Consider the following 57,671-nt stretch of genomic DNA (forward strand, 5'->3'; position numbering starts at 1 on the left):
GATTACGTGATTGTTGCATTTACTAAAAACATCTTTCGTATTTATTAACTTTCATCTATAATATCTTGAGGGGAGGTGAACAAGCATGGCAGAAGTATTAGAACGTGTAACAAAAATCGTTGTTGATCGTCTTGGTGTTGATGAAGCAGAAGTAAAAGAAGAAGCGTCTTTCAAAGATGATCTTGGTGCTGATTCCCTAGATGTAGTTGAACTAGTAATGGAATTAGAAGATGAGTTTGATATGGAAATCTCTGACGATGATGCTGAAAAAATTGTAACAGTGGGTGACGCTGTAAATTACATAAAAGCAAAAAACTAATCGTTAGATAAGTATGAGTGAGGGATATCCCTCACTCAATCTTTCTATATAAATAGCAGTTAATGAGCCAGATGTCACTTTTGTGCTTATTGTCCGCCGTGACTTGAGTTAATCAGGTAGTGACGGACAGTAAGTACATCCAGATTTATCCTCATTAGCGCTTTAAACTTGGTTAAGAATTCTTTCTGCCAAGTTTCTTTGTGTTTTTATGTAAAATTGCTTAAACTAAGAGAGAATGATGTATATAAAAAGATAAGGTTTGTCATCAGTAATAAACCACGTCTAATAATGTAGACAAATATGTGTGGTTATCACCATTTAGGATAAATTTATTTAAGGTACAAGGTGGCTGTTAAAATGCGTAATTACAAAGAAAAAGAGAAAAGAAAACGTGCGGATGAAAAGAAGTTTAAAGAATTACAACAGGTATTATCTATTGAATTTAAAAACGAAAAATTATTAAGACAAGCTTTTACTCATTCTTCATATGTGAATGAGCATCGAAGAAAGCCTCATGAAGATAATGAACGACTCGAATTTTTAGGAGATGCGGTATTGGAATTAACAGTATCCAAATTTCTCTATATTAAATATCCGATGATGAGTGAAGGTGAATTAACAAAATTAAGAGCAGCGGTCGTGTGTGAACCTTCCTTGGTTGAATTTGCTAATGAAAGAGATTTTGGCCAATATGTTTTACTAGGCAAAGGAGAGGAAATGACTGGGGGGAGAATGCGTCCGGCACTATTAGCTGATGTCTTTGAAGCCTTTATTGGAGCACTATATTTAGACCAAGGGATTGATGTTGTTGTTTGCTTCTTAGAAAAATATGTTTTTCCTAAGATAGACTCTGGCGCATTTTCTCATGTAATGGATTTTAAAAGCCAATTACAAGAATTAGTGCAGAGAGATTCAGCGGGAATGATTGAATATAAGATTCTGCAGGAAAAGGGACCGGCTCATAATCGTGAATTTGAGTCAACTGTTTATCTAAACGGTGAAGAGCTTGGAACTGGTACAGGTCGTTCAAAAAAACAAGCGGAACAACATGCAGCGCAAATGGCATTAGAAGTACTTAAAAACCATGTGAACTAAATCTTTATAAAGGTGAAAAGGAGATTTAGTAAGGGAGGAGCAGAATTTTGTTTTTAAAGCAACTCGATATCGTCGGTTTTAAATCTTTTGCTGAACGAGTAACAGTTGATTTCGTTACTGGTGTAACTGCAGTTGTTGGCCCTAATGGAAGTGGTAAAAGTAATATTACGGATGCCATCCGTTGGGTATTAGGTGAACAATCAGCTAAATCGTTACGTGGCGTGAAAATGGGTGATGTTATTTTTGCAGGTAGTGATACACGCAAACCATTAAACTATGCAGAAGTTACTTTAACGCTAGATAATCATGATCAATTTTTACCACTTGACTACAGTGAAGTTAGTGTAACAAGAAGGGTTTTTCGTTCGGGAGATAGTGAATATTTAATTAATAAACAACCTTGTAGATTAAAGGATATTGTTGAGTTATTTATGGATTCGGGGCTAGGGAGAGAAGCATTTTCGATCATAAGCCAAGGAAGAGTAGAGGAAATTCTTAATAGTAAGCCGGAAGAAAGAAGAACGATTTTTGAAGAGGCTGCAGGTGTTTTAAAATATAAAACACGTAAAAAGAAGGCGGAAGTCAAACTAAGTGAAACAAAAGATAATCTAAACAGGGTAAACGATATTCTTCACGAATTAGAAACCCAAGTTGAACCATTGAAGATGCAAGCTTCTATTGCTAAAGATTATTTACAGCAGAAAGAGGAGCTTGAACAGTTTGAAGTCGGTTTAACAGTTTATGAAATAGAGGATTTGCATAAAAAATGGGAACAGCACTCGAATGATTTTGATCAACAGCAACAGCAAGAAATAGCCCTTTCAGCAGAGGTACAAACGAAAGAAGCGAAAATTGCTGAAGTACGAGACCGCACAGTCGCATTGGATGAATCAGTTAATGAATTACAAGAAGTACTCCTCCATGCGAGTGAAGCATTAGAAAAACTTGAAGGTCGTAAAGAAGTGCTTAAGGAAAGAAAGAAAAATGCTTCGCAAAACAAAGAACAGTTACAAAAAAACAAAGAAGTATTAACCATACGTGTAGAGGAACTTAAAAAGTTAAGACAAGAACAAGATCAAAAAACGCTTGCTTTAAAGTCTGAGGCCTCTACTTATGAAAAACAACTTTCCGAGAAGTTAGAACAGTTGAAGTTATATAGCGTTGATATTGATGAACAAATTGAGAACTTAAAAAGTGAGTATATTGATCTTTTAAATACTGAAGCAGCAGCAAAGAATGAACAGCAGATGTTGCAAAAACAACTTACGCAACAAGCAACGCGTGAAGAAAAGTTGATTGGTGATAATAGTCGATATATTGAGGAAAGAGAAGTATTGCTCGAACGTAAAGCGGCGTTATTGCATGATCATGAGGCAGTTAAGGCACAGTTAGACAACCATATACACCAATATAGGCAAAAGCAAAAAGAATATGAAATGTTGCAACAAACCTATGAAAAGGATGAAAAGAAATACTATCAAGCCATTCAATTTCTACAACAAGCACAGTCTAGAAAAGAAATGTTGGAAGAGTTGAAAGAAGATTATTCCGGGTTTTTCCAAGGTGTGAAAGAAGTACTGAAAGAAAGAAACAATCGCCTTACTGGTATTGAAGGAGCAGTGGCGGAGTTAATTGAAGTTCCTAAAGAATATCAAACTGCAATGGAAGTTGCGTTAGGCGCGGCAATGCAGCATATCGTTGTGCAGACAGAAGCTGATGGGCGAAAAGCCATTCAATATTTAAAGAGCCAATCCTATGGTAGAGCGACTTTCTTGCCACTTGATGTGTTAAAAAAGAAAACATTGAATGAAGCGCAATTAAAAATTGTGAAAGAACACGAAGCGTACATAGGGACAGCTGCTTCTTTACTGCAATATGATGCTAAATATGCTCCTGCTATTGAAAGCTTACTAGGCAACGTAATAATTGCCAGTGATTTAAAAGGAGCTAATACGCTAGCCAAGCTATTAGGGTATCGCGTACGAATAGTCACACTCGATGGTGATATCGTTAATCCTGGTGGCTCAATGACAGGCGGAGCGGTTAAACAGAATAAATCATCGATATTAAGTAGAAAAAATGAGCTGGATGATTTGAATGATAAAATCACTCATATGGATCAGCAAACAAAAGAACTTGAGGCACGTGTGAAGAAAATGAAGCAACAGTTCAAAGATGCTGAGCATATATTAGAAACGCTTAAGCAAAAGGGAGAACAATTACGCGAAGAAGAGCAAAGCCGTCTTGGTCTCCTTAAAGATATGGAGTATGAAGAGAAAAGAGTAAATGATCGCCTTTCTTTGTATGACCTGGATAAGGCACAATTTGTTGAAGAGAAAAGCCGCTTCGTCAATCGAGAAAACGAATTAACAGAAATACTGCGAAATTATGCTGAAGAAATTATCTCATTAGATAACCAAATTAAAGAATTAACGCAATTAAAGAATGTACAACAAACGTCAAAAGAAAGCTTACAAGAAGAGATAAACGAATTAAAGGTGCAATTTGCTTCTAAAAGTGAGCAACTAAAATCTGCACAAGATCGTTTGCGTTCAATCGTCTCAGAAAAAGCAGACACAGAAGAGAAATTACAACTCGTTATAGATGACTTGCATTTATTATCATCAGAAATGACCAATAATTCCTCAGGAGAACAACATCTCGAAGAAGAAGCAATGAGAAAGCGTGAAGATAAGAATCAAACGATTGAATTAATCGCTAAACGCAGAGAAGAAAGATTTTCATTGCAAACAGTACTTGAAGATATCGAAGTGGAGTTAAAAGAGTTAAAACGTCTTCATAAAGGAAGAGTAGAAGGATTAAAAGATCTTGAAGTGAAAATTAATCGATTAGACGTAGAGTTAGAGACCCGTTTAACACATTTGCGTGAAGAATATATGCTCTCTTATGAAGCAGCGAAAGAGGCATTCCCACTAAGTATTGATGTGGAAGATGCACGCAAAAAGGTAAAGTTAATCAAATTAGCAATAGATGAACTTGGCACGGTTAATTTAGGTGCCATTGATGAATATGAACGTGTTTCAGAACGTTACGAGTTTTTATTAGAACAGCAGAACGATTTACTAGCTGCAAAAGACACGCTTTTCCAAGTCATAGATGAGATGGATGTGGAAATGAAAAGGAGATTTCAAGAAACATTTGAAGGAATTCGTTTCCACTTTGAATCTGTTTTTCAATCATTATTTGGTGGGGGACGTGCAGATCTTAAGTTTACAAATCCTGAGGACTTATTAAATACTGGTATTGATATCGTCGCGCAACCACCAGGTAAAAAGCTGCAAAATTTAGGGCTTTTATCTGGTGGAGAAAGAGCTTTAACTGCGATTGCGTTATTATTTTCTATATTAAAAGTCCGGCCTGTCCCATTTTGTATATTAGATGAAGTAGAGGCAGCCTTAGATGAAGCTAATGTGCACCGCTATGCGAAGTACTTAAGAAACTATAGCCATGAAACACAGTTCATTGTGATTACTCACAGAAAAGGAACAATGGAGGAAGCGGATGTATTGTATGGTGTTACGATGCAAGAATCCGGCGTTTCAAAAATGGTATCTGTAAGGCTTGAAGAAACAAAAGAGATGGCGATGAGCTAACATAATGATAAGTCCCATTAGTAATTAGTTAGTGGGGCTTATCCTCATACATATTAATAGTAATTATTAGCAGATTGGAGTTATGAAAATGAGTTTTTTTAAGAGGTTGAAAGAAAAAATCACTTCACAAACGGATACTGTTACAGAGAAATTTAAAGACGGGTTATCAAAGACAAGAGATAATTTCTCTGGCAAAGTTAATGATTTAGTTGCAAGATATCGTAAAGTGGATGAAGATTTCTTCGAAGAATTAGAAGAAATTCTTATCCAAGCAGATGTTGGTTTTGATACTGTCATGACATTAGTAGAAGAATTAAAGATGGAAGTGAAAAGAAAAAATATTCAAGATCCGAAAGAGGTCCATGCAGTTATTTCTGAAAAATTAATTGATATTTATGAAAGAGCAGGCGAATCTTCTGCAGATTTAAATATTCAAGACGATGGTCTAACAGTTATGTTGTTTGTCGGCGTCAATGGTGTGGGGAAAACAACGACAATAGGAAAACTTGCTCATAAGCTAAAAGGGGAAGGAAAAAAGGTCATGTTAGCCGCAGGAGATACGTTCCGTGCTGGGGCGATTGAACAGCTTGAAGTATGGGGCGAAAGAGTCGGAGTTGAAGTAATTAAACAAGGGGCAGGATCTGACCCTGCTGCAGTGATGTTTGATGCTGTACAGGCAGCAAAGTCAAGAAAAGCAGATGTACTTATTTGTGATACAGCTGGTCGCCTGCAAAACAAAGTGAATTTAATGAAAGAACTTGAAAAAGTAAAACGTGTCATTGAACGAGAAGTACCAGGTGCACCTCATGAAGTTCTGTTAGCTTTAGATGCGACAACTGGGCAAAACGCAATGGTTCAAGCGAAAACGTTTAAAGAAGCGACAAATGTAACAGGTATTGTTTTAACGAAATTAGACGGAACAGCTAAAGGCGGCATCGTCTTGGCCATTCGAAATGAGTTGGAAATCCCAGTGAAATTAGTTGGTTTAGGTGAGAAAATGGATGATTTACAAACATTCAATGCAGAACAATATGTGTATGGATTATTTGCCGAAATGGTTGAAGCAGAAGAATAAGAATAAGAACAAAGCTCATTGCTGAAGAATGCAATGAGCTTTACTTAATGAAATCGGTTATTTTAAAATGACGGAAGCTTGGCTCACTAATATAGCTTATATATAAGTTGACACACTATAAAAGTCAGTCTATGCTTGACAATTCAGTGTGTGATAGGTAAACTTTACATTGTAAAGGCTTTTCACTTAACAAGGGGGTTTAGAGATGCTTGAAAAAACAACGAGAATGAATTATTTGTATGATTTCTATCAATCGTTGTTAACACCAAAACAAAGCAGCTATATGTCCCTTTATTATCTTGATGACTACTCCTTAGGTGAAATTGCAGAAGAGTATCACGTGAGCCGTCAGGCAGTTTATGATAACATAAAGCGTACAGAAGCGATGCTTGAGGAATACGAAGAGAAGTTATTATTGTTTCATAAATTTCAAGAGCGCGCTAAAATTATTGCAAAATTAAAGAGTAATTTTCAACCAGAAAGCTTAAAAGAACAATATGAAGCCTTGCTGGAAGAGCTTGAGAAATTAGATTAGGAGGCGGCGTGCATGGCATTTGAAGGTTTAGCCGACCGACTGCAGAATACAATTCAAAAAATCCGTGGAAAAGGAAAAGTAAGTGAAGCGGATGTAAAGGAAATGATGCGTGAAGTTCGCTTAGCATTACTTGAAGCCGATGTTAACTTTAAAGTAGTTAAACAATTCGTTAAAAAGGTAAGCGAACGTGCTGTCGGACAAGATGTAATGAAAAGTCTGACTCCAGGACAACAAGTCATCAAAATTGTTAAAGAAGAATTAACAGAGCTTATGGGCGGCGAACAAAGTAAAATCGCTGTTAGCAATCGTCCACCAACTGTTATTATGATGGTTGGGTTACAAGGGGCAGGTAAGACGACAACGACAGGAAAGCTTGCAAACTTATTAAGGAAGAAATATAACCGTAATCCAATGTTAGTGGCAGCTGATATTTATCGACCAGCGGCTATTAAGCAATTGGAGACATTGGGTAAGCAAATTAATATGCCTGTGTTTTCCTTAGGAGATCAAGTTAGTCCTGTTGAAATTGCCAAACAAGCCATTGCTAAAGCGAAGGAAGACCATCATGATTATGTGCTAATCGATACAGCTGGTCGTTTACATGTGGATGAAACCCTGATGACTGAGCTTAAAGATGTAAAGGACTTGACAAATCCAGACGAAATCTTCCTTGTAGTTGATGCAATGACGGGACAAGATGCTGTTAATGTAGCGTCTAGTTTTAACGAACAGCTCGGGCTCACTGGTGTGGTATTAACTAAATTAGATGGTGATACCCGTGGTGGAGCAGCACTATCTATTCGCTCAGTCACGGAAACACCGATTAAATTTATTGGACTTGGTGAGAAGTTAGATGCAATTGAAGCTTTTCATCCAGAGAGAATGGCCCAAAGAATTTTAGGTATGGGTGACGTGCTTTCACTTATTGAAAAGGCGCAAGCTAATGTAGATGAGGAAAAAGCGAAAGAGCTAGAAAAGAAAATGCGTACAGCTTCGTTCACGCTTGATGATTTTCTAGAGCAACTTGGTCAAGTGAAGACGATGGGGCCACTTGATGAATTATTAAAGATGATGCCTGGTGCAAACAAGGTAAAAGGGCTGAATAACTTAAAAATTGATGATAAACAAATTGCCCATGTTGAAGCCATTATTCAATCAATGACACAAGAAGAAAAAAGTCAGCCTGAGATCATTAATGCAGGTAGAAGAAAACGAATTGCAAAAGGTAGTGGGCGAACGGTCCCTGAGGTCAATCGCTTACTGAAGCAGTTTGAAGAAATGAAAAAAATGATGAAACAGATGTCAGGAATGCAACAAAAAGGGAAGAAAAAGGGCGGTTTAAAGCTTCCTTTTAACCCTTTTTAATAAAAAAATACTATGTAAAGAAAAAAACCTTTACAAACCAGGGTAGTATCTGATAATATACTATCTTGTGTGAAACTATTCGGAGGTGCTTTAAAAATGGCAGTAAAAATTCGTTTAAAACGTATGGGAGCTAAAAAATCTCCTTTCTATCGTATTGTAGTAGCTGATTCTCGTTCACCACGTGATGGACGTTTCATTGAAACAGTAGGAACTTATAATCCAGTTGCTCAACCAGCAAGTGTTGATATCAATGAAGAACTAGCGCTTAAATGGTTACAAGATGGTGCTAAACCGTCTGATACGGTTCGTAACTTATTCTCAAATGCTGGTATTATGGAAAAATTCCATAATGCAAAGCATGCAAAATAAGTGATTAACTTATGATCAAGGACCTTATCGAGACAATTGTGAAGCCCCTGGTTGATTTTCCTGAAGATATTCAAGTGAGTATTCGTGAAGAAAACCGAGCGGTGACCTATTTGCTTTCTGTCAACAAGAATGACATGGGGAAGGTAATTGGTAAGCAAGGGCGCATTGCAAAAGCGATAAGAACTGTTGTTTATGCAGCAGGTACTTCTCAAGAAAAAAAGATTTTCTTAGAAATTAAATAATCGATTCTATCGATATAGCTGAATAAACAAACATGAGAAAGGAGGGGATACCCTCCTTTTTTCACCATTAAACAAAATTTCACATTCTATTATTGAATGGAGGCTGGTTGATCTTGCAAATTATTCAAACGGTTACTGTGAAACAAGTTTTAACTGAAACGAGTAAACAGGAATTATTAAATAACTATGAATGGAAAAAACAGCAACTACAAAAAGAATGTGATCAATTTAAGTTTGAAATGAGAAAGTGGGAGAAGAACCAAAAGGCCCAAAATGGCCATCTTCGCTCCTTTTTTGATAAAGAAATAGAATCAAGAAATGAAAAAATGAAATTACTTGATTTTCAAATAGAGCAATTACATATGCTTCCACTTGGAAGTGAATTAAAAGAAAAAGAAGTTCAATCGTTAATAACCATCGAAAAGGGAGATAATTGGGAAGAGATCGAAAAAGGAAAAACGATTATCATTAAAGATGGATTGGTTGACGATATCCGCTAGAGGTGAGTATGAAATGGAAACATGGTTTAATGTTGGTAAAATTGTAAATACCCATGGTGTTCGTGGTGAAGTTCGCGTCATTTCTCGAACAGATTTTACAGAAGAACGCTATTCACCAGGAAATAAATTGACCTTATTTATGCCTGATAATAAACAAGGGAGAGAATTAACAGTTTCATCCCACCGCAAACATAAGTCTTTTGATTTACTTACTTTTGAAGAGGTTGTCGGTATGCAAGAAGCTGAAAAGCTTAAAGGTGGCATTTTAAAGGTAAATGAATCGCAATTGAGTGCATTAGAAGAAGATGAGTTTTATTATCACGAAATCATTGGGTGTAAAGTCTACACGATGGATGGTGAAGAGCTTGGTGAAATTAAAGAAATTCTTTCACCAGGTGCGAATGATGTTTGGGTGATTAAAGGTAAGCAGAAAAAAGAAATCCTCATTCCTTATATTGCTGATGTCGTTAAGGAAGTAAATATCGCTGATCAGAAGATTATGATCGATTTGTTAGAAGGCCTATTATAATGAAAATAGATGTACTATCTCTATTTCCAGAAATGTTTGCAGGTGTATTCGGTCATTCTATCTTAAAAAAAGCAAGTGAAGCAGGAGCTGCATCTTATAATGTAGTGAACTTTAGGGAATATGCGGATAATAAGCATCAAACAGTCGATGACTATCCCTATGGTGGCGGAGCGGGTATGGTGTTAAAACCACAGCCGATTTTTGATGCTGTCAGTGATATAAAGAGTAAAAGTGATGCAAATCCTCGTGTTATTCTTCTATGTCCTCAAGGAGAAAGGTTTACACAGAAAAAGGCTGAAGAGCTTGCCGAAAGTGAGCATCTAATTTTTATATGTGGACATTATGAAGGTTATGATGAACGGATTCGTGAACATATTGTAACTGATGAAATTTCCATTGGTGATTATGTGTTAACAGGTGGAGAATTAGGAGCTATGGTTGTCATTGACAGTGTGGTGAGATTATTGCCTAATGTTTTAGGAAATCAAGAGTCACATATGAAAGATTCTTTTAGTACTGGGATGCTTGAACACCCTCATTATACGAGACCAGCTGATTTTCGAGGATTGAAAGTCCCGGACGTATTAACCTCAGGAAATCACCTTCATATTGAACAATGGCGACAGAGGGAATCGTTAAAGAGAACGTATCAACGACGTCCTGATTTACTTGAACAAATAGATTTGACTGATGAAGAAAGAAATTGGTTAGAAGAAATTAAAAAAGAACAGATTTAACATTGATGTTCTGCGGATGATATGGTATTATAATCTTTGTGACTTGGGCTTGTTAAAAGTCTTTTGTCTGATAACGATGTTCCGCTGTAACACAAATGGTTTGCATGAGCGTCTTGGGAGGAGTTGAAAACGATGCATAAATTAATTCAAGAAATCACTCAAGAACAACTTCGTTCGGATCTACCTGAATTCCGTCCTGGTGATACTGTACGTGTACACGTTAGTATCGTAGAGGGAACTCGTGAGCGTATCCAAGTATACGAAGGAGTTGTGATTAAGCGTCGTGGTGGTGGAATTAGCGAAACTTTCACAGTTCGTAAGATTTCTTACGGTGTAGGCGTAGAGCGTACATTCCCTGTACACACACCTAAAATTGCGAAGCTTGAAGTAATTCGTCGCGGTAAAGTCCGTCGTGCGAAACTTTACTACCTACGTAACCTACGTGGTAAAAAAGCTCGTATTAAAGAAATTCGATAATCGGTTTAACAAAAGGGATGTAAGTTCAACTTATGTTACCTTAGTTAAAATGAAGAAAGGAGAGCTTGTATTTTTACAAGCTCTTTTTCTATACATATTTCTCATTTCTGATATGATAATAACATACTTATAGGCTGTTTTTTCAGCATTGGTAGTGTTAAGAAGCAGTTTGATTCTACTAAATCAAACAATAGTTCATTGTATAGTTGCATCGTCTACTTCTTTTATGTATAAAATAAGAGTATGTCAATAATTGAGAGAATAAAACGCAGCTGTATAAGTGGCTATGCTTTTAAAAGAGAAAGAATGGTGGGGAAACGATGGCTAAGAAGAAAAGTGAATTATGGGAATGGACAAAGGCATTAGTTGTCGCCGTCTTGCTAGCAGCAATTATTAGATATTTTCTTTTTGCACCGATAGTGGTAGACGGATTATCGATGATGCCAACACTGCATGATCAAGACCGAATGATTGTCAATAAATTCAGTTATAAAATTGGAGAGCCTGATCGGTTCGATATCATTGTTTTTCATGCACCAGAAAATAAAGATTATATTAAAAGGGTCATTGGTTTACCTGGAGACAAAATTGAATATAAGGATGATACATTATACGTAAATGGGGAACCTTATGAGGAGCCATATCTTGACGAGTATAAGCAACAAGTAGCTGACGGTCCATTAACAGAGCCATTTACGCTAGAAGAGAAAATCGGCCAAGAAACAGTGCCTGAGGGCCATTTGTTTGTAATGGGTGATAATCGCCGCTTTAGTAAAGATAGCCGTCATATTGGCCCAGTTCCTATGGAAGATGTATTAGGAACTGCTGGAATTATTTATTGGCCGATTGAGGATATTAGATTAATTAAGTAGATTTGAATGAATGATAACATCTAAAACACAATATGGCGCTTAAGGTGATTGCATGATTTCTCTTAACTTAAAGGATGAGTTTATCCTTTTCCTTAAACAAGCGCCATGATTGTGTTTTTTTAGTACGTAATAGGTAATTTAAATGTTTAATAAAGCGTAAATTTGAAATGTGAATTTAAAGGTGATGATACGTAATGACAATACAATGGTTTCCAGGACATATGGCGAAAGCTAGACGAGAAGTAACAGAGAAGTTAAAATTAGTCGATATTATTTTTGAATTGGTTGATGCAAGGATTCCTCTATCTTCACGCAATCCAATGATTGAACAGATTATTCAACAAAAGCCTAGATTAGTATTGCTTAATAAAGCAGATATGGCCGATCCTATCCTAACGAAACAGTGGATTGAATATTTTAAAAGCAAAGGATTAACCGCAATTAGTATTAATTCACAAGATGGTCAGGGTATGAAGGATATTACTCTAGCAGCCAAACAATTACTTCAAGAGAAATTCGACAAGCAAAAAGCAAAGGGAATAAGGCCGCGAGCCATTCGAGCGATGATAGTTGGCATACCTAATGCAGGTAAGTCAACCTTAATTAACCGCCTGGCGAAGAAGAATATCGCTAAAACAGGTAATAAGCCTGGTGTCACGAAGGCACAAAGTTGGATTAAAGTTGGCAAAGAGATGGAGCTACTTGATACGCCAGGGATTTTATGGCCGAAATTCGAAGATCAAGAAATTGGTTTAAAGCTTGCATTAACTGGTGCGATTAAAGATACGATCTTAAATCTACAAGATATTGCTGTTTATGCTCTGAGATTTATGACAGAACACTACCCAGAGAAGTTAGTTGAGAGGTATCAATTAAATGAGCTTCCTGAAGAAATCGTAGAACTATTTGATGAAATTGGCCAAAAAAGAGGCTGCTTAGTGAGCGGTGGTACAGTTGATTATGATAAGGTGACAGAGTTAATCATTAGAGAGTTCCGCTCAGAAAAATTTGGTCGCTTAACATTAGAAAGTCCGAAAGATATAATAGAAGAAGAGTAATGTGTTCATTGAATGGAAAGAAGAATGGAGTAAGTACATTATCCGAGTATAAAGGTCTTAATCATAGGCCTTTATTTTTTCGTCCATAAATGCAAATGTTTAAGAATTTGACCAATCTGTCGATGAAATAGGAGAGTGCAGATATGAAATCGATTAAAGAAATAGAGCAATTATTAAAGAATAGTGATAGAGAAGATGACTACATAAAAACATTAAGATTAGATGAAAGAAAAGGTGTGCAAAAAGCATTAGGACGCTGGGAAAAGCAAATAGAAAAACGAGAAGCCTTACTAGAGAAGTACGAGCTCATGCAAAAATACGAAAAGCTATTTAATAAGGAAGGTTATCGGTTGATCGCCGGTATAGATGAGGTGGGACGAGGACCGTTAGCTGGACCGGTTGTAGCAGCCGCCGTTATTTTACCTGAGAACATTCAGCTTCTAGGTATTGATGATTCAAAAAAACTCTCTGAAGAGAGACGTTTGTATTATTATGAAAGAATTATGGAGGAAGCAACTGCTGTTTCAACATGTATGATCGATCATCATGAAATTGATACAATGAATATTTTAGAGGCATCGAAAAAAGCGATGATACATGCGGTAAATAGTTTACATACTCAACCTGATTTTTTGCTTATTGATGCCGTTAAATTACCCACACCCTACCCGAGTGAATCAATTATAAAGGGCGATAGCAAAAGTATTAGTATTGCTGCTGCATCTGTTGTAGCAAAAGTAGAACGTGACAGGTTGATGAAAGCTTATGATAAACAATTTCCTGACTATGGATTTGCAAAGAATATGGGCTACGGTACAAAGGAACATTTGCGTGCAATTGAAGAAAAAGGAATATCGCCCATTCATCGTCGTAGCTTTGCTCCAGTTAAAGACTATCTAATTGACAATAGAAGGTGATAAGGTTGGTGGAAGTGAATGAATTAACGCTGGTTTCAAAAGACCCAATAAAAAACCAGCCACTCATGTTACGGCCAGGGCAATTGTTAAAGGGCAAAGTTTTGAAGGTGAACGAGGAAAACATGGCTGAAATTCAAATAGGGGCTCAGAAGATTTATGCGAAAACCGCAATCAATCTAATTAACAATAGTGATATTTGGTTTGTGGTGCAAAAGAATGGTGAAGGAATTAACTTACAAATTATCGATGAAAATCAACTTTTAAAAGGCATATCTCCCCAAGCGATTTTACAAACGATGGGAATAAATGCTACACAAGAAAAGGTTGAGCTAGTTAAATGGTTTCAAAGTCGAGAGATTCCACTTACTCAATCACTTGTAAAATCATTTACTCATTGGATGACAGGAGATACAAAACAAGATATCGCTGTGTTTAAAACACTTTTAGATAGACGATTACCATTAACTAAAGAAGTTTTCAACGCCGTACATAGCATGAAAAATGAGCCAACAATCACGTTCGCAATAAACAATCTTCAACATAAGCTTACGCCCTATCTCAATAACGAAACAGCTCAAACACTTGATAACCTTTTAAATAAATTTAACCATCTTTTCAATGATAAAATGTTAACAAGTTTAATGGATGGCTGGCTGAAAAATAGCGTTCAAGCAAAAGAAAGTTTCTCCTTGTTACAAAAGTTAGGTGTATTTTCGTCGAAAAGCAGTGAAGAACAAATCATTCAGCAGCTGTTATATACCAGTTCAGATGAAAAAAATAAAGCAATATTATCTCTTTTACAAAATATACAAAGCGGGGGATTACAAAAACAAACGGCCCCTTTTTTGCTCACATTAACAAAATTGAATCATGCTTTTTCATTTACATGGGAGAGTGGGACTAACTTACAGGCTAGCATAAAAAATGGAGAAATTACATTGCCTTTAAATGCTAACCAGATAACAAGTTTAATAAAGGATGGTCTGGCGAAATTATATGACCATCCATCAATCCCCACCAAGCAAACCTCATTACCACTTGTAGATGTTTATTCTCGTATGCAAGAACAACTTCAAGTGCTAGAAAACATAAATAAAAACGCTTATTCAAAAACGCAACAACTTTTGTATAATATTGAGGAAGAAAACAGGCAGCAATTACATAACCCAGTGATGATAAAGGGTGAACTAAAGCAAATATTAGCTATATTCGGTTTAACTTATGAACAGCAACTTAATGAAAGACAGCCAATTAACATTCAGGCGATTAAACCACTCATTTTACAGTTGATCAAAGAAATCCAGCAACCTGCTCTGAGTGAAGCTGCTAAGGAGTTATTAAATAAAATCACTGGGATGCAGCTACTTTCACATGATACAAATGGACTCTCCCACTTTGCCCTACAGTTGCCATTTCCACTAAGCCCATTCAGTAAACTCCTTTCAATGCAGTGGTCAAGTAAAAGGAAAAAGAATGGGGAAATTGATCCAAGTTTCTGTCGGGTGCTATTTCATTTAAATATGGAAACATTGGGTGAAACCTATATAAAGTTGCAGATTCAAAACAGAGTAATCACGATGAATATTTCAACTGAAAACAAAAAACTGCTCCCAGATACCCAGCCATATGAGGAGCTGATTAAACGTAAATTAAACGAAACGAATTATCAATTAACACAAATTAATTTTTCCGAAATAACAAGTAAAGTAGAAGAGGATAAGACGGATAAGACGGATACATTTCAAATTACAGGTGTTGATATGCGAATATGAATGGACAAAACGCTAAACAAGCAGTTGCCTTAACTTACTCAGAAAAGATGGATGCACCGGTCGTTTCTGCAAAGGGAAAAGGGCTTATTGCAGAAAATATAATAACTGTTGCACAACAGCATGAATTACCGATTCAAGAAGACCCTTCTTTAGTGGAGTTACTAGGAAAATTAAATATGAATGAAAAGATACCTGAAGAGCTGTATCAAGTAGTCGCGGAAGTTTTCGCGTTTATTTATCAAGTAGATAGAAAAGCGAAAGACAAAGAAGTGCGAAATAATGGTGTCCGTTCACTGAATCAACAGTAATACTTTTTGACCCATTCAAGTGGAGTATGGTAATTATTCATCTTTTTGAAAAGGCAAAGTAGTTGAAACAATAATATTTTTTTGAAATAGAAAAAATGCGATGAGATAAAGGCTTAAAGCACTTTTTTTGAATAAGTATTGAATCAGCTGATTGAATATTTCAGCTAATACAGTAGACAACTTTTGTCACATTATATAAAATGTAAACGCAGTCTAATTTTTTGAAGAGTTAGTTAGGAGGATGGGAAATGAATATACATGAGTATCAAGGAAAAGAAGTCCTCAGACAATACGGGGTTGCAGTACCAAATGGTAAAGTAGCATTCACTGTTGAAGAAGCAGTAGAAGCCGCAAAAGAATTAGGTACTGACGTTTGTGTTGTAAAGGCGCAAATCCATGCAGGTGGACGTGGAAAAGCTGGCGGAGTAAAAGTAGCTAAAAACTTGGAAGAAGTGCGTACATATGCTGAAGAAATTCTAGGTAAAACGCTTGTTACTCACCAAACAGGACCAGAAGGAAAAGAAGTAAAACGTTTGCTTATTGAAGAAGGTTGCGACATTCAAAAAGAATATTATGTTGGACTAGTTTTAGACCGTGCAACTTCTCGCGTAACGCTAATGGCTTCTGAAGAAGGCGGAACAGAAATTGAAGAAGTAGCAGAAGCTACTCCAGAGAAAATCTTCAAAGAAGAAATTGATCCAGTTGTTGGATTAACAGCGTTCCAAGCACGTCGTATTGCTTTTAATATTAATATCCCTACAAAGCTTGTAAACCAAGCTGTTAAATTTATGATGGGTCTTTATCAAGCATATGTAGAAAAAGATTGTTCAATTGCTGAAATTAACCCATTAGTTGTAACAGGGGACGGTAAAGTAATGGCCCTTGATGCAAAATTAAACTTCGATAGCAACGCATTATATCGTCGTAAAGACATTTTAGAAATGCGTGATTTAGAAGAAGAAGATACAAAAGAAATTGAAGCTTCTAAATATGACTTAAGCTATATCGCACTTGATGGTAACATTGGTTGTATGGTTAACGGTGCGGGCCTTGCTATGTCTACAATGGACATTATCAAGCATTATGGCGGCGATCCGGCAAACTTCCTTGATGTTGGGGGCGGTGCGACTGCTGAGAAAGTAACTGAAGCATTCAAAATTATCCTTTCTGATGAAAATGTTAAAGGTATTTTCGTTAATATCTTTGGCGGAATTATGAAATGTGATGTTATTGCTACAGGTGTTGTTGAAGCGGCTAAACAAGTTGGATTAGAAGTTCCTCTAGTTGTACGTTTAGAAGGTACAAATGTGGACTTAGGTAAGAAAATTCTTGCTGAATCTGATGTTGAAATCGTTGCAGCAGACTCTATGGCTGACGGAGCGCAAAAAATCGTATCACTTGTAGGATAAGACCTATAGGTAGATGGCGAAAAAAGTGATAATGGGCATAGTGCCTTAGTTATTATTTTTGAGATACGGAAATCAGGAAGGAGAAAAAAACATGAGCGTATTTATTAATAAAGATACAAAAGTGATTGTACAAGGAATTACTGGTTCAACTGCGCTATTCCATACAAAACAAATGCTTGAATATGGTACTAAAATTGTCGGCGGTGTGACTCCTGGTAAAGGTGGCATGGAAGTCGAAGGTGTACCTGTTTTTAATACTGTGAAAGAAGCTGTTGAAGCAACTGGTGCGACTGCATCTGTTATTTATGTCCCAGCACCTTTTGCTGCAGATTCAATCATGGAAGCAACTGATGCTGAATTAGATCTTGCTATCTGTATCACAGAACACATTCCAGTACTTGATATGGTGAAAGTGAAACGTTACATGGAAGGTAAGAAAACGCGTCTAGTTGGACCTAACTGTCCTGGTGTTATTACAGCAGATGAATGTAAAATTGGTATTATGCCAGGATACATTCACAAAAAAGGTCATGTGGGTGTAGTTTCACGTTCTGGTACATTAACTTATGAAGCAGTGCACCAATTATCAGAAGCTGGAATTGGACAAACAACTGCTGTAGGTATTGGTGGAGATCCTGTTAATGGTACAAACTTCATCGATGTACTAAAAGAGTTTAATAATGACCCTGAAACTTATGCAGTTATCATGATTGGTGAAATCGGTGGTACTGCAGAAGAAGAAGCTGCTGAGTGGGTAAAAGCGAACATGACTAAGCCAGTTGTTGGCTTTATTGGTGGTCGTACAGCGCCTCCAGGAAAACGTATGGGCCATGCTGGTGCGATTATTTCTGGTGGTAAAGGAACAGCTGATGAAAAAATCCGTGTAATGAATGAGTGCGGAATACAAGTAGCTGATACACCTTCAGTAATGGGTGAAACACTTATTAAAGTGTTAAAAGAAACTGATCTTTATGATAAATGTAAAACGCATTAATTAATAGATAAAGTCCCCTTTTTAAAGAAGGGGACTTTATTAAATAAAATAATATACTTAAAATTCAGAAAAAAGGAGTGCGTTCTTATGAATGATTTGATGACAACTAAACTACTTACTCTCCATCATTGTCGATCTGTATCGTGGAAAACGCTATATCAAATTGTAAAAGCAGATCCCACCCTTTCCTCCATCTCTTTTCAGCGACCAAACCCTCTCCCTTATTTTCACTTCCTAAATGCAGATACGAGAAAGAAAATTAATGATGAAATTCTTACCTTAAACATGGAAGAGCTACTTTCACAGTACGTATACAACGACATAAAAATCATTTCTATTATGGATGAAAATTATCCTAAGCTTTTGAGAGAAACGTATCAGCCACCTTGGTTTCTCTATGCAAAAGGAGACTTGTCGTTACTCAATATGAAACCAATTCTTTCTGTTGTCGGAAGTCGAAATATGACTGAATACGGAGCGAGAGTCATCGAAGAAATTTTTCCCACACTCATAAAAAGAGGATTTATTATCGCAAGTGGTTTAGCAAAAGGAGTAGATGCCCATGCTCATAAGGTAGCTATGCACTTGAGTGGGCATACGATTGGTGTATTGGGAAGTGGATTTTTTAATATGTATCCAACTGGTAACCGCCATTTATTTCAGCAAATGTCTCATAATCATCTAGTGTTATCAGAGTACCCACCGCATACAAAAGCGGAAAGATGGCATTTTCCAATGAGAAATCGCATAATTAGTGGTATTAGCCGTGCGACTTTAGTCATTGAGGCAAAAAGGAAAAGTGGTTCTCTTATTACTGCTAACTTTGCTGTTCAAGAAGGTAGAGATGTGTTTGCGGTACCAGGAGGCATTCTTTCACCTTTTTTCTCAGGAACGAATGAACTGATTCAAAATGGTGCGAAATTAATACTTTCAGCGGAAGATATTATAGAAGAGCTGGTATATTAGGGGCAAAAATCATAAATTTTACAGGAATTTTTATGAAAAAGGTTGAAATTATTGTAAAACTGTTATACATTTTGCTTCAGAAGTTTGTTTGTATGACAGCAAATGGAGAGGCGATAGTAGCGGTTTAGATTTGACAAAGCTAAATAAATTGATTAATAATAGTGGATATTTCGAAGAACAAATACGATTGAGCATTTAAATAGGTAGAAAATGGTCAATAAATAAGAATAAACATTTATTTAAATGAAAGAAACAGCGGGTTTAGCAAATTTATTCCCTCTTGAGGAGGACAACTGGATGTCAGATTTTCTAGTAATCGTAGAATCCCCAGCTAAAGCAAAAACAATAGAAAGATACTTGGGGAAAAAATATAAAGTGAAAGCATCCATGGGGCATGTAAGGGATTTACCTAAGAGCCAGACGGGTGTAGATGTTGAAAATAATTATGAACCAAAATATATAACGATTCGCGGTAAGGGACCCGTATTAAAAGAGTTAAAAACAGCTGCAAAAAAAGCGAAGAAAATTTATCTCGCAGCTGACCCCGATCGCGAAGGGGAAGCAATTGCATGGCATTTGGCGCATAGCTTAGATATGGATATTGATTCAAAATGTCGTGTTGTATTTAATGAAATCACAAAAGATGCCATTAAAGAATCTTTTAAACATCCAAGAGCGATTAATATGGATTTAGTTGATGCCCAGCAAGCAAGAAGAATGCTAGATAGGTTAGTGGGCTATAATATTAGTCCACTACTATGGAAAAAGGTTAAAAAAGGGCTTAGCGCCGGTCGTGTACAATCAATTGCCGTTCGTTTAATCCTTGATAGAGAAAAGGAAATTAACAAATTCGAACCAGAAGAATATTGGAGCATAGATGGAGAGTTTGTCAAAGGTAAATCTACTTTTGATGCAAGCTTTTTTGCCCTAAATGGTAAGAAGTTTGAGTTGAAATCTGAAGAAGATGTGCAAGTTGTTTTAAAAGAGTTAAAGAATAATGAGTTTGAAGTAACAGATGTAACGAAAAAGGAGAGAAAGAGAAACCCTGCAGTTCCTTTTACTACATCTTCTCTTCAACAGGAAGCAGCAAGAAAATTAAATTTCCGAGCAAAGAAAACAATGATGCTTGCTCAGCAGCTTTACGAAGGTATTGATTTGGGAAAAGAAGGTACAATCGGATTAATTACTTATATGAGAACGGATTCTACGAGAGTATCTGAAGTTGCTCAAAGTGAAGCAGTGGATTATATTACAAACCAATATGGCAAAGAGTATTTGCCAGCATCAAAAAGAAAAGAAAAGAAAAACGCTAATGCTCAAGATGCACATGAAGCCATCCGACCTACCAGTATATTAAGGGAACCGAATTCGCTGAAAGAGCATCTTTCAAGAGATCAGCTTCGTTTATATCGTTTAATCTGGGAACGTTTTACTGCTAGTCAAATGGCTCCTGCCATAATGGATACAATGAGTGTTGATTTAATCAACGGTCAAGTGACCTTTAGAGCAAATGGTTCAAAGATTAAGTTCCCTGGGTTTATGAAAGTTTATGTCGAAGGAACAGATGATCAGACGGAAGAAAAATCTAATATGCTTCCTAATTTAAAAGAGGGAGATAAAGTCGTTAAGAAGGATATTGAACCGAAACAACACTTTACTCAACCACCTCCAAGATATACTGAAGCAAGGTTAGTCAAAACGCTTGAAGAACTAGGTATAGGTAGACCATCAACTTTTGCACCGACGTTAGATACAATTCAGAAGCGCGGCTATGTCACATTAGATAATAAACGTTTTGTGCCAACTGAATTAGGAGAAGTTGTTTCCGTACTATTAATGGAGTTTTTCCCTGAGATATTAGACGTGGAATTTACTGCAAAAATGGAACAAGATCTGGATTATATTGAAGAGGGAAAAGAAAATTGGGTTAAAATCATTGATGAATTTTATCAAGGTTTTGAAAAACGATTAGAAGTAGCAGAGAAAGAAATGCAGGAAATAGAAATTAAAGACGAACCTGCGGGAGAAGATTGTGAACAATGTGGAAGCCCGATGGTATACAAAATGGGACGCTATGGCAAGTTTATGGCTTGCAGTAACTTTCCAGAGTGTCGCAATACAAAGGCAATAGTGAAGGAAATCGGTGTGAAATGCCCTACTTGTAAAGAAGGTAATATCATTGAGAGAAAAAGCAAAAAGCGCCGTATCTTTTATGGTTGTGACCGCTACCCTGAGTGTGAGTTTATTTCATGGGATAAGCCGATAGCAAGAAGCTGTCCGAAATGTGAATCACTACTTGTTGAGAAAAAACTGAAAAAGGGTGTACAAGTACAGTGTGTTGACTGCGACTATAAAGAAGAGAAACAAGGATAAATTGAAGTGAGCAATGGTTTGCTCATTCCTAATAAAAAAGTATATGTGCACATAGAAACGAACAATTATTAATTATTTATATTAATTGTTCGTTTTTTTTATATTAAAAGCATATTTTTGTGTGTTCAAAAAAACGAATTGGTTTTAAAGAAGATAGGGTTTTTTTCGAAGTCATATAAAGATCTTGTTTAATTGAATTTGAGAGATGTGAATATGAAAGTAAAGATAAATCGTCGTTCCTATTTTAAAAACAACTAACTATTTAATATCTTATAACTGTTCTATATCAGTAATAATGAATGATGGAATCAAAATACAATTTGAAGTTTTTGTGAAGTATTAGAATGAAATGTTATCAAATGAGATGATAAAAATGCGATGATTGTGGTAAAGATGGTTAAGAGACTGAAAGCAATAACATCATGTATTCTATGAAAAAACGGTAAAATCACACAGTGGATGGACAAATGATTTTTTGAGATAGACAACGGTTAAAAAAATACTTTATGCTTTCAAATTTTTTTGTAATATTGTACAATGCAATTTGGGATTAAAAGATTACACTCGTTTATGATTTAGTTAAAACGAACAATTAAATGAATGATATAAATTATTTTACAATAAGTAAGGAGAATTAATTAATGACTGAACAGGTAGTAAACGTAGTTGGGGCTGGGTTAGCTGGAAGTGAAGCCGCTTGGCAAATTGCTAAACGAGGCATTCAAGTACGCTTATATGAAATGAGACCAGTTAGACAAACAGCAGCTCATCATACAGATAAATTTGCTGAATTAGTTTGTAGTAATTCTTTAAGAGCCAACAATTTAACGAATGCTGTAGGTGTATTAAAAGAAGAAATGAGACAATTAAATTCTGTGATTATTTCTTCAGCAGATGAAAGTGCAGTTCCTGCAGGTGGTGCTTTAGCTGTTGACCGCCATGACTTCGCTGCGAGGGTAACTGAAGCAGTGAAGAATCACCCGAATGTGACAGTGATAAATGAGGAAGTAACGGATATTCCTGAAGGGATTACTGTTATTGCGACAGGCCCATTAACAAGTGAATTACTTTCTGAAAAACTACGTGAACTGTCTGGGGAAGATTATCTTTATTTTTATGATGCAGCGGCACCAATTATCGAAAAAGATTCCATTAATATGGATAAAGTCTATTTGAAATCTCGTTATGATAAAGGGGAAGCAGCTTATTTAAATTGTCCGATGAACGAGGAAGAGTTCAATGTATTTTACGAAGCGTTAATTAATGCTGAAACTGTGCCGTTAAAAGAATTTGAGAAGGAAATCTTTTTTGAAGGTTGTATGCCTATCGAAGTGATGGCATCTCGTGGAAAGAAAACAATGCTCTTTGGACCGATGAAACCTGTTGGTTTAGAGGATCCTAAAACAGGGAAGAGGCCATATGCTGTTGTTCAATTACGTCAAGATGATGCAGCAGGTACACTTTATAATATTGTTGGATTCCAAACGCATTTAAAATGGGGGCCACAAAAAGAGGTACTTCGTTTAATACCAGGTTTAGAAAATGCTGAAATTGTAAGATACGGTGTCATGCATAGAAATACTTTTATTAATTCTCCTAAAGTGCTTAAATCAACTTATCAATTCAAGAATAGAGAATCTTTATTCTTTGCTGGGCAAATGACTGGCGTAGAAGGATATGTTGAATCAGCTGCTAGTGGGTTAATTGCAGGGATTAATGCTGCCCGACTTGTGAAAGGGCAAGAAACAGTAGAGTTTCCGATTGAGACTGCTATTGGGAGTATGGCAAGATATATTGCTAATGCCAATCCGAAGAATTTCCAGCCTATGAATGCCAATTTTGGTTTATTCCCAGAGTTAGAAAAAAGAATTAAAGGTAAGCAGGAGAGAAATGAACAACATGCTAATCGAGCATTAGAGGCAATTCAGAACTTTGTGAAAAATATGTAAATTTTCTTGCGTGGGTTGCTTAAATATGATAGTATGATGAAGCCCTTGTGAGGTGAGTACAAAAAATGAGCGAAAATGTGAACATTTCTTTAAAGTTATTTATCGAATATTTACAAATCGAAAAGAATTATTCACAATATACAATTGAGCATTATCAGACGGATATAAAAGGATTTTTTATGTTCATGGCTGAACAAGGTTTGAAAATGTTAAATGATGTCGAATATATGGATGTTCGATTATTTCTAACAAAGCTTTATCAAGAAGGTTTAGCTCGAAAGACTATTGCTCGTAAAATTTCCTGCTTAAGAAGCTTTTTTAAGTTATTAGTACGAGAAGGTATGGTTAACGATAATCCTTTCCAATTAACATCCATCCCAAAAGGTGATAAAAGACTACCGCAGTTTTTTTATGAAGAAGAGATGGAACAACTCTTTAATAGTGTAGAGGTAGATACAGCACTTGGCCAAAGAAATATGGCGATTTTAGAAGTGATGTATGCAACAGGCATAAGGGTAGCTGAATGTGCTTCTATACAGCTGAGTGATATTGATTTGGATATTTCCGTTATTCTTATTCATGGAAAAGGGAAAAAAGATCGATACATACCATTCGGAAGTTTTGCTCACGATGCTCTTTTAAAATATTGTCATGATGGACGTCTAAAACTCCAAAAAGAGAAGAGCAACCATTTATTTTTAAACCACCGTGGTGGCGCATTAACTGACCGCGGTATAAGAGGTATATTAAATAAATTGATTGAAAAGTCGTCTCTAGAAGGTGGCATCCATCCCCATAAGATTAGGCATTCATTTGCTACACATTTAATGTCAAATGGGGCTGATATGAGAACAGTTCAAGAGCTTTTAGGTCATGCTTTTCTTTCATCAACGCAAATTTACACACATGTTACACCTGATTACTTGAAAAAGACATATAATCAGTATCATCCTAGAGCATAGATTTTAAAGAAGTTTAACTATATGATGGATAAACGAATAGTCATACTCATATATAGTCTATAGTGGATTATTAACATACTCCAAAAGGAGGAATAAACATGTCACAATTTCATGCAACAACAATTTTTGCAGTACAACACAATGGCGAATATGCAATGGCTGGAGATGGACAGGTTACATTTGGTGAATCGGTTGTCATGAAACATACTGCAAGAAAGGTAAGAAAGCTTGCAAATGGCAAAGTGATCGCCGGATTTGCAGGGTCTGTTGCCGACGCATTTACTTTATTCGAGAAGTTCGAAGGAAAGCTTGAAGAATATAACGGTAACTTGCAGAGAGCGGCTGTAGAGCTTGCTAAAGAGTGGAGAAGCGATAAGGTTCTTCGGAAACTAGAAGCGCTTTTAATTGTTATGAATAAAGACGGTTTATTACTCGTATCAGGAACAGGTGAAGTCATTGAACCTGACGATGGTGTACTAGCAATCGGTTCAGGTGGTAATTATGCATTAGCAGCAGGTCGATCTTTAAAGAGATTTGCAGGTGAACATTTAACAGCTCGGGAAATTGCAAAAGCTTCGCTTGAAATGGCTGCAGAAATTTGTGTATATACTAACCACAATATTATTGTGGAAGAACTGTAAAACAAAGGAGTGCTAAAATGGTTAAAATGACAAGTTTAACACCCCGTCAAATTGTCGAAAGACTTGACCAGTTCATAATCGGTCAAAAAAATGCCAAGAAAGCTGTAGCAGTTGCATTAAGAAATAGATATCGTAGAAGCCTACTGCATGAAGAGCTTCGTGATGAAGTAAGTCCTAAGAATATTTTAATGATTGGACCAACAGGAGTTGGTAAAACTGAGATTGCTAGAAGGATTGCGAAATTAGTTGGTGCTCCATTTGTTAAGGTAGAGGCAACGAAATTCACTGAAGTGGGTTATGTAGGTAGAGATGTAGAATCTATGGTTAGAGATTTAGTTGAGACATCTGTACGACTTGTGAAAGAAGAAAAGGTAGCAAGTGTGCAAGAAATAGCAGAGAAAAATGCTAATCGCCGCATTGTCGAATTGCTCGTACCTAGTAATAAAAAGTCCGCCAATTATAAGAACCCATTAGAAATGTTTTTTGGTGGTGGGAATGATCAACAAGAGAGCGATCATGAGCAACAAGATGATCAGTCAATTCAGCAAAAGCGTAAAGTAGTGAAAACAAAGCTTGAAAATTTAGAGCTAGAAGATGAAATAATCACTGTTGAAATAGAAGAACAGCAACCGTCTATGTTTGATATGCTCCAAGGTTCGGGTATGGAACAAATGGGGATGAATATGCAAGATGCACTTGGTGGATTAATGCCAAAGAAAAAGAAGAAGCGAAAACTTACAGTAAGCGAAGCTAGAAAAGTTTTAACGAACGAAGAAGCACAAAAGCTTATTGATATGGATGAAGTAGGTTCTGAAGCCATCTATAGAGCAGAGCAATCTGGTATGATCTTTATCGATGAAATTGATAAAATCGCAAGTAAAAACTCAGGTGGCTCCTCAGCAGATGTTTCTCGCGAGGGTGTGCAAAGAGATATTCTTCCTGTCGTTGAAGGATCAACTGTTGTAACGAAATATGGTACAGTAAAAACCGATCACGTCTTATTCGTTGCAGCTGGGGCATTCCATACCGCTAAACCGTCTGATTTAATACCTGAATTGCAAGGACGTTTCCCAATTAGAGTCGAATTGACAAAATTAACTGTGGATGATTTTGTGAAAATATTAGTTGAGCCTGATAATGCCTTGATCAAACAATATCAAGCTTTATTAGAAACAGAAGGTATACAAATTGAATTTTCTGACGATGCTATACGTAGGATTGCAGAATTTGCTTATGATGTAAATCAAAATACCGATAATATTGGAGCAAGACGATTGCAAACGATTATGGAAAAAATGCTTGAAGACCTTTCGTTTGAAGCGCCTGAGGTAACATTAGAGAAGATTGTGATTACGCCACAATATGTAGAAGAGAAGCTCGGGGAAATTTCTAAGAATAAAGATTTAAGTCAATTTATATTATAATCCTTATTTGATGAAATTTCATTGTACTCCTAATCAAGCAAATCTTAGCAAAAAAAAAAGTAACGAAACATTCAAGGGATTGAAATAATGTTCCAAAGTTATAGGAGGAAAAATCAATGAATTTATTAAAAAAATCAAGAACAATTAATGCAATGCTACAAAAGGCTGCAGGTAAGCCAGTTAACTTCAAAGAAATGGCAGAAACTTTAAGTGTTGTTATCGAAGCAAATATCTACGTAGTAAGCCGTAGAGGTAAACTATTAGGATATGCTGCGAATCAACAAATCGAAAATGAGCGAATGAAGAAAATGCTTGAAGATCGTCAGTTCCCAGAAGAGTACACTAAAAACTTATTTAACATTCAAGAGACATCATCTAATTTAGATGTGAATAGTGAATATACTGCATTCCCTATCGAAAATAAGGAGTTATTTGGCGCTGGCTTAACGACAATTGTTCCTATTATCGGTGGAGGAGAACGTTTAGGTACCCTCATTCTTGCAAGAGTGGAAGATGCCTTTGAAGATGATGATTTAGTTTTAGCTGAATATGGTGCTACAGTAGTAGGTATGGAAATTCTTCGTGAAAAAGCAGAAGAAATTGAAGAAGAAGCTAGAAGTAAAGCAGTTGTACAAATGGCGATTAGCTCTTTATCATACAGTGAGTTAGAAGCAATTGAGCATATCTTTGAAGAGTTAGACGGAAAAGAAGGTCTATTAGTTGCTTCAAAGATTGCCGATAGAGTAGGAATCACACGTTCTGTTATCGTTAATGCACTAAGAAAATTAGAAAGTGCTGGCGTAATTGAATCAAGATCATTAGGGATGAAAGGTACTTATATTAAAGTATTGAACGATAAATTCCTTTTCGAATTAGAAAAATTAAAATCTAACTAAGAAGTAAAATAAAAAAAGTTTAAAAATAACACGGAGACGCAGTGATGCGTTACCGTGTTATTTTTATGGTGTCAAATTTTTCTGTGTTACAACTTTATTACGAACGAAATAATAAAGTAATAACGAATAAAGTAGAACTTTAAACCTATTTTTAATAAACATAATCATTATAGTTCTTTATACCTATTAAATAATATATTCGAACGCTTGATTCAACTGATAATGAATAGCGTTTTAAAAAAAACGGAAAAATGAAGCGTATTTTTACCTAGGAAGAAAAATGTCGAAAATAGGACAAAAGAATTACCAAAAAACCCTTCTAGGTCATAGACTTATTATTTCATATTCTTTACAATGATGATAGATGAATTTATTAGTAAGTGCTAATTGGGGAGAATTTTGGAAAAAACGAGGTGAAGTTTGTGAAAGTCTTCTCACAATCCATGTCGATTATTGAAAACGCAATTCAACAAACATCGACAAAACAAAAGGTGATCTCGCAAAATATCGCGAATGTTGACACCCCAGGATATAAAGCGAAGGATGTAAGCTTCAAATCTGCTTTTGATTCCGCATTATCTAACATGAATACATATAAAACGGATGAAAGGCATTTTGATTTGACGCCATCTAATTTAAATACCACAGTCTTAACGAAGAAAAATGTAACATATAACGAAAGTGGTAACAGCGTAGATATGGATCAAGAAATGTCAGAGCTTGCAGCAAACCAAATTCAATATAACGCATTGGTTGATCGCATGAGTAGTAAGTTTAATGGACTTGAAAACGTAATTAAGGGAGGTAGATAATTGATGACTATCTTTCATAGTTTGGATACAACAGCTTCCGCACTGACAGCGCAAAGGTTAAGGATGGATGTCATCTCTTCAAATATGGCGAATGCTGATTCTACTCGCAGCGTGACTGGGGAAGACCCTTATAGGAGAAAATCCGTCGTGCTTCAAGCGAAAGATAACGGCTTTTCAACATTTTTACAAACCGCAATAAATGAAAAAAGTCAAACAGGTAATGGTGTAAAGGTAACGAGAATTGTTGAAGATGAAACACCTTTTGAACTCGTCTATAATCCATCTCATGCTGATGCTAACGCAGAAGGGTATGTAGAAATGCCAAATGTGGATCCATTAAGAGAAATGGTAGATTTGATGAGTGCAACACGTTCATATGAAGCAAACGTCACTGTATTTAATGCGAATAAGAATATGCTCTTGAAGGCATTGGAAATAGGTAAATAAGAAGGAGACTAAGAGATGAATATTAATAGCTTCTCTCCCGTCGTACATACAAATAGTCCGAATAATGCTCAAAATGTAAAAGAGATTACACCGAGTGATGCACATAATAGCTTTGCTTCGGCTTTGAAAAATGCAATTGGTAGTGTAAATGAAAGGCAAATAGCATCGGATGAAATGACGACAAAGCTTGCTACGGGGCAGGATGTTGATCTCCACGACGTAATGATCACCGCTCAAAAAGCGAGTGTATCCATGTCTTTAACACTAGAAGTGCGTAACAAGGCAGTCGAAGCATATCAAGAGATGATGAGAATGCAAGTGTAAATCATGCATTCTCGTCTAATGAATAACCAAGGACCATCGGGGGATTTTTAGATGAAAGATTCTTTGCAAGCATATGGTACAAAGGTGAGAACGTTCTGGGATGCGAAAACAAAGGGGCAAAAGGCTTTAATAATCGGTGCTCCGTTATTATTAATCATTGGTATTAGTATCATTGTTTTTCTTTCGACCAGAACCACCTTAGTCCCACTATATAGTAACCTGACACCCTCAGAAACAGGCAGTATAAAGGAAAATTTAGATGCTAAGGGGATTAAGTCAGAAATCGTTGAAGGTGGTACAGCTATTAAAGTACCAGAAGAACAAGTAGATAGCCTCATGGTAGAGCTAGCTGCAGAAGGAATCCCAGATAGCGGTAATATTGATTACTCATTTTTTAGTCAAAATGCTGGAATCGGGATGACGGAAAATGAATTTGACGTGATGAAACTAGATGCGATGCAGTCTGAATTAGCAGAGTTAATGAAAGGTATTGATGGTATTAACAACGCTAAAGTCATGATAAACATGCCTGAATCTGGTGTGTTTTTAAATGAAACAGAGGAACAAGCATCGGCGTCTATCGTTTTAAACACGGATCCAGGTTATAAATTTGAAAATCAACAAATCCAAGCACTCTATCATTTAGTGTCTAAAAGTGTACCTAATTTACCTACTGATAATATCGTCATAACTAATCAAAACTTTGAGTACTTTGATTTGAAAAACAGTGAAGAATTTTCGACAGGCAATCAATTTGCTGTACAACATGAAATAAAAAAAGAAATCGAAAAGGATATCCAACGTCAAGTGCAAACGATGCTAGCTACATTAATGGGTCAAGAAAAAGTAGTGGTGTCTGTTACAGCAGATGTCGATTTCACACAAGAGAATAGAGAAGAAAATCTTGTCGAACCAGTAGATGAAGAGAATATGGAAGGAATAGCCATTAGTGCACAAAAGCTAACAGAAACCTTTACAGGGAATGGAGATACAGAAGGAGGTATCCCGCAAAGTGAAGATGGTGCGGATGCACTCGGCTCTTCTTATGTTGAAGGTTCAAATAGCAACGGCGATTATGAAAAAATAGAAGAAACAATTAATAATGAAGTAAACAGAATAAGAAAAGAAATTGTTGAAAGCCCATATAAAGTAAGGGATTTGGGCATTCAAGTAATGGTGGAACCACCTGATGCTAATAATCCAAATTCATTGCCACAAGATCGGATTAATGATATAACGCAAATCTTATCAACCATTATCCGTACATCCATCGATAAAGACACATTGGATGAAACGTTAACCGATGAAGAGCTACAAAATAAAATAGCTGTCTCCGTTCAAGAGTTCAATGGAAAAGTTGAGTTTCCAAATGAAGAAACAGGAACGATTCCTTGGTGGATATATTTGGTTGTAGGGTTACTATTATTGGTAATTATATTATTACTATGGTTATTCTTACGTAATAAAAAAGAGAAAGAAGAAGATATTGTAGAGTATGAAGTGGAAGAGCAATTAAATGATTCTATTCCTGATGTACATCAGGAAAAGGAAACAGAGGCAAGCATCCGAATCAAGCAATTAGAGAAGCTAGCTAAAGAGAAACCGGAAGACTTTGCCAAGCTCCTAAGAACATGGATTACGGAAGATTAGGAGGCCAGTCAAGCGTGAAAAGGGAGAAGAAAAATCTTTCAGGACGGCAAAAAGCAGCCATTTTATTAATATCTTTAGGTCCAGATATTGCTTCTAATGTGTATAAGCATTTAAGTGAAGAAGAAATTGAAAAGTTGACTTTAGAAATATCCGGTGTAAGAAAAGTAGACACTGAGGCAAAAGAAGAAGTGCTAGATGAATTTCATCAAATCGCTCTTGCTCAAGATTACATTGCGCAAGGGGGTATCGGATACGCGAAGACTGTGCTCGAAAAGGCATTAGGAAACGAGCAAGCAACAGCGATAATAAATCGTTTAACTTCCTCGCTTCAAGTGAGACCATTCGATTTTGCCAGAAAAGCTGACCCAACACAAATATTGAATTTTATTCAGAATGAACATCCGCAAACCATTGCGTTAATTCTTTCCTATTTAGAACCACAGCAGGCTGGTCAAATACTGTCGGAATTACCTCAAAATACGCAAGCGGATATTGCTAGAAGAATCGCAGTAATGGATGGCACTTCTCCTGAAATTATTAATGAGGTCGAACAAATTTTAGAAAGAAAGCTGTCCGCTACTGTTACACAAGATTATACGCAAACTGGTGGAGTCGAGTCTGTAGTAGAAGTGCTCAATGGCGTGGATCGTTCAACTGAACGTACGATTCTTGATGCATTAGAAATTCAAGATCCAGATTTAGCTGAAGAAATAAAGAAAAGAATGTTTGTGTTTGAGGATATTGTTACGCTTGATAATAAAGCCATTCAACGAGTGATAAGAGATTGTGCAAGTGAAGATCTCATGCTTTCTTTGAAAGTGTCTAGTGAAGAAGTAAAAGAGATTATTTATAAAAATATGTCACAGCGTACTGTAGATACATTTAAAGAGGAAATGGAATTTTTAGGACCAGTTCGACTTCGAGAAGTCGAAGAAGCACAATCAAGAATTGTCGCAATTGTACGCAGACTGGAAGAAGCTGGGGAAATCATCGTCGCTAGAGGCGGAGGGGATGATATTATTGTCTAGGTTATTTAAACATTCTACTCACGATTACTTAAGCGAAGAGGAGCAAATAACAATCTCTATTCGGCCGATGTTTAAACAATCAGAGGATCATCCATCACAGCAGATGTCTGCCTATTATGACCAGGTGATTAATGAAGCAGAGAAGAGAGCGGAAGAAATTATCCAATCGGCAAATCAGCATGCTGATCGCATATATCAAACAGTTCAAGAAGAAAAGGAAAAGGCAAAAGAAGAACAAGAATTGGTACGTAAAGAGGCATATGAGGAAGGTTACCTCACCGGGATGAGTAAAGGTAAAGAAGATGGATTTAACTCATATACCTCTAGATTAGCAGAAGTAAAAGAGATAATTAATGCAGCAAAAACTGATTATGAAGAAACTATTCAGTCAGCGGACCGAACGATATTAACGATTAGTATGAATGTAGCAGAAAAAATCATTGCCACGGAATTAACTCATCATTCGGAGCACTATCAATCTTATGTAAAAAACGCATTAAGAGAAGCAAAGCATTACAAAAACATTAAACTTATTGTTCATCCTGATAAATATCTAGAGTTATTAAGCTATAAGGATGAACTTAAGGCAATGTTACCTGTTGAAGCTGGCCTGTATATCCTTCCCGATGAAGAACTTTCTGTAGTAGATTGTGTAATTGATTCAGATAATGGTCGAATTGATGCCACATGTAAAAGTCAAATAGACGAGATCAAAGAAAGACTATCAGAATGGTTGGAGACCCATCATGAACTTGGATAAGTTATTAGAGGAAATTCATGATACAGATAGTTTCAAAAAATACGGGAGGGTCAAGAGAGTTGTTGGCCTAATGATTGAATCTCAAGGGCCGGTTAGTTCCATTGGTGATGTTTGCTATATTCATGTGCAAGGTAAGAAGAGTAGGAAGATACGTGCAGAAGTGGTCGGATTTAAAGATGAGAATATTATTCTTATGCCATATACAACAGTTACTGATATATCACCTGGTAGTTTAGTAGAAACAACAGGAAAACCGTTAGAAATTAAAGTTGGGACTTCTCTTGTAGGGAATGTCCTTGATTCCTTGGGACAACCATTAGACGGGTCTCTACTTCCAAAAGGATTAAGAGAGGTGCCAACAGAACAAGAGCCACCAAATCCTCTCTTGCGACCACCCATTAGCGAACCAATTGAAGTAGGCGTTCGGTTGATTGATAGTTTACTAACAGTTGGTAACGGCCAAAGAGTGGGCATTTTTGCAGGTAGTGGTGTTGGTAAAAGCACTCTACTCGGCATGATTGCCAGAAATACAAAAGCAGACATTAATGTCATCGCTTTAATTGGTGAAAGAGGAAGAGAAGTCCGTGAGTTTATCGAGAGAGATCTTGGTCCTGAAGGATTAAAACGTTCAATTGTCATTGTAGCTACCTCGGATCAACCGCCATTAATGAGAATAAAAGGTGCCTATACAGCGACAGCCATTGCAGAGTATTTTCGTAGCAAAGGCATGAAGGTTATGATGCTAATGGATTCTGTTACTCGGGTAGCAATGGCACAACGGGAGATAGGTTTAGCAATTGGCGAACCTCCGACAACAAAAGGCTATACGCCATCAGTTTTTTCTGTTTTACCTAAGCTGTTAGAGAGAACTGGCACCTCCATAGAGGGCTCTATCACTGCCTTTTATACAGTGCTTGTTGATGGTGATGATATGAATGAACCAATTGCTGATACTGTGAGAGGTATATTGGATGGTCATTATGTGTTAGATAGAGAACTCGCTAATAAAGGACAATATCCTGCTGTAGATGTACTCAAAAGTATCAGTCGTGTAATGAATCAAATTAGTAGTAAGAGGCATATAAAAGCAGCTGAGAGCTTAAGAGAATCACTTAGTACTTATAGGCAATCAGAGGATTTAATTAATATCGGTGCATATAAGAAAGGGTCATCACAAGAAATAGATCGAGCGATTGCTTTATATCCACAAATTTTAAATTTTCTTAAACAACAAACGGATGAAAAAGTGACGATTGATGATGGAATTGAACAACTATTTGCGCTAGTTGGAGAAGGAGCACAGTAACAAATGTCTTTTAAATATAAGTTTGAGAAAATTATGCATGTAAAAGAACGTGAAAAAGATGAAGCTTTGGATATTTATAATCAAGCGACGAGACGTTTTGAAGAAGCTGCGACCAAACTATATGAATTGCTAAAGAAAAAAGAAGATCTAGATAGATTGCAATCTGAAAGACTAGTTAGTGGTTTACAAGTAGTGGAAATGCGTTATCAGCAACAGTTTATTTCGAATTTAGAAAAGACAATTAGTCATTATCAAAAAAGAGTAATGAATGCTCGTACACAAATGTATTATTATCGAGAAAAGCTTGCAGAAAAAATGACAGAGTACAAGAAATATGAAGTCATTAAAGATAAGAAGAAGATGCAATACGTATCAGAAATGAAGAGATTAGAAAATATTGAAATGGATGATATTTCAATCCAGCAATTTATCCATAAAGAACTTTAGGTGATAAGATGGAAAGTCACAAAGAGAAAAGGTCTAGACCGGTCATTAAGATATTTATGATCATTGCCACCACTTTAATTGGACTTATCGCAATTGGATTATTAATCCTAACTGTAAGTGGATATAACATCTTTGAAGTGGCGAAAAAGTATGGTCAAAATGTTCCTGTTCTATCTACCCTTTTTGAAGAAGATCAAACAGAAATGATGCAAACAATGGAAAATAGACTGATCGAACTAGAGGCAGAGGTCAATGACCGTGAGGCAAGAATTGAGCAACTGCAAAATCAAGTAGAAAGTAAAGACAATGAATTAAATAAAGCAAGCCAAGAAAAAACACGATTAGAAAATAGAGTAGACGAATTAGTTTTAATGAAAGAAGAGAATAAGCGGGCTTTTAGTGACATTATTAAAACTTATGAAGAAATGGCTGCTAAAAAAGCTGCGCCTATTTTATCTAATATGAATGAAGAAGAAGCGGTGCGAATCCTGGCAGAGGTAAAACCTGAAGTACTTGCTGATATACTGGCAAAAATGGAACCAACAAAAGCTGCTTCATTTACAAGCCTGGTAACAGCGTCTGTAGAAAATACTTCTACCACAGATGACGATGAGAAAGCCGCTGAATAAAGAGGGAGATGTTTCATGGAACTCATGTCACTGTTACCTATAAATAATAACCATCAATCTACTAAAGAAGTATCAGCTAATGAGAAGGTGGGGAAAGGCGATTTCGCTCAATTTTTAGGGAGTGTTCTGTCAACTGTGGAAACGGTCAGTTCGAATAGCGACGTCACGAAAGATGCAGTTACAAAGCAAGATGATTTGCTTTCTCTTCTCGGAGTATTAGAGTGGGAAGATTTGCCGGAAGAATGGCAATCGTTTATGTATATCGACTTACGAGATGAACCGCTAGTTGTAGAAAAGGCTAGTCAGTTATTAAACATTGAAGAAGAAGAGATGGAATTGATTTTTACTCATATCCAGTCATTGTTGAAAAATCAAGATGATATTTCTATAGATCTTCAAACGGCAGAAGCTAGAGAGAATTTTCTTTCAAAGTTAGTTTCAGTAGTGGAAGGTGGGCGTGCGCAAACACAAACACAAACAACTGACCTTATCACTCAGAACAAAGCCGTCTTCCAAACAATAAAGCTTGTGCAAATGATGAATCAACAAACGGAACCATCACCATTTAATCAACAACAATTAGCTGGACTCGTAAAAGACATCGTGAAAATACTAGAAAACGAAGCAGTTGTACCGATACCTCAATCCATTTCTTTAAAAGCCCGAGAGACACAACTTCGAACACAACAGTTGGTCAATCATTCACCACTAAGCATGACGTTAATAAATAGTGAGCAGAAGCAAATGGAAACAGAAGTGGAAATACTTTCAACAATTAGTAAAGGAATAGAGGATCAAAATCCGGATATAAAGACTGTGCAAGTTCCTACAAATCCGGTTGCAATCTCTAAGAACGATACTTTGCAATTACATATTCTACAAAATGGTAAACCAATTCCGGCAGAACAATTAGTAAAACAGTTTGAGAATACCTTATCCCGTGCCAAATTTACGACTGTTAATGGGATACAAAAACTGAGCATACAACTCACACCAGAACATTTAGGCACATTGAAGATAGAAATTGTCCAAAAAGATCAAGTGATGATTGCTAGAATTATTGCAAGTACACAGGCAGCCAAAGATGCATTTGAATCTAGCGCACAAACTCTCAGACAAGCATTTCATTCACAAAATATCAATGTCGATAAGATCGAAATTTATCAAACCTCCTTAGAACAAAAGCATGCAGAGGAATCGTTCAGTCAAAGAGAGAAGAATCAACCAAATCAAGATGGTGATGGTCATAACCGAAGAGAAGAACAAGAGGATAAAGCAACCTCTTTCTTCGATGAATTAGAAGCAGAATTATTAAATCTAAAGGTTTAGGTGGTAAGTTATATGACAAACAGTATTGATTCTTCTTTATTGCTATCACAATCACAAGCAGCCAATACCAATAATAGCAATACATTAGGCAAAGATGACTTCTTAAAATTATTAATGGTTCAACTTCAAAATCAAGACCCAACAAGCCCGATGGATGATAAAGAATTTATATCACAAATGGCTCAGTTTTCTTCTTTAGAACAAATGACTAATTTGACAACAAGTATGGAAGAAATGATCAACATTCAAGAGCAGAACCAATTACTATCTTATTCTCAATTTGTAGGTAAAGAGATTACTTGGCATAAATTAAATACTAATGAGGCTAATGTGGAAGTTGAGCAAGGAACTGGAAAAGTTGCTTCCATACAGTTCAAAGATTCTACTGTCACATTTATTCTTGAAGATGGAACCGAGTTATCACCAAGTAATATTTCTGAACTAAATCAGCCAACGATTGATGAGAATACATTAGTTCAATCTAGTTTATTAATCGGAAAAGAAATTACTTATCAGGATGATCAAGGGGAAAATCAAATAGCTAAAGTGGAGTCAGTGTCCTTTAAAGATGGACAAACATATTTTCATATTTCAGGTTCTGAAAAATTAATTACCCCACAGCAAATTATGAAAATTGAATAAAAGCGAAATGATATATTTGATGATTTAAAGGAGGAAATGCAATGCTACGCTCAATGTATTCAGGGATCAGTGGAATGAAGAATTTTCAAACAAAATTAGATGTAATTGGTAATAATATCGCCAATGTTAATACAGCTGGTTTTAAGAAGAGTAGAGTCACATTTAAAGATGCAATGAATCAAATGGTGGCTGGTCCATCCTCACCGACAGAATTACGTGGTGGGCGAAATGCAACACAAGTTGGCCTAGGGTCTACTTTGGCTACGATCGATGTTATTCACTCTGGATCGAGTATGCAAACGACCGGTAGAGCATTGGATTTGGGCATTGAAGGAGATGGTTACTTTATCGTTCAGCAAGGTGGGGCCCAGTATTATACGCGTGCAGGTAATTTTTATTTGGATGATGATGGCAGTCTAGTGAATAGTGAGGGGTTAAAAGTACAGGCATATAATAGCAACGGTGTATTAGGTGATGTGGTTGTAAATGTGAATGCCACCCTTCCTGCAGTGACAACAGAATCAATCACAGTTCAAGGAAATCTAGCAAAAGATGCGAATATTGGAACGGTATTTAATCAACAAATAAAAACAATTGATAGCAATGGTAATGCCCATGCGTCAACTGTTTACTTTAAAAAGATGGGCGACAATAGCTGGGGTGTCTTTTTTAATGAAGAGCCAAAACCATCTTCTGTTGGTACGATCACAAATCCAGATGAAGACGCTGGAAATATTAGTGTGAAAAATCCAGAAGGTTACAAGGGGACACAAACAGGAGATTGGGAAGTTGAGTTAAAAGATGATGTATATACGATTTCAACACCTGATGGTGATGTAACTGTAAATGCGTCTCAAGTTAAGAATGGCGTCTTATCCGCCCATGGCTTACAAATTGATGTATCAAATGTGAAAGAAGATGGTACTTGGACGTTTAATGTTACGGCACCAACCCAACCTGAGGATAATCTTACATTAAGCTTTGATGCCAATGGACAAATCGTAGGTGCTGATGCGTTAAAAGAAGGTATTAGAATACCAGTTCCTTCAGGTGTAACAGATAATATGGCAACGGATGAAGATGAAAGTCAATTATTAGTTAATCTTGATTTTTCTGCACTTACACAAGTAGAAGGAGCATCGAATGCCAATGTATTTCCTGATGGTTATACGGAAGGGAAACTGGAAAGCTTCAATATTGGTGCATCTGGTGAAATTAATGGTGTCTATTCAAATGGTCTTATCGATATTCTTGGAACGATCGCTTTAGCCAAATTTAGCAATAGCTCAGGGTTAACAAAAGCTGGTAATAACCTTTATCAAGCTTCTGCCAACTCAGGTGTGGCTAATATTGGTATGGCAGGTGACGGAAGAGGGAGCTTAGCAGCAGGATCACTTGAAATGTCTAATGTTGATTTATCAGAAGAATTTACTGAAATGATTACTGCCCAAAGAGGCTTCCAAGCAAATACAAGAATTATTACGACGTCTGATGAGATTCTTCAAGAACTAGTTAACTTGAAACGTTAAAAAGGGAGGTTTAGGCAAGCTTTGGTTTGCCTATTACAATAAATTGATAAAATTATCGAGATTAAATGGTCAATCGTTTAGGTTAAATGCGTTTTATATCGAAACAGTCGAATCATTTCCTGATACAACAATCACACTTACCAATGGTAAAAAGTATGTTGTGAAGGAAAATGAATTAGAAGTAGTGGAAAGTATTCAGCAGTTCTACCAGGCTGTTGGTATGATTAAAGCTCATTCTATGTGGGAGGAGAACGGTGAAGATGAATAAAAAATGGCTCATCGTTGGAATTCTGTCATTGTTACTAGTAATTAGTGGTTCGTTATTTTACTTTACGGATGTATTTGCGAAGGATGCAAACGAGTCTTCTATTGATGATATTCTTGAACGCACTGTCTCTATTGACCAGATTACGACAAATCTAGCAAGTGACGATTATATACGGATATCTTTTACTATCCAAGTGGAGAGTAAAAAGGCGAAAGAAGAGTTAGAGAAAAGAGATTTCCAAGTGAAGAACTTAATGATCCAAGAGTTATCAGAAATGCAAGCAGATGATTTAAGAGGTAAAGATGGTCAACTATTATTACAGAAAAATTTAACAAAAAAAATAAATGACCTGATGGAATCGGGCAAAATTGAAAAAATCTATATAACTGAATCAATCCTCCAATAACATAATTGCTGACAGATTACTCATCTTTTAAAAATAAGAGTTTAATTCAAAGATATGGAGGTGACTTTTTTGCCAGGAGAAGTTTTATCGCAAAGTGAAATAGATGCGCTTCTATCAGCCCTTTCAACTGGAGAGATGGACGCTGATCAACTGAAAAAGGAACAGAGTGAGCGCAAAATTAAAACATATGATTTTAAACGTGCTCTTAGGTTCTCTAAAGATCAAATTAGAAGCATAACAAGGATTCATGAAAATTTTGCTCGGTTATTAACAACGTACTTTTCAGCACAATTAAGAACTTATGCGCAAATTTCGGTGACATCTACTGATCAAATTCCGTATGAAGAGTTTATTAGTTCAGTTCCTAAAATGACAATCCTTAATGTTTTCGATGTTCCACCACTTGATGGAAAAATATTGATCGAAGTAAATCCCAATATCGCATACGCATTAATGGATCGCATGATGGGTGGCAAAGGATCTAGCTTAAATAAAGTAGAAAACCTAACAGAGATAGAAACAAAGATTATGTCTAATACGTTTTCGAAAGCTTTTCTTCTCTTGAAAGAGGCTTGGAGCAATGTAATAGACATCGAGCCAAGTTATGCAGATTTTGAAGTCAATCCCCAATTCTTGCAGATGGTTTCACCTAATGAAACAGTTGTCGTAATATCTCTCACTGCCACAATAGGCGAGGCAAGTGGAATGATCAACATTTGTATCCCGCATGTGGCATTAGAAGCCATTATGCCAAAGTTATCAGTAAGATATTGGATTGAATCAGATGTAAAGAACAGAGAGCCTGAAGAGATAGAACGATTAACAAAAAATATTGAGATGGCCAATATTCCCGTTGTATGTGAATTAGGATCGACGGATATTAGTATTGAAGATTTCTTAGATTTAACAATTGGTGATGTGATTGAATTGGATCAAGGCATTCACGAACCGATGCAGATTAAAGTTGGCGAAATTCAAAAATTCACAGGACAACCTGGGAAAGTCCATAAAAAAATGGCTGTACAAATTTTGGATTTTGTGAAAGGAGAAGAAGAAAATGAGTAATGATATGCTTTCACAAGATGAAATTGATGCATTGTTAAAAGGAACGGGAGACGAGAACGAAACATTTTTTCGTTCTGCTCCAGAAGAGCAAGACAAAGGGCAAGAACTAACGCTTATTGAACAAGATGCTCTTGGAGAAATAGGTAATATTTCATTTGGTAGTTCGACGACAGCTTTGTCTACATTATTAAATCAGAAGGTAGAAATAACGACTCCTTCTGTTTCTGTTATCGAATATGATAAATTAATTGAAGAATTCCCCCATCCTTATGTTGCCATTAAGGTGAATTATACAGAAGGGTTCAAGGGAACGAATATTCTTGTTATTAATCAACATGATGCATCGATCATTGCCGATTTGATGCTTGGTGGCGATGGAAGTCAACCATCACCAGACATGGGAGATATTCATTTAAGTGCGGTGCAAGAAGCAATGAATCAAATGATGGGCTCAGCTGCTACTTCAATGTCCACTATTTTTGCGAAAAGGGTGGATATATCTCCTCCGACAATTGATATACTGAATTTATCGACAGGTGAAGGGACAGAAACGATCCCTAGGGAAGATCCTCTAGTGAAAATCTCTTTTCGCATCATCATTGGTCAATTAATTGATTCTCATATTATGCAAGTATTACCTTATCACTTTGCCAAAAGCTTAGTGAAAGAGTTATTACAAACAACAGCTGAAGAACAAAGTGACAAGGAAATGGAACAACAAAAAGTAAGTGATGTACAACCGCAAGAGATTGCACAGATGGAAGAGACAAGCTCATCTTTATCAATGAGTGATATGCCTCATAGCTCTACTGAAAATGTTGATACATATAGTCAGCCTAATTATTATCAACCACCAACTGAGCCAATGCAAAAACAAGCGGTACAGGCGCAGATTCAGCCGGCCAACTTTTTAGAGTTTGGTTCGCAACAACCAGCTGAAAAGCAAACGAATAATTTGGATATGCTCTTAGATATACCATTGCAGCTAACAGTCGAATTAGGACGTACCAAAAGATCTGTAAGAGAAATTTTAGATATGACGCAAGGGTCAATTATTGAATTAGATAAATTGGCAGGCGAACCAGTAGATATTTTAATAAATAGTAGATTAATAGCAAAAGGTGAAGTGGTTGTAATAGATGAAAACTTCGGTGTAAGGGTCACTTCAATAATCAGTCAACAAGATCGTCTTAAAAAGTTAAGGTAACCAAGGAGGAATAGAAAATGTCTCAAAAAATATTAATTGTCGATGATGCAGCTTTTATGAGAATGATGATTAAAGATATATTGGTGAAAAATGGTTTTGAGGTTGTAGGAGAGGCAGCAGATGGTTTACAAGCAGTTGAAAAGTACAAAGAAACAATGCCTGATTTAGTTACAATGGATATTACCATGCCAGAAATGGACGGAATCACAGCATTAAAGGAAATCAAAAAAATTAATAGTCAAGCTAAGATTATTATGTGTTCTGCTATGGGACAGCAGGCGATGGTGATCGATGCCATTCAAGCAGGTGCTAAAGATTTTATTGTTAAACCATTTCAAGCAGATAGGGTTATCGAGGCGATTTCAAAAACATTGAATCAATAAGCCGTAAGAAGTGAGATGTAATGAACATGTATAAACAAGTAATAGGAAGAATATGTATACTAGCCATTTCCTGCTTATTTTTGACGCAGTTACTTCATGTGACTGCGTCAGCTGAATCTAGAAGTGTTGAGGAAATGGTGAAGGATGAGGAAAAATCCACAGAGAAAAATGAGGTTGAACCAAATATACACTCAGAAGAAATAACAGCAGACACTACGGAAGTCGGGTTAAATGCTTGGGATTTTATTCAGATGATTTTTGCTACAGTGTTTGTGGTTGGCTTGTTATATGGCTTGTTAAAGTTTGTTAATAAAAAGAGCCGCTCTTATAAATCAACCAATGTCGTTAATCACCTTGGTGGGACTGCCTTAGGTCAAAATCGCTCGGTGCAAGTCGTCAAAATAGGTGAAAAAGTGTATATACTAGGCGTTGGTGAAAATGTACAACTCATCAGTGAGGTCGCTGATAAAGAAGAGCGGGATACTTTATTAAAAAATTATGAAGAACAAGGCGACCAGTCATTGCAAGCAAAACAGTTTCTTACTCAACCTTTCAAGATAATGAAGAAGTCGGAAAGTGAACAAGTTAAGAACCAATCTTTTCAAGATATTCTTAGTAAACAACTGGCAGATATGAAAAAAAAACGTTCCGACCAACTTGAAAATTTGAAGAAGGGTAAACACGAACATGAATGAAGTAATGGAGATATTTAATAACAGTTCACCCGATAATATTTCAACATCTATTAAACTGTTACTAATGTTAACAGTACTTTCTTTAGCGCCAAGTATTTTAATATTAATGACATGCTTTACGCGTATCGTGATTGTTCTCTCTTTCGTAAGGACGGCATTAGCTACTCAATCTATGCCTCCCAATCAAGTGATAATTGGACTTGCCTTATTTTTAACTTTTTTTGTGATGGCGCCTACTTTTCATGAGGTTAACGAACAAGCATTATCACCCCTATTCAATGAAGAAATTGATCTAGAGGAAGCATATGATAGAGCTTCCCTTCCCTTTAAAGAGTTTATGAGTGCTCATACGAGAGAAAAGGATCTACAGCTATTTCTAGATTATTCAGGAGCTGAAAAGCCTACTTCTATCGAGGAGATTCCATTAACAGCACTAGTGCCAGCATTTGCTATTAGTGAAATTAAAACAGCCTTCCAGATTGGTTTTATGATTTTTATTCCTTTTCTAGTCATTGATATGGTCGTAGCCAGTGTATTAATGTCGATGGGAATGATGATGCTTCCACCTGTAATGATCTCATTACCTTTTAAGATTTTATTGTTCGTGTTAGTTGACGGTTGGTATTTAGTAGTGAAATCACTACTACAAAGTTTTTAAGTAAGGGAATGTTAGAGAAATGACTTCGGAAACCGTAATTTCAATCGCCGAGCAGGGGATAATGGCAGTACTAATTGTATGCGGACCATTATTATTACTAGCTTTAGTGGTCGGCTTAATTGTGAGTATCTTTCAAGCAACAACACAAATTCAAGAACAGACGCTAGCATTTGTGCCAAAGATTGTCGCTGTGTTAGTTGGTATAGTCGTCTTTGGACCATGGATGTTAAATTATATGGTTAGCTATACGAGTGATATTCTTTCTAATTTAACAAGGTATATAGGTTAAAGTTATTATGCAAGAATTATTCAACTATTTTCCAAGTTTCCTATTAGTATTTGTAAGAATTACCTCATTTTTTGTGATGATGCCGATTTTTTCATATAGGAATGTTCCTAATACAATGAAAATAGGGCTTGGCTTTTTTATTGCATGGATTATGGTATTTACACTCGATTTACCATTACTTGAAATAGACAATATGTATATTTTTCTCATTCTTAAAGAAGCATTGGTTGGTTTGTTTATCGGCTTTCTTGCTTATTTATTATTATCGGCGATTCAAACTGCAGGTGGTTTTATCGACTTTCAAATGGGTTTTGCTCTAGCGAATGTCATTGATCCACAAACTGGTGCACAAAGTCCGCTAACGGGTCAATTTTTATACATTATCTCACTCCTATTTCTATTATCGGTCAATGGTCATCATTTATTATTAGACGGAATCTTCTATAGTTATCAATATGTCCCACTTGATCAACCGTGGATTGCGTTTGGAAATGCTAATATGGCTGAATATATGGTGAAAGCTTTTAGTAGAATGTTTGTTATTGCCTTTCAAATGGCTATTCCCGTTGTCAGCTGTTTATTTCTTGTTGATGTGGCATTAGGGATTCTCGCTCGAACGTTCCCTCAGCTAAATGTTTTTGTAGTCGGGTTACCGTTGAAAATTGGTGTAAGCTTCATCATCTTATTTATTATGATGGGTGTGATGATGTTAGTTGTTTCAAAACTGTTTGAAGAAATGTTGTATTTCTTACGAGGCTTGATGAACTTGATGGGAGGGGCATAAAAAAATGTTTCTCACACTCGATTTACAGCTTTTTGCTGGAGAAAAGACAGAGAAAGCAACACCGAAAAAGAAACAAGATAATCGTAAGAAGGGGCAAGTTGCAAAAAGCCAAGATGTAAATACTGCTATTATGTTACTAGCTGTTTTTACGTTCTTTTTCTTTGCCGCAGATTTTCTGCAAACTTCCATCATCACAATGCTTGAGCATTCTTTTAATGAATATTTATTACTTGATGTAACGGAAGCATCTGTTTTTAAGATTTTATTGGACATCTTAAAAGAACTAATTATGATTGTAGGTCCAATTATGGTAGTGGCCCTTATCGCAGGAATCATTGCTAATTATATACAAGTTGGCGTGTTATTTACGACAAAACCAGTTGAACCGAAGCTTGAGAAGTTAGACCCGATTAAAGGCTTTAAGAGAATTTTTTCTCTCCGTGCTATCGTTGAAATGTTAAAATCGATTCTTAAAATTAGTATCATTGGCGTCGTTGTTTTTTCGATTTTGTGGTTAAGAATTGACGAGATTCTCATTCTCTCACAAAAAACAATTGGGGCTGCAATGAAAACAGTCATTGATTTAACCATCCAAATGGGGATATTTGCTTCCTTAGCGTTATTGGTTCTAGCAATATTAGATTATTTATACCAAAAATATGATTATGAAAAGAATTTACGAATGTCAAAGCAAGATATAAAAGATGAACATAAAAGTTCGGAGGGAGACCCTTTAATTAAATCTAAAATTAAGCAAAGGCAGAGGGAGATGGCGACAAGAAGAATGATGCAAGAAGTGCCAAAAGCAGATGTCATCATTACCAACCCCACTCACTATGCTATCTGTTTGAAATATGATGAGTCGAAAGCAGACGCACCAATTCTTACAGCTAAAGGGGTAGACCATGTCGCACAGAAAATAAAATTAATCGCTAATGAACATAAAGTAATCATGGTAGAGAATAGACCGCTTGCTAGAGGTCTTTATGATCAAGTTGATATTGGCGAGAGTATACCTGAAGAGTTTTTTAAAGCGGTTGCTGAAGTTTTAGCTTATGTATATAAAGTGAAAAACCAATTGGAGAAATGATAACTATTAAAAATAACCATCTATCAAAAGATGGAGAGATAGATTGTTTTATATATCGTTAGGAGAGAATCAGATGGCTGTAAAAGATTTATCGGTGTTGTTGAGCGTTATTCTAATTGTTGCTATGCTCATCATTCCTTTTCCCCATTGGCTATTAAGTATTTTAATTATCATTAATATGGCGCTCGCACTTATGGTTTTACTCATGGCCATGAGTATGAAGGAAGCACTGGAATTTTCTATATTTCCATCGCTTGTTCTTTTAATGACTTTATTTCGCATCGGGTTGAATGTCTCTACGATGCGTGCCATCCTTTCCGAAGGTGATGCGGGAAAAGTTGTTGAAACGTTTGGTTCCTTTGTTACTGGAGGTAACGTAATCGTCGGTTTAGTTGTGTTCATCATTCTCGTAATCGTTCAGTTTATTGTTATTACAAAAGGGACTGAGCGTGTATCTGAGGTTGCAGCAAGATTTACTTTGGATGCAATGCCTGGAAAGCAAATGAGTATTGATGCAGATTTAAATGCTGGGATGATCTCTGAACAAGATGCTAGAAATCGTCGTGAAAAAATCGGGCGGGAAGCAGATTTCTATGGAGCAATGGATGGTGCGAGTAAATTTGTAAAAGGCGATGCCATTGCGTCTATTATTATTACATTAATTAATCTAATCGTTGGAATAATCATTGGTGTCACGCAATTAGGTTTACCAATAGGAGAAGCTGCCACTCATTTTTCTATGTTAACAATTGGTGATGGGTTAGTGAGCCAAATACCAGCTCTTCTAATGTCTACTGCTACTGGTTTAGTTGTCACTAGATCAGCTTCAGAGGGGAATATTGGATCAGATATAACTGGGCAATTATTTTCATATCCTAAAATGCTCTATATTGCCGGCGCGACTATTCTTTTCTTAGGTGTGTTTACACCGATTGGCTTGTTATTAACACTTCCTATCGCAGGTTTGTTAATAGCAGGCGGGTATTTTATTTCTAAAACACCAGCACCTGACAAAGAGCAATTACAAGAAATTGAAGAAGAAGTGCAAACAGATGAAATGAAAAGCCCTGAGAGTGTGATTAATCTATTAAATGTGGATCCGATAGAATTTGAATTTGGCTACGGGCTTATCCCATTAGCAGATGGGAATCAAGGTGGCGATTTACTTGATCGAATCGTTATGATTAGAAGGCAATTAGCCATAGAGTTAGGAATTATCATCCCTGTCGTTCGCATTAGAGATAATATTCAATTACAACCTAATGAGTATCGACTCAAAATAAAAGGGAATGTTATGGCCAAAGGGGAGCTTTTGTTAGATCATTATCTAGCCATGAGTCCAGGTGTCGAGGAAGATTCTATTGAAGGAATTGATACAATCGAACCCTCATTTGGTTTACCAGCTAAATGGATTAATGAAGACACGAAAGAGCAAGCTGAAATTTACGGTTATACCGTTGTTGATCCCCCCTCAGTTGTGTCCACTCATTTAACTGAAGTGATCAAAAATAATGCTCATGAGTTAATAGGTCGTCAAGAAACGAAGCAATTAATCGATCATTTACAATCAAGTTATCCTATTTTGGTGGAAGAAGTCACACCGACGCCTTTAACAACGGGAGATATTCAAAAAGTGCTGGCGAAATTACTTAGAGAAAACATCTCTATTAAGAATCTACCAGTGATATTTGAAAGTTTAGCAGATACTGTTAGATCGACAACTGATACAGATTTATTAACGGAGTATGTTCGTCAAGCACTTGCTAGACAAATCACTGATCAATTTCATGATGAAGGTGAATCGTTAAAAGTGATTACTTTATCTGGAAAAGTAGAAAAGATTATTGCTGATGGGATTCAACAAACAGAACAGGGGCGTTTTTTATCGGTAGATCCGACACAAACACAAACGATTTTAGAGTCTCTGGCAAACCAAATCGAACAAAGCTCTATGTTGAATCATACACCAGTGGTCTTATGTTCACCTGCTGTTCGTTTATATGTAAGACAATTGACGGAAAGGTATTTTCCTCAAGTGCCTATTCTCTCTTACAATGAGATAGAAGCTAATGCAGAAGTACAAAGCGTTGGAGTGGTGAATCTATAATGAAAGTGAAAAAATTTACTGTTAATACAATGGCAGAAGGATTAGAGAAAATACGTAAAGATTTAGGACCAGATGCCATGATTTTACAAACGAAAAAAACTAAAAAAGCAACGGGATTTCTCGGTCTCTTTAAAAAGGAGCAACTAGAGATTATGGCAGGTGTCGACCCTGAGGCAAAGCAGCAGAAATCTGATCAACCACCAGCCTTTCAGACGCAGACTTCTTCAAGTGAGTTAGAGAATATGCAACAAATTATTACGCAGTTGAATGAAGTGAAAGGGCTAATGAAAGAAAAGCGAAACAATTTACATAGGCAAACTGAAACCGTGCCAACAGATGTTAAAACAATGATTGAACGATTACACAATATGGAATTGCCAGCATTTCTTATCAATGAGATGACAGACCATCTATTATCGAGATGGTATAAAGAATCAGAGCAATTACGTGATAGCAAGGTGACAGAATGGATAGAAGAATATCTGACTAGTAAACTAGAAGGTATTTCATTTGGCGGTATTACTTTTAACAATAAATTAATTAAACTGGTAGGTCCAACAGGGGTTGGGAAAACAACTACCATTGCTAAACTGGCTGCTGAAGCGGTATTAAAACATAAGAAACGGGTAGCATTTATTACAACTGATACGTATCGTATTGCTGCTATTGAGCAATTAAGGACATATGCTGATATTTTCCATGCACCTCTAGAGGTTTGCTATTCTGCCGAAGATTATCAGCAGGCAGTAGAAAAGTTTGCTCATTACGATGTGATATTTATAGATACAGCAGGAAGGAATTATCGTCTCGAGGAAAATATAAAGGAGCTTTCCTCTGTAACAAAAGCCACTGATTTTCCGACTGAGACGTTCCTGGTGCTGTCACTTACTGCAAAAGTAGAAGATATGAAAGAGATATATGAGCAATTTACCAGAATGGACATTGACCGTTTCCTATTTACTAAAATAGATGAAACGAGCAACCTTAATGCAGTAGGAGAAATGGTGCTTCGTTTTCAAAAAGGGATTGCTTATATGACAAATGGACAAGAAGTACCCGAAGACTTGAAAGAGATGACAAAGGAAAAATTTTTGAATATCGTTCTCAAAAAGGATTCGGCTTATGTATGATCAAGCAGCTAAACTACGTGATCATTTAAGGAATAATCAACCCTTTATCGATCAAGAAGGTCGTGTCATCTCTGTGATTAGTGGTAAAGGGGGCGTGGGGAAGTCAAATATATCCTTGAATCTTTCCATTTTATTGAAAGAGCAACAGAAGAAAGTCTTGTTAATTGACATGGATATAGGTATGGGGAATCAAGATATTCTAATCGGTCGTTCTTTTCCATTTACTTTAGCTGATTATTTTCATGAAAAGCGCTCATTTAATGAGTTAATAGAAAAGGGGCCATTAGGTATTGATATGATTGCCGGTGGTTCAGGACTCTCAAATATATTGCAACTGGATAAACAAAAGGTGGATAACTTCCTTGATGATTTAAGTGTCGTTTTAAGGACATATGATTTCATCATTTTAGATATGGGAGCAGGGATGAGTTTGGAAGCTGTTTCATTTATTTCATCTTCTAAAGAAGTGATTGTTGTTACAACACCAGAGCCTCCAGCTATAATGGATGCTTATGGTGCGATAAAACAAATTGCCCGAAATCAGTCGGATATTCAATTTTCAATGATTATGAATCGCGTCGATGACATACAGCAAGCTGGTGAAGCATACGAGCGTATTTCGGCAGTAGTAAAGAAGTTCTTACAATTGGAAATTGTATATTTAGGATGTGTGTTTGAAGATAAAAAAGTGAAAAAAGCCGTTCAACACCAAGTCCCTTTTGTCCAATTGGATCGACAGGGACAAGCTGCTAAACAATTAGCACTCATTACTTCTCAATTATTAAATGAAATAGAAAGAATGGAACAAGGAAGCGGTACTTCTTTTATCCAGCGTTTAAAACATTTGCTTTTAAGTAGGAGGTGATGGGTGTGAATAAGATAAAGGTAGTTGTAATTGATGACTCAGCATTTATGAGAAAGCTAATTACCGATTTTTTATCTGGAGATCCACTAATAGAAGTAATAGGTGTAGCGAGAAATGGTGAAGAGGGCGTACGTGAAGTGATTCAAAAACAGCCTGATGTCGTTACACTAGATATTGAAATGCCAATTATGAATGGACTTGAGGCGCTGCAAAAAATAATGGCAAATAAACCTCTACCAGTTATCATGTTATCTAGTGCCGCGAAAGTAAGTACAGATCATACGATACTAGCATTTAAATATGGCGCATTTGATTTTATAGAAAAGCCATCGGGTCCGATTTCCTTAGATTTATATAAAATCAAACATGATTTAATAGAAAAAGTGAAAATAGCACGACAAACAAACATGAAATCGTTAATTAGTCCTATAAAACAACCTCACAAAAACATAAAAACATCTGCCGATTATAGTAATATAGAACTAAAGGGTGAGCATTTAGTATTAAAAGAGAAAAAACCTTTACTCGTTACAATTGCTGCATCAACAGGAGGGCCACGAGCCATTCAATCTATTTTACAAAGTTTTCCGCAGGATATAAATGCAACAATGCTGATTGTCCAACATATGCCACCGTATTTCACCCATTCTTTAGCAAACCGATTGAATCAAATGACTCATATTACGGTGAAAGAAGTAGAAGATGGAGAAAAGTTGGAGAAAGGTGTTGCTTATATTGCTAAAGGCGGCTTACATTTTACTATAAATCAAAAAGGCAGTTTTCTTTTTGCTCATTTATTACCACCGGAGAAAAAAGTGGGGCATTGTCCATCTGCTGATATGCTGTTTGCTTCATTTAGTGAATTGCAGGGCTATAGACAAGTAGCTGTCGTATTGACCGGAATGGGCGTAGATGGAAAAAAGGGAGCACAAAAGTTAAAAGAGAAAACGAAAACAACCATTATTGCCGAATCGAAAGAAACAGCCATCGTTTACGGGATGCCAAAAGCGATAGTTGATAATGGATTAGCTGATGAAGTAGTAGAGTTACAAAATGTCTCATCTACAATCTTGAAGTATGTTTAATGGAGGTGTCCTTAGATGGAAATGAACCAATATTTAGATCTTTTTATTGAAGAAAGTAAAGAACATCTACAAAATTGTAATGATTTGCTGCTTAAATTAGAGCAAAGTCCAGAGGATTTATTCATTGTTAATGAAATTTTTCGCTCTGCTCATACTTTAAAAGGCATGTCAGCTACGATGGAGTTTAATGATTTAGCCCAATTAACTCACCAAATGGAGAACGTGTTAGATCTTATTCGTAATGAGAAACTAGCTGTATCTTCACAAGTACTTGATGTATTATTTTTAGCAGCTGATTACTTAGAAGAAATGGTAGAATCTATTGCCAGTGGAGGCAATGGACAATTGAATGTAGAGACTGTAGTGAAACAATTGCAGAGCTTAGATGGCAAAGAACAGCTTGAGAATGTAAATGCACCGGAAACTATGCAATTTGGGAAGCTGACCTACGATGATTATGAATGGACTGTATTAAGTCAATCAAAAGGTACCGATTATCACCCCTATGAAGTGACGGTGCAATTACATAAAGATTGTTTATTAAAAGCAGTTCGAGTATTTATGGTTTTTGAAACACTAGAGAAAAATGGAGAAATCATTAAATCGCACCCTCAGGCAACTGCTCTTGAAGAGGAACAATTTGACTTTGAGTTTACAGTAACTATTCTCTCCTCTAACACAAAAAAAGAGATTGAAATGGAGCTGTTGAAAATATCTGAAATCGACGCTGTCGAAATCATAGCGATAGATTTGTCTCAGGCAAGTGAAGAAGCGGCGGTAGCTGTAGAACAAGTGGTATTGCCTACAGAAAAAGAGGTTGAAGTAGCACAGCAACAGACTTCATCATTCAAACAGCAGAGCAAACATGCAACGAAAACGATTAGGGTAAACATAGAACGACTAGATATCTTGATGAATTTATTTGAGGAATTGGTGATAGATAGAGGACGTCTACTACAAATTTCTCAAGATTTAGACCATCAAGGGTTACAAGAAACCGTTGAACATATGTCTCGTATTTCCGGAGATTTGCAAAATATAATTCTCAATATGAGGATGGTTCCAATTGATACAGTCTTCAATCGTTTTCCTAAAATGGTAAGACAACTAGCGAAAGATTTACATAAGTCTGTCAACCTAGAGATTATTGGTGCCCAAACGGAATTAGATCGAACAGTCATTGATGAGATTGGTGATCCACTCGTTCATTTGATTAGAAATGCAATGGACCATGGAATTGAAAAGCCCGAAGAGCGTTTAGCGAAAGGTAAGTCACAACAAGGAACAATTATCTTGAAGGCTTATCATAGTGGAAATCATATTTTCATAGAAATAACGGATGATGGGGCAGGAATAAATAAGGACAATGTGTGTCGAAAAGCCATTTCCAAAGGGATTATTAAAGAAGAAGAGATCGCTTCTATGGAAGATCAAGATATTTATCAGCTTATTTTTTCATCAGGCTTTTCTACAGCTAAGGAAATTTCCGATGTTTCGGGCAGAGGCGTCGGTTTAGATGTTGTTAAAAGTACAATTGAATCATTAGGTGGATATGTTACGATTCAGTCTAATGAAGGAAACGGCTCAACCTTCTCCATTCAATTACCTTTAACCCTTTCAATTATTTCCGCTATGTTAGTAGAAGTAGAAAATGAAAAGTATGCTATTCCTTTATCCTCCATTATTGAAACAGCAATTATAAAAAAAGCTGACATTATGAAAACACATAATCAGCAAGTAATCGATTTTAGAGGTAAAGTCGTTCCGCTCGTTTCTTTACAATCTATTTTTGAAGTGAATGATGAAAGTGAAGAAACACCAGAGACGCTTTCAGTTGTTATCGTTCGAAAAGGAGAAAAGCTGGCTGCATTAATCGTGAGTTCTTTTATCGGGCAACAAGAGATTGTACTAAAATCATTAGGTGATTATTTAACGAATGTTTTTGCCATATCGGGTGCGACAATATTAGGCGATGGACAAGTAGCGCTAATTATTGATTGTAATGAGTTGATAAAATAATAGGAAGATGGTGATTGGACTGTGGAAAATAACCAACATACTGTTCAATTAATTGTATTTCAGCTTGGTGATAAAGAATATGGGGTACCTGTTGCAGATGTACTCTCAATAGAAAAAATAGAACATATTACGAGAGTGCCAGGAACAGAGAAGTATATTAAAGGTGTCATTAATCTGCGTGGTGTTATATTGCCAATTGTCGATTTACGCACGAGATTTAATTTACCCGAACACCCCTATTCCGAACATACTAGAATTATTATTACGAAAAAAGGTGAAAAGGAAGTGGGGTTAATTGTCGATGCAGCTAATGATGTGATAGATGTTGCAACATCACAATTAGAGCCCCCGCCTGAAGTGGTAGGAACAGAGTCGTTTGATTATATAAAAGCTGTCGCCAAAATGAATCAACAAATTCTTATTTTGATTGACTTAGCTAAAGTATTAAATATAGAGGAGAATGTAGAAGTTTAATGGCTGATTCTTATTCTATTAATAATCGACACCATCTCCCAAAATTTATAGATATGTTAAAAGAAGTAGCAAATATTGGTGCAGGTAATGCAGCAACAGCACTTTCTTCTTTGCTGGATAAAAAAGTAAATATGCGTGTTCCCTCGGTTCACATCTATACCTATCAAGAGGTAGTCGAGGCGAACGGTAATGACGAGAATGTAACGGTTGGGGGTCTGTCGCAAGTATCAGGCTCTCTTTCAAGCCAACTATTATTATTAATGTCTTATCAAAATGTAGAACGGTGGATAGCAAACTTGCTACAAAGCCAAAATGAAATGTTTAGTAGTCTATACGATCACATGGAACAATCAGCATTAGCGGAATTAATGAATATGTTAACAGGCGCCTACGCTTCAGCACTTGGGGATTTTTTTGAAGAACCACTCTTTTGTTCACTTCCTGCTATAAGTATTGATATGTCAGCTGCATTAATCAGTGATGCTTGTATTACACAATCATACGACTATGATGAGTTATTAGTTATTCAAACGAGTATGGAGATTGTTGAAGAATCGAAAGAAGAGCTTTGTCACTTATTGATCTTCCTCGATAATCACTCGTTATCTGAAATCTTAAAGAAATGTGACGGATAAATATAATGAATACAAGTGAAGTCGTGAAAGTTGGGATAGCTGACTGTCATATTGTTCAGGCACCTCAGTTAATTAGGACGTCAGGTTTAGGTTCTTGCGTAGGTGTCGTACTTTATGATCAAAAAAAGAAAATAGCAGGATTGGTTCATATAATGCTCCCTGACTCATCCTTAGCAAAATCAAAGGTATTTAACCCCGCTAAGTTTGCTGATTCAGGAATTAAGCATTTGTATGATGAGTTAATTAAAAGTGGTGCGCATCGTATTTCCATCATGGCTAAGTATGCAGGTGGGGCACATATGTTTAAATTTTCATCCGGTCAAGATGTGATCCGTATTGGCGAAAGAAATATAGCCACTACAGAACGAATATTAAAAAACTTGCAAGTTGAAGTGACAGGTAAGGATGTAGGTGGTCACTGTGGACGAACGATAGAGTTCAATCCAGAGAATGGCAAGATGATGGTTAAGACGGTTAATCAAGGAGTGACATATATATAAATATTTGTTAGAGGAGGTGAGTATCTGGTTTAAATCATGTATTTAACCAGATTCAATCAATGCTACAAGTTTCAGAAGAGAAAGCTTGGGATGAGTGGGTATGTTCACGAAATCAAGACGCGGGTAATTTTCTCGTTAAAAGATATATGCCACTTGTGAGTTATCATGTTCAAAGGATTGCAGCAGGTCTCCCTAAAAACGTGTCAAGGGATGAATTAAAAAGTCTTGGCATGATGGGTTTATTTGATGCACTAGAAAAATACGACCCCAATCGTGACCTTAAATTTGATACGTATGCATCCTTCAGAGTTAGGGGTGCCATCTTAGATGGTTTAAGAAAAGAAGACTGGCTATCTAGAAGCACGAGAGAAAGAACAAAAAAAGTGGAAGCGGCGATTGAAAGATTAGAGCAGGCCTATATGCGTAATGTCACAGTTGAAGAAATTGCTCTTGAGGTACAATTATCAACTAAGGAAGTATATGCTACTCTAAATGAACAATACATGGCCAACTTATTATCTATTGATGAAAAACCGAGTGACTATGATTATGATGATTATTCATTTGTTCTTCAAGATGAGAGAGCTATTTTACCAGAAAAACAGCTTGTTAAAAATGAATTAATTGAAGAATTAACATCACAAATTAAGCAATTAAACGAAAAGGAACAATTAGTGGTTAGTTTATTTTATAAAGAAGAACTGACATTAACCGAAATTGGTGAAGTTTTACAGCTTTCTACATCTAGGATTTCACAAATTCATTCAAAGGCAATTCAAAAGTTAAAGAAAACATTAGAAAAAATCGTCTAATGTTCTTTGAAGGAGGGTTTTTCTATGGTAGGAGGGCATATCATTTCTGTATCACCTGATAGGTTAACTGCTTTGTTACATCTACAGGCAAGTGAGATACAAGATGATAATATTAAACAAGTAATAGAAAAAAGTATTCGTAAAGCGAATATTACATACGGACTTGACCATGCGCTAATCGCGAAAATAGTTGAAGACCCTCTAGCCTACACTTCCCCAATCGAAATTGCAAAAGGCGAGAAACCAATCGCTGGAAGAGATGCTTATTTAGTAAAGGAAAAGTTAAATATGCATAGTGAGAAGCGAGAGAAGCTTAATGACATACATGAGCATATGGTCACAGTAGCAAATGGAGAGGTGATCGCAACTATTTTTCCAGCTACACCTGGAACGGACGGAATTGATGTTCATGGACAAAGGGTTAACAGCATGAATGGAAAAGAATTACACATCACTCCAGGGGAAAATGTGATCTTACATCATGAGCAATATTATTCTTTAATTGATGGTGAAGTCTTACTGTCAAAAAACAGCTTGTCTGTGTTGCCGATACAACTGATAGATGGTGATTATCATCCAGGAAAAGGTATAATGAAATTTGATGGTAACGTGGTTGTGAAAGGGAATGTCTTAACAGGAAGCCATATAGTGGCAACAGGTAATATAAGGGTAGAAGGAACAGTTGAAAACGCAAATTTAGAGGCACAAGGCTATATTTATATTGAAGGTGGAGTCCTCGGAAATCAATATGGTAAAATTCAGGCTCAAGGTAGTATAAGAGCCCATTTTTTAAATCAAGCAGTAGTAGAATCTGAAAGTAATATATATATAGAGCGTTCAATCCTTCATAGTGTAGTGTTTGCCAAGGAACATATTTATGCTAATAATGCATCTGTCATCGGGGGGCATTTATCAACATACGGTGAAATGATTGTCAAAGATATTGGCAATCACCATTTTACATATACTGAAATTGAATTAAAAGATGAGGATTATTCACTACAAGAAAAGTTAGGGGAAATCTCGAACAAACTTGCTGATTTAAATATCGTAAAACAAAAGTTAGTTTCTATTGAGTCTAAATTGCAGGAGGATCAACAGGGACATCCGTTGGCATTAAAACATAAAAAGACTAAGAAGCATATCGAGCAAGAAATCTTAAATCTAACGAAAAAGAAACAAGAGATAGAAAGTCACCACACTTTTCAAAAGGATAAGCTAGCTATCAAAATTCTTGGAGATCTATACCCTCAAACAAAGATAAAAAAAGGTAAGTACGCCAAGCTTTTTAAAAAGCCGAATGCGCATATTACCATTCATTTTGATAAATCAGAATTTATTGTATTACCTATTGAAAATTAAAAAGTAGAGAGTCACTAATAGTTGACAAAAAAGAAGGGATAAATAATGATTGTTTTCTTCCTTATCATTAGTCTCATATTGAATATACTCGCAATCACTGCGATTCTTCTCCTTTATTTACGGCAAAATCGTTTTGTTTCTTTAGAAAAAGAACAAAAAAATAATATAGAACAAATGGATCAATTATTAGCGATATACATAACGGAAATGCGTGAAGAGAACGAAGCTTTTTTGAAGCAGGTCCAGCAAAGAAATATATTATCTCCAGTAAATGACGAATCTAACGTACAAAATGAGCCAAATCCACAAGAGTTGAATAAACGCTATCGGACAACAACAGCTAAAAAGAAGGCTGCATCTATTTATCAAGCTAATCAAGCCAATAAGGATACTCATATTGACCGTCAAAAAGAAAAGAATGAAGCGACTACCCATTCTTCTATTCAGGACCTTTATCATCAAGGGCACTCCGTCGATGAAATTGCAAAACGCATGAATAAAGGAAAAAAAGAGGTAGAACTTTTATTGAAATTTTCTAAGGAATGATGATAAGTCTTGCTTACTTACTGGAGTTATGCTATATTATAAAACGGTGTTAATACACACGCTTATTGATTTAACTAGTTGGTGCTGTCAATACAGTTTCTAGTTAAAGATGATATGAGCGGAGGAAAATAAAAACCATTAGGAGGAAACATCCATGTCAGTAATTTCTATGAAGCAATTGCTTGAAGCTGGTGTACATTTCGGACACCAAACTCGCCGTTGGAACCCAAAAATGAAAAAATACATTTTCACTGAGCGTAACGGCATCTACATTATCGACCTTCAAAAAACAGTTAAGAAGGTAGAAGAAGCTTATAATTTCGTTAAAGAACTAGCTGGTGAAGGCGGAACAGTTCTTTTCGTTGGTACTAAAAAACAAGCGCAAGATTCTGTTAAAGAAGAAGCAATTCGTTCTGGTATGTACTATGTAAACCAACGTTGGTTAGGTGGTACATTAACAAACTTTGAAACAATCCAAAAGCGTATTGCACGTCTTAAAGATATCGAAAGAATGTCTGAAGATGGCACTTTTGAAGTACTTCCTAAAAAAGAAGTTGTTCAATTAAGAAAAGAGCAAGAACGTTTAGAAAAATTCTTGGGCGGAATCAAAGATATGAAAGCTCTTCCTGATGCTTTATTCATCATTGATCCTCGTAAAGAGCGCATTGCAGTTGCAGAAGCGCATAAATTAAACATTCCAATCGTTGGTATTGTTGATACGAACTGTGATCCAGATGAAATCGATGTAGTAATCCCTGCAAACGACGATGCAATTCGTGCCGTTAAACTTTTAACTGGTAAAATGGCGGATGCAATTTTAGAAGCTAAACAAGGTGAAGAAGTAACGACTGCATAATTGCTATGAAATGCGTTATTTTTGAAAAGGTGATAATAGGGAGCACCCTTTATCACCTTTTTTTAAAAAGAATGACGTATTTGTTGCCTGCAAATCAAAAGAACGATTGGCATACGCAATATTTGGAAAAGATA

General features: G+C 36.3%; 60 protein-coding genes. All 60 read left to right on the top strand.

Annotation, left to right across the window (positions count from 1 at the left end; translation table 11 throughout):
* The first annotated feature begins 85 nt into the window (after window positions 1-85).
* A complete protein-coding gene (locus MKX83_RS10395) occupies window positions 86-319 on the top strand; it encodes an acyl carrier protein (RefSeq protein WP_095369559.1) in 234 nt (77 codons plus the stop codon).
* Between the two features lie 357 nt (window positions 320-676).
* Window positions 677-1,414 (top strand): ribonuclease III, encoded by a 738-nt coding sequence (rnc, locus tag MKX83_RS10400; protein WP_095369558.1) that lies wholly within the window; start codon window positions 677-679, stop codon window positions 1,412-1,414.
* A gap of 47 nt (window positions 1,415-1,461) precedes the next feature.
* A complete protein-coding gene (smc, locus tag MKX83_RS10405) occupies window positions 1,462-5,028 on the top strand; it encodes a chromosome segregation protein SMC (RefSeq protein ID WP_328199081.1) in 3,567 nt (1,188 codons plus the stop codon).
* Window positions 5,029-5,116: 88 nt separating this feature from the next.
* Window positions 5,117-6,103 (top strand): signal recognition particle-docking protein FtsY, encoded by a 987-nt coding sequence (gene ftsY, locus MKX83_RS10410; protein WP_095369556.1) that lies wholly within the window; start codon window positions 5,117-5,119, stop codon window positions 6,101-6,103.
* Window positions 6,104-6,308: 205 nt separating this feature from the next.
* Entirely contained in the window at window positions 6,309-6,638 is a 330-nt protein-coding gene (locus MKX83_RS10415; RefSeq protein WP_095369555.1) for a putative DNA-binding protein, read from the top strand.
* A gap of 12 nt (window positions 6,639-6,650) precedes the next feature.
* Window positions 6,651-8,003, top strand: coding sequence for a signal recognition particle protein (gene ffh, locus MKX83_RS10420; protein WP_095369554.1), 1,353 nt, complete (start codon window positions 6,651-6,653; stop codon window positions 8,001-8,003).
* Between the two features lie 96 nt (window positions 8,004-8,099).
* Window positions 8,100-8,372, top strand: coding sequence for a 30S ribosomal protein S16 (gene rpsP / locus MKX83_RS10425; RefSeq protein WP_095369553.1), 273 nt, complete (start codon window positions 8,100-8,102; stop codon window positions 8,370-8,372).
* 14 nt (window positions 8,373-8,386) lie between these two features.
* Window positions 8,387-8,614 carry a KH domain-containing protein gene (locus MKX83_RS10430; RefSeq protein ID WP_095373476.1) on the top strand — a complete coding sequence of 76 codons (228 nt, stop codon included), beginning with the start codon at window positions 8,387-8,389 and terminating at the stop codon, window positions 8,612-8,614.
* A 113-nt stretch (window positions 8,615-8,727) separates the two neighbouring features.
* Window positions 8,728-9,114 carry a YlqD family protein gene (locus MKX83_RS10435; RefSeq protein ID WP_095369552.1) on the top strand — a complete coding sequence of 129 codons (387 nt, stop codon included), beginning with the start codon at window positions 8,728-8,730 and terminating at the stop codon, window positions 9,112-9,114.
* A gap of 13 nt (window positions 9,115-9,127) precedes the next feature.
* Window positions 9,128-9,643: a ribosome maturation factor RimM gene (rimM, locus tag MKX83_RS10440; RefSeq protein WP_095369551.1), complete on the top strand. Its 516-nt coding sequence runs from the start codon at window positions 9,128-9,130 to the stop codon at window positions 9,641-9,643.
* On the top strand, window positions 9,643-10,380 hold the full coding sequence (gene trmD, locus MKX83_RS10445) for a tRNA (guanosine(37)-N1)-methyltransferase TrmD (protein WP_095369550.1): 738 nt from the start codon (window positions 9,643-9,645) through the stop codon (window positions 10,378-10,380). The genes rimM and trmD overlap by 1 nt, the downstream gene beginning before the upstream one ends.
* Before the next feature lie 132 nt (window positions 10,381-10,512).
* Entirely contained in the window at window positions 10,513-10,857 is a 345-nt protein-coding gene (gene rplS / locus MKX83_RS10450) for a 50S ribosomal protein L19 (RefSeq protein ID WP_095369549.1), read from the top strand.
* Between the two features lie 320 nt (window positions 10,858-11,177).
* Window positions 11,178-11,729, top strand: coding sequence for a signal peptidase I (gene lepB / locus MKX83_RS10455; protein WP_095369548.1), 552 nt, complete (start codon window positions 11,178-11,180; stop codon window positions 11,727-11,729).
* Between the two features lie 194 nt (window positions 11,730-11,923).
* Complete coding sequence (gene ylqF / locus MKX83_RS10460; protein ID WP_251161464.1) at window positions 11,924-12,787, top strand: ribosome biogenesis GTPase YlqF; 864 nt, start codon at window positions 11,924-11,926, stop codon at window positions 12,785-12,787.
* A gap of 143 nt (window positions 12,788-12,930) precedes the next feature.
* Window positions 12,931-13,704, top strand: a complete 774-nt coding sequence (locus MKX83_RS10465) for a ribonuclease HII (RefSeq protein WP_307314456.1) — start codon at window positions 12,931-12,933, stop codon at window positions 13,702-13,704.
* A gap of 8 nt (window positions 13,705-13,712) precedes the next feature.
* The gene (locus MKX83_RS10470; RefSeq protein WP_341055266.1) at window positions 13,713-15,476 is read left to right on the top strand and encodes a hypothetical protein; all 1,764 of its coding nucleotides are present in this window, start codon (window positions 13,713-13,715) and stop codon (window positions 15,474-15,476) included.
* Window positions 15,473-15,784: an EscU/YscU/HrcU family type III secretion system export apparatus switch protein gene (locus tag MKX83_RS10475; protein ID WP_095369544.1), complete on the top strand. Its 312-nt coding sequence runs from the start codon at window positions 15,473-15,475 to the stop codon at window positions 15,782-15,784. Before MKX83_RS10470 ends, MKX83_RS10475 begins: the two co-directional genes overlap by 4 nt.
* 248 nt (window positions 15,785-16,032) lie before the next feature.
* Window positions 16,033-17,193 carry an ADP-forming succinate--CoA ligase subunit beta gene (sucC, locus tag MKX83_RS10480; protein WP_095369543.1) on the top strand — a complete coding sequence of 387 codons (1,161 nt, stop codon included), beginning with the start codon at window positions 16,033-16,035 and terminating at the stop codon, window positions 17,191-17,193.
* A 91-nt stretch (window positions 17,194-17,284) separates the two neighbouring features.
* Window positions 17,285-18,187, top strand: a complete 903-nt coding sequence (gene sucD / locus MKX83_RS10485; protein ID WP_095369542.1) for a succinate--CoA ligase subunit alpha — start codon at window positions 17,285-17,287, stop codon at window positions 18,185-18,187.
* Window positions 18,188-18,274: 87 nt separating this feature from the next.
* A complete protein-coding gene (gene dprA / locus MKX83_RS10490; protein ID WP_095369541.1) occupies window positions 18,275-19,153 on the top strand; it encodes a DNA-processing protein DprA in 879 nt (292 codons plus the stop codon).
* A 297-nt stretch (window positions 19,154-19,450) separates the two neighbouring features.
* Window positions 19,451-21,526, top strand: coding sequence for a type I DNA topoisomerase (topA, locus tag MKX83_RS10495; RefSeq protein ID WP_340974531.1), 2,076 nt, complete (start codon window positions 19,451-19,453; stop codon window positions 21,524-21,526).
* A gap of 641 nt (window positions 21,527-22,167) precedes the next feature.
* Window positions 22,168-23,475 (top strand): FADH(2)-oxidizing methylenetetrahydrofolate--tRNA-(uracil(54)-C(5))-methyltransferase TrmFO, encoded by a 1,308-nt coding sequence (trmFO, locus tag MKX83_RS10500; protein WP_341055269.1) that lies wholly within the window; start codon window positions 22,168-22,170, stop codon window positions 23,473-23,475.
* A gap of 65 nt (window positions 23,476-23,540) precedes the next feature.
* Window positions 23,541-24,437, top strand: coding sequence for a tyrosine recombinase XerC (gene xerC / locus MKX83_RS10505; protein WP_322909228.1), 897 nt, complete (start codon window positions 23,541-23,543; stop codon window positions 24,435-24,437).
* A gap of 98 nt (window positions 24,438-24,535) precedes the next feature.
* On the top strand, window positions 24,536-25,078 hold the full coding sequence (gene hslV, locus MKX83_RS10510) for an ATP-dependent protease subunit HslV (protein ID WP_095369538.1): 543 nt from the start codon (window positions 24,536-24,538) through the stop codon (window positions 25,076-25,078).
* Window positions 25,079-25,104: 26 nt separating this feature from the next.
* Window positions 25,105-26,502, top strand: a complete 1,398-nt coding sequence (hslU, locus tag MKX83_RS10515) for an HslU--HslV peptidase ATPase subunit (protein ID WP_373370913.1) — start codon at window positions 25,105-25,107, stop codon at window positions 26,500-26,502.
* A 116-nt stretch (window positions 26,503-26,618) separates the two neighbouring features.
* The gene (gene codY, locus MKX83_RS10520) at window positions 26,619-27,398 is read left to right on the top strand and encodes a GTP-sensing pleiotropic transcriptional regulator CodY (protein ID WP_095369536.1); all 780 of its coding nucleotides are present in this window, start codon (window positions 26,619-26,621) and stop codon (window positions 27,396-27,398) included.
* 422 nt (window positions 27,399-27,820) lie between these two features.
* Window positions 27,821-28,210 (top strand): flagellar basal body rod protein FlgB, encoded by a 390-nt coding sequence (gene flgB, locus MKX83_RS10525; protein ID WP_095369535.1) that lies wholly within the window; start codon window positions 27,821-27,823, stop codon window positions 28,208-28,210.
* A 3-nt stretch (window positions 28,211-28,213) separates the two neighbouring features.
* Window positions 28,214-28,657, top strand: coding sequence for a flagellar basal body rod protein FlgC (gene flgC, locus MKX83_RS10530; RefSeq protein WP_341055276.1), 444 nt, complete (start codon window positions 28,214-28,216; stop codon window positions 28,655-28,657).
* A 15-nt stretch (window positions 28,658-28,672) separates the two neighbouring features.
* Window positions 28,673-28,981 (top strand): flagellar hook-basal body complex protein FliE, encoded by a 309-nt coding sequence (gene fliE, locus MKX83_RS10535; protein WP_095369534.1) that lies wholly within the window; start codon window positions 28,673-28,675, stop codon window positions 28,979-28,981.
* A 51-nt stretch (window positions 28,982-29,032) separates the two neighbouring features.
* The gene (gene fliF, locus MKX83_RS10540; protein WP_307314433.1) at window positions 29,033-30,631 is read left to right on the top strand and encodes a flagellar basal-body MS-ring/collar protein FliF; all 1,599 of its coding nucleotides are present in this window, start codon (window positions 29,033-29,035) and stop codon (window positions 30,629-30,631) included.
* Complete coding sequence (gene fliG / locus MKX83_RS10545; RefSeq protein ID WP_095369532.1) at window positions 30,613-31,659, top strand: flagellar motor switch protein FliG; 1,047 nt, start codon at window positions 30,613-30,615, stop codon at window positions 31,657-31,659. The genes fliF and fliG overlap by 19 nt, the downstream gene beginning before the upstream one ends.
* A complete protein-coding gene (gene fliH, locus MKX83_RS10550; RefSeq protein WP_322909229.1) occupies window positions 31,652-32,419 on the top strand; it encodes a flagellar assembly protein FliH in 768 nt (255 codons plus the stop codon). The genes fliG and fliH overlap by 8 nt, the downstream gene beginning before the upstream one ends.
* Window positions 32,406-33,725: a flagellar protein export ATPase FliI gene (fliI, locus tag MKX83_RS10555; protein ID WP_095369530.1), complete on the top strand. Its 1,320-nt coding sequence runs from the start codon at window positions 32,406-32,408 to the stop codon at window positions 33,723-33,725. The genes fliH and fliI overlap by 14 nt, the downstream gene beginning before the upstream one ends.
* Window positions 33,726-33,728: 3 nt before the next feature.
* A complete protein-coding gene (gene fliJ / locus MKX83_RS10560) occupies window positions 33,729-34,172 on the top strand; it encodes a flagellar export protein FliJ (protein WP_341055279.1) in 444 nt (147 codons plus the stop codon).
* 8 nt (window positions 34,173-34,180) lie between these two features.
* Complete coding sequence (locus MKX83_RS10565) at window positions 34,181-34,801, top strand: MotE family protein (protein ID WP_095369528.1); 621 nt, start codon at window positions 34,181-34,183, stop codon at window positions 34,799-34,801.
* A 15-nt stretch (window positions 34,802-34,816) separates the two neighbouring features.
* Window positions 34,817-36,130, top strand: a complete 1,314-nt coding sequence (locus MKX83_RS10570) for a flagellar hook-length control protein FliK (RefSeq protein WP_340974548.1) — start codon at window positions 34,817-34,819, stop codon at window positions 36,128-36,130.
* Between the two features lie 12 nt (window positions 36,131-36,142).
* Window positions 36,143-36,772, top strand: coding sequence for a flagellar hook assembly protein FlgD (gene flgD / locus MKX83_RS10575; RefSeq protein WP_095369526.1), 630 nt, complete (start codon window positions 36,143-36,145; stop codon window positions 36,770-36,772).
* Between the two features lie 41 nt (window positions 36,773-36,813).
* Complete coding sequence (locus MKX83_RS10580) at window positions 36,814-38,301, top strand: flagellar hook protein FlgE (protein ID WP_416337081.1); 1,488 nt, start codon at window positions 36,814-36,816, stop codon at window positions 38,299-38,301.
* A 43-nt stretch (window positions 38,302-38,344) separates the two neighbouring features.
* Window positions 38,345-38,569, top strand: coding sequence for a flagellar FlbD family protein (locus MKX83_RS10585; RefSeq protein WP_095369524.1), 225 nt, complete (start codon window positions 38,345-38,347; stop codon window positions 38,567-38,569).
* A complete protein-coding gene (gene fliL / locus MKX83_RS10590) occupies window positions 38,562-38,975 on the top strand; it encodes a flagellar basal body-associated protein FliL (RefSeq protein WP_095369523.1) in 414 nt (137 codons plus the stop codon). Before MKX83_RS10585 ends, fliL begins: the two co-directional genes overlap by 8 nt.
* Window positions 38,976-39,044: 69 nt before the next feature.
* Window positions 39,045-40,040 carry a flagellar motor switch protein FliM gene (gene fliM, locus MKX83_RS10595; protein WP_341055281.1) on the top strand — a complete coding sequence of 332 codons (996 nt, stop codon included), beginning with the start codon at window positions 39,045-39,047 and terminating at the stop codon, window positions 40,038-40,040.
* A complete protein-coding gene (fliY, locus tag MKX83_RS10600) occupies window positions 40,033-41,247 on the top strand; it encodes a flagellar motor switch phosphatase FliY (protein WP_322909232.1) in 1,215 nt (404 codons plus the stop codon). The genes fliM and fliY overlap by 8 nt, the downstream gene beginning before the upstream one ends.
* Before the next feature lie 17 nt (window positions 41,248-41,264).
* The gene (locus MKX83_RS10605; RefSeq protein ID WP_095369520.1) at window positions 41,265-41,630 is read left to right on the top strand and encodes a response regulator; all 366 of its coding nucleotides are present in this window, start codon (window positions 41,265-41,267) and stop codon (window positions 41,628-41,630) included.
* 20 nt (window positions 41,631-41,650) lie between these two features.
* On the top strand, window positions 41,651-42,325 hold the full coding sequence (locus tag MKX83_RS10610; protein ID WP_322909233.1) for a flagellar biosynthetic protein FliO: 675 nt from the start codon (window positions 41,651-41,653) through the stop codon (window positions 42,323-42,325).
* On the top strand, window positions 42,318-42,983 hold the full coding sequence (fliP, locus tag MKX83_RS10615) for a flagellar type III secretion system pore protein FliP (RefSeq protein ID WP_095369518.1): 666 nt from the start codon (window positions 42,318-42,320) through the stop codon (window positions 42,981-42,983). The genes MKX83_RS10610 and fliP overlap by 8 nt, the downstream gene beginning before the upstream one ends.
* Window positions 42,984-43,002: 19 nt before the next feature.
* The gene (gene fliQ / locus MKX83_RS10620; RefSeq protein ID WP_095369517.1) at window positions 43,003-43,272 is read left to right on the top strand and encodes a flagellar biosynthesis protein FliQ; all 270 of its coding nucleotides are present in this window, start codon (window positions 43,003-43,005) and stop codon (window positions 43,270-43,272) included.
* 7 nt (window positions 43,273-43,279) lie between these two features.
* Window positions 43,280-44,056, top strand: a complete 777-nt coding sequence (gene fliR, locus MKX83_RS10625; protein WP_095369516.1) for a flagellar biosynthetic protein FliR — start codon at window positions 43,280-43,282, stop codon at window positions 44,054-44,056.
* A 4-nt stretch (window positions 44,057-44,060) separates the two neighbouring features.
* A complete protein-coding gene (gene flhB, locus MKX83_RS10630) occupies window positions 44,061-45,146 on the top strand; it encodes a flagellar biosynthesis protein FlhB (RefSeq protein ID WP_095369515.1) in 1,086 nt (361 codons plus the stop codon).
* 73 nt (window positions 45,147-45,219) lie between these two features.
* Window positions 45,220-47,253, top strand: a complete 2,034-nt coding sequence (gene flhA, locus MKX83_RS10635) for a flagellar biosynthesis protein FlhA (RefSeq protein ID WP_095369514.1) — start codon at window positions 45,220-45,222, stop codon at window positions 47,251-47,253.
* A complete protein-coding gene (gene flhF / locus MKX83_RS10640; protein ID WP_341055284.1) occupies window positions 47,253-48,383 on the top strand; it encodes a flagellar biosynthesis protein FlhF in 1,131 nt (376 codons plus the stop codon). Before flhA ends, flhF begins: the two co-directional genes overlap by 1 nt.
* Window positions 48,376-49,248 carry a MinD/ParA family protein gene (locus tag MKX83_RS10645; protein WP_095369512.1) on the top strand — a complete coding sequence of 291 codons (873 nt, stop codon included), beginning with the start codon at window positions 48,376-48,378 and terminating at the stop codon, window positions 49,246-49,248. Before flhF ends, MKX83_RS10645 begins: the two co-directional genes overlap by 8 nt.
* Window positions 49,248-50,333: a protein-glutamate methylesterase/protein-glutamine glutaminase gene (locus MKX83_RS10650; protein WP_307314400.1), complete on the top strand. Its 1,086-nt coding sequence runs from the start codon at window positions 49,248-49,250 to the stop codon at window positions 50,331-50,333. The genes MKX83_RS10645 and MKX83_RS10650 overlap by 1 nt, the downstream gene beginning before the upstream one ends.
* Window positions 50,334-50,348: 15 nt before the next feature.
* Window positions 50,349-52,352, top strand: coding sequence for a chemotaxis protein CheA (locus tag MKX83_RS10655; protein ID WP_322909236.1), 2,004 nt, complete (start codon window positions 50,349-50,351; stop codon window positions 52,350-52,352).
* A 21-nt stretch (window positions 52,353-52,373) separates the two neighbouring features.
* Complete coding sequence (locus tag MKX83_RS10660; protein WP_095369510.1) at window positions 52,374-52,826, top strand: chemotaxis protein CheW; 453 nt, start codon at window positions 52,374-52,376, stop codon at window positions 52,824-52,826.
* Window positions 52,826-53,461, top strand: coding sequence for a chemotaxis protein CheC (locus tag MKX83_RS10665; protein ID WP_095369509.1), 636 nt, complete (start codon window positions 52,826-52,828; stop codon window positions 53,459-53,461). The genes MKX83_RS10660 and MKX83_RS10665 overlap by 1 nt, the downstream gene beginning before the upstream one ends.
* Window positions 53,462-53,466: 5 nt before the next feature.
* Entirely contained in the window at window positions 53,467-53,961 is a 495-nt protein-coding gene (locus MKX83_RS10670) for a chemotaxis protein CheD (RefSeq protein ID WP_180316976.1), read from the top strand.
* A gap of 59 nt (window positions 53,962-54,020) precedes the next feature.
* The gene (locus MKX83_RS10675) at window positions 54,021-54,773 is read left to right on the top strand and encodes a FliA/WhiG family RNA polymerase sigma factor (RefSeq protein ID WP_289433539.1); all 753 of its coding nucleotides are present in this window, start codon (window positions 54,021-54,023) and stop codon (window positions 54,771-54,773) included.
* A 24-nt stretch (window positions 54,774-54,797) separates the two neighbouring features.
* A complete protein-coding gene (locus tag MKX83_RS10680) occupies window positions 54,798-56,135 on the top strand; it encodes a DUF342 domain-containing protein (RefSeq protein ID WP_322909237.1) in 1,338 nt (445 codons plus the stop codon).
* Window positions 56,136-56,180: 45 nt separating this feature from the next.
* Window positions 56,181-56,681 carry a hypothetical protein gene (locus MKX83_RS10685; protein ID WP_095369505.1) on the top strand — a complete coding sequence of 167 codons (501 nt, stop codon included), beginning with the start codon at window positions 56,181-56,183 and terminating at the stop codon, window positions 56,679-56,681.
* Window positions 56,682-56,835: 154 nt separating this feature from the next.
* The gene (gene rpsB / locus MKX83_RS10690) at window positions 56,836-57,537 is read left to right on the top strand and encodes a 30S ribosomal protein S2 (RefSeq protein ID WP_095369504.1); all 702 of its coding nucleotides are present in this window, start codon (window positions 56,836-56,838) and stop codon (window positions 57,535-57,537) included.
* Window positions 57,538-57,671: the final 134 nt, after the last annotated feature.

Source organism: Cytobacillus sp. FSL M8-0252 (assembly GCF_038007345.1).
Classification (GTDB): Bacteria; Bacillota; Bacilli; order Bacillales; family Cytobacillaceae; genus Cytobacillus; species Cytobacillus kochii.

Bases quoted from the DNA above. Each gene is read 5' to 3' on its own strand.
- MKX83_RS10395 (WP_095369559.1), top strand. From the start codon at position 86: ATGGCAGAAGTATTAGAACGTGTAACAAAAATCGTTGTTGATCGTCTT.
- rnc (WP_095369558.1), top strand. From the start codon at position 677: ATGCGTAATTACAAAGAAAAAGAGAAAAGAAAACGTGCGGATGAAAAG.
- ftsY (WP_095369556.1), top strand. From the start codon at position 5,117: ATGAGTTTTTTTAAGAGGTTGAAAGAAAAAATCACTTCACAAACGGAT.
- MKX83_RS10415 (WP_095369555.1), top strand. From the start codon at position 6,309: ATGCTTGAAAAAACAACGAGAATGAATTATTTGTATGATTTCTATCAA.
- ffh (WP_095369554.1), top strand. From the start codon at position 6,651: ATGGCATTTGAAGGTTTAGCCGACCGACTGCAGAATACAATTCAAAAA.
- rpsP (WP_095369553.1), top strand. From the start codon at position 8,100: ATGGCAGTAAAAATTCGTTTAAAACGTATGGGAGCTAAAAAATCTCCT.
- rimM (WP_095369551.1), top strand. From the start codon at position 9,128: ATGGAAACATGGTTTAATGTTGGTAAAATTGTAAATACCCATGGTGTT.
- trmD (WP_095369550.1), top strand. From the start codon at position 9,643: ATGAAAATAGATGTACTATCTCTATTTCCAGAAATGTTTGCAGGTGTA.
- rplS (WP_095369549.1), top strand. From the start codon at position 10,513: ATGCATAAATTAATTCAAGAAATCACTCAAGAACAACTTCGTTCGGAT.
- lepB (WP_095369548.1), top strand. From the start codon at position 11,178: ATGGCTAAGAAGAAAAGTGAATTATGGGAATGGACAAAGGCATTAGTT.
- ylqF (WP_251161464.1), top strand. From the start codon at position 11,924: ATGACAATACAATGGTTTCCAGGACATATGGCGAAAGCTAGACGAGAA.
- MKX83_RS10465 (WP_307314456.1), top strand. From the start codon at position 12,931: ATGAAATCGATTAAAGAAATAGAGCAATTATTAAAGAATAGTGATAGA.
- MKX83_RS10475 (WP_095369544.1), top strand. From the start codon at position 15,473: ATGAATGGACAAAACGCTAAACAAGCAGTTGCCTTAACTTACTCAGAA.
- sucC (WP_095369543.1), top strand. From the start codon at position 16,033: ATGAATATACATGAGTATCAAGGAAAAGAAGTCCTCAGACAATACGGG.
- sucD (WP_095369542.1), top strand. From the start codon at position 17,285: ATGAGCGTATTTATTAATAAAGATACAAAAGTGATTGTACAAGGAATT.
- dprA (WP_095369541.1), top strand. From the start codon at position 18,275: ATGAATGATTTGATGACAACTAAACTACTTACTCTCCATCATTGTCGA.
- topA (WP_340974531.1), top strand. From the start codon at position 19,451: ATGTCAGATTTTCTAGTAATCGTAGAATCCCCAGCTAAAGCAAAAACA.
- trmFO (WP_341055269.1), top strand. From the start codon at position 22,168: ATGACTGAACAGGTAGTAAACGTAGTTGGGGCTGGGTTAGCTGGAAGT.
- xerC (WP_322909228.1), top strand. From the start codon at position 23,541: ATGAGCGAAAATGTGAACATTTCTTTAAAGTTATTTATCGAATATTTA.
- hslV (WP_095369538.1), top strand. From the start codon at position 24,536: ATGTCACAATTTCATGCAACAACAATTTTTGCAGTACAACACAATGGC.
- hslU (WP_373370913.1), top strand. From the start codon at position 25,105: ATGACAAGTTTAACACCCCGTCAAATTGTCGAAAGACTTGACCAGTTC.
- codY (WP_095369536.1), top strand. From the start codon at position 26,619: ATGAATTTATTAAAAAAATCAAGAACAATTAATGCAATGCTACAAAAG.
- flgC (WP_341055276.1), top strand. From the start codon at position 28,214: ATGACTATCTTTCATAGTTTGGATACAACAGCTTCCGCACTGACAGCG.
- fliE (WP_095369534.1), top strand. From the start codon at position 28,673: ATGAATATTAATAGCTTCTCTCCCGTCGTACATACAAATAGTCCGAAT.
- fliF (WP_307314433.1), top strand. From the start codon at position 29,033: ATGAAAGATTCTTTGCAAGCATATGGTACAAAGGTGAGAACGTTCTGG.
- fliG (WP_095369532.1), top strand. From the start codon at position 30,613: ATGGATTACGGAAGATTAGGAGGCCAGTCAAGCGTGAAAAGGGAGAAG.
- fliI (WP_095369530.1), top strand. From the start codon at position 32,406: ATGAACTTGGATAAGTTATTAGAGGAAATTCATGATACAGATAGTTTC.
- fliJ (WP_341055279.1), top strand. From the start codon at position 33,729: ATGTCTTTTAAATATAAGTTTGAGAAAATTATGCATGTAAAAGAACGT.
- MKX83_RS10565 (WP_095369528.1), top strand. From the start codon at position 34,181: ATGGAAAGTCACAAAGAGAAAAGGTCTAGACCGGTCATTAAGATATTT.
- MKX83_RS10570 (WP_340974548.1), top strand. From the start codon at position 34,817: ATGGAACTCATGTCACTGTTACCTATAAATAATAACCATCAATCTACT.
- flgD (WP_095369526.1), top strand. From the start codon at position 36,143: ATGACAAACAGTATTGATTCTTCTTTATTGCTATCACAATCACAAGCA.
- MKX83_RS10580 (WP_416337081.1), top strand. From the start codon at position 36,814: ATGCTACGCTCAATGTATTCAGGGATCAGTGGAATGAAGAATTTTCAA.
- fliL (WP_095369523.1), top strand. From the start codon at position 38,562: ATGAATAAAAAATGGCTCATCGTTGGAATTCTGTCATTGTTACTAGTA.
- fliY (WP_322909232.1), top strand. From the start codon at position 40,033: ATGAGTAATGATATGCTTTCACAAGATGAAATTGATGCATTGTTAAAA.
- MKX83_RS10605 (WP_095369520.1), top strand. From the start codon at position 41,265: ATGTCTCAAAAAATATTAATTGTCGATGATGCAGCTTTTATGAGAATG.
- MKX83_RS10610 (WP_322909233.1), top strand. From the start codon at position 41,651: ATGAACATGTATAAACAAGTAATAGGAAGAATATGTATACTAGCCATT.
- fliP (WP_095369518.1), top strand. From the start codon at position 42,318: ATGAATGAAGTAATGGAGATATTTAATAACAGTTCACCCGATAATATT.
- fliQ (WP_095369517.1), top strand. From the start codon at position 43,003: ATGACTTCGGAAACCGTAATTTCAATCGCCGAGCAGGGGATAATGGCA.
- fliR (WP_095369516.1), top strand. From the start codon at position 43,280: ATGCAAGAATTATTCAACTATTTTCCAAGTTTCCTATTAGTATTTGTA.
- flhB (WP_095369515.1), top strand. From the start codon at position 44,061: ATGTTTCTCACACTCGATTTACAGCTTTTTGCTGGAGAAAAGACAGAG.
- flhA (WP_095369514.1), top strand. From the start codon at position 45,220: ATGGCTGTAAAAGATTTATCGGTGTTGTTGAGCGTTATTCTAATTGTT.
- flhF (WP_341055284.1), top strand. From the start codon at position 47,253: ATGAAAGTGAAAAAATTTACTGTTAATACAATGGCAGAAGGATTAGAG.
- MKX83_RS10645 (WP_095369512.1), top strand. From the start codon at position 48,376: ATGTATGATCAAGCAGCTAAACTACGTGATCATTTAAGGAATAATCAA.
- MKX83_RS10650 (WP_307314400.1), top strand. From the start codon at position 49,248: ATGGGTGTGAATAAGATAAAGGTAGTTGTAATTGATGACTCAGCATTT.
- MKX83_RS10655 (WP_322909236.1), top strand. From the start codon at position 50,349: ATGGAAATGAACCAATATTTAGATCTTTTTATTGAAGAAAGTAAAGAA.
- MKX83_RS10665 (WP_095369509.1), top strand. From the start codon at position 52,826: ATGGCTGATTCTTATTCTATTAATAATCGACACCATCTCCCAAAATTT.
- MKX83_RS10670 (WP_180316976.1), top strand. From the start codon at position 53,467: ATGAATACAAGTGAAGTCGTGAAAGTTGGGATAGCTGACTGTCATATT.
- MKX83_RS10675 (WP_289433539.1), top strand. From the start codon at position 54,021: ATGCTACAAGTTTCAGAAGAGAAAGCTTGGGATGAGTGGGTATGTTCA.
- MKX83_RS10680 (WP_322909237.1), top strand. From the start codon at position 54,798: ATGGTAGGAGGGCATATCATTTCTGTATCACCTGATAGGTTAACTGCT.
- MKX83_RS10685 (WP_095369505.1), top strand. From the start codon at position 56,181: ATGATTGTTTTCTTCCTTATCATTAGTCTCATATTGAATATACTCGCA.
- rpsB (WP_095369504.1), top strand. From the start codon at position 56,836: ATGTCAGTAATTTCTATGAAGCAATTGCTTGAAGCTGGTGTACATTTC.